General features: G+C 71.0%; 49 protein-coding genes and 1 pseudogene (1 of these 50 only partly in view). 16 read left to right on the top strand and 34 right to left on the bottom strand.

Annotation, left to right across the window (positions count from 1 at the left end):
• The 4 genes from B4E97_RS13795 to B4E97_RS13780 all read right to left on the bottom strand — a co-directional run.
• A protein-coding gene (locus tag B4E97_RS13795) for a RecB family exonuclease (RefSeq protein WP_286960280.1) crosses the window boundary here: on the bottom strand, positions 1-450 show its 5' portion. Its footprint begins 441 nt before the window's first position; only the first 450 of its 891 coding nucleotides appear in the window; the start codon lies at positions 448-450; its stop codon lies off the left edge, out of view.
• Between the two features lie 97 nt (positions 451-547).
• Positions 548-1396, bottom strand: coding sequence for a PHP domain-containing protein (locus B4E97_RS13790; RefSeq protein WP_029210374.1), 849 nt, complete (start codon positions 1394-1396; stop codon positions 548-550).
• A 35-nt stretch (positions 1397-1431) separates the two neighbouring features.
• Positions 1432-2487 carry a MaoC family dehydratase gene (locus tag B4E97_RS13785; RefSeq protein ID WP_286960279.1) on the bottom strand — a complete coding sequence of 352 codons (1056 nt, stop codon included), beginning with the start codon at positions 2485-2487 and terminating at the stop codon, positions 1432-1434.
• 91 nt (positions 2488-2578) lie between these two features.
• Positions 2579-4135, bottom strand: coding sequence for a threonine/serine ThrE exporter family protein (locus B4E97_RS13780; RefSeq protein WP_286960278.1), 1557 nt, complete (start codon positions 4133-4135; stop codon positions 2579-2581).
• Between the two features lie 69 nt (positions 4136-4204).
• Here B4E97_RS13780 and B4E97_RS13775 point away from each other — a divergent pair, with 69 nt between their 5' ends.
• The gene (locus tag B4E97_RS13775) at positions 4205-5704 is read left to right on the top strand and encodes an aminopeptidase P family protein (protein WP_019286164.1); all 1500 of its coding nucleotides are present in this window, start codon (positions 4205-4207) and stop codon (positions 5702-5704) included.
• Between the two features lie 67 nt (positions 5705-5771).
• On the opposite strand, the gene B4E97_RS13770 is transcribed toward B4E97_RS13775, so the two are convergent.
• From B4E97_RS13770 to B4E97_RS13760, 3 genes are all read right to left on the bottom strand, one after another.
• The gene (locus B4E97_RS13770) at positions 5772-6410 is read right to left on the bottom strand and encodes a general stress protein (RefSeq protein WP_019286165.1); all 639 of its coding nucleotides are present in this window, start codon (positions 6408-6410) and stop codon (positions 5772-5774) included.
• Positions 6411-6520: 110 nt separating this feature from the next.
• On the bottom strand, positions 6521-7717 hold the full coding sequence (locus B4E97_RS13765; protein ID WP_286960276.1) for an acyl-CoA dehydrogenase family protein: 1197 nt from the start codon (positions 7715-7717) through the stop codon (positions 6521-6523).
• Positions 7718-7838: 121 nt separating this feature from the next.
• Complete coding sequence (locus B4E97_RS13760; protein WP_019286168.1) at positions 7839-8192, bottom strand: GntR family transcriptional regulator; 354 nt, start codon at positions 8190-8192, stop codon at positions 7839-7841.
• A gap of 351 nt (positions 8193-8543) precedes the next feature.
• Here B4E97_RS13760 and B4E97_RS13755 point away from each other — a divergent pair, with 351 nt between their 5' ends.
• Entirely contained in the window at positions 8544-9383 is an 840-nt protein-coding gene (locus tag B4E97_RS13755; protein WP_029210368.1) for a serine protein kinase RIO, read from the top strand.
• A 251-nt stretch (positions 9384-9634) separates the two neighbouring features.
• Here B4E97_RS13755 and B4E97_RS13750 read toward each other — a convergent pair whose 3' ends face one another.
• Complete coding sequence (locus B4E97_RS13750) at positions 9635-10489, bottom strand: L,D-transpeptidase family protein (RefSeq protein ID WP_239263182.1); 855 nt, start codon at positions 10487-10489, stop codon at positions 9635-9637.
• An 87-nt stretch (positions 10490-10576) separates the two neighbouring features.
• On the opposite strand from B4E97_RS13750, the gene B4E97_RS13745 reads away from it, so the two are divergent.
• From B4E97_RS13745 to B4E97_RS13735, 3 genes are read left to right on the top strand one after another with little or no spacing between them, the layout of a single operon-like run.
• Positions 10577-11860, top strand: a complete 1284-nt coding sequence (locus B4E97_RS13745) for a magnesium transporter MgtE N-terminal domain-containing protein (RefSeq protein WP_019286172.1) — start codon at positions 10577-10579, stop codon at positions 11858-11860.
• On the top strand, positions 11853-12455 hold the full coding sequence (locus B4E97_RS13740; RefSeq protein WP_019286173.1) for a DUF1003 domain-containing protein: 603 nt from the start codon (positions 11853-11855) through the stop codon (positions 12453-12455). The genes B4E97_RS13745 and B4E97_RS13740 overlap by 8 nt, the downstream gene beginning before the upstream one ends.
• A 34-nt stretch (positions 12456-12489) precedes the next feature.
• Complete coding sequence (locus B4E97_RS13735; protein WP_029210364.1) at positions 12490-13623, top strand: Mrp/NBP35 family ATP-binding protein; 1134 nt, start codon at positions 12490-12492, stop codon at positions 13621-13623.
• A gap of 244 nt (positions 13624-13867) precedes the next feature.
• Here the strand turns inward: B4E97_RS13735 and B4E97_RS13730 are convergent, their stop codons facing one another.
• Both B4E97_RS13730 and sigE read right to left on the bottom strand, forming a co-directional pair.
• A complete protein-coding gene (locus B4E97_RS13730) occupies positions 13868-14278 on the bottom strand; it encodes a twin-arginine translocase TatA/TatE family subunit (RefSeq protein WP_286960275.1) in 411 nt (136 codons plus the stop codon).
• A 102-nt stretch (positions 14279-14380) separates the two neighbouring features.
• The gene (sigE, locus tag B4E97_RS13725; protein ID WP_286960273.1) at positions 14381-15064 is read right to left on the bottom strand and encodes an RNA polymerase sigma factor SigE; all 684 of its coding nucleotides are present in this window, start codon (positions 15062-15064) and stop codon (positions 14381-14383) included.
• Between the two features lie 140 nt (positions 15065-15204).
• Between sigE and B4E97_RS13720 the strand changes: the two genes are divergently transcribed.
• The gene (locus tag B4E97_RS13720) at positions 15205-15837 is read left to right on the top strand and encodes an O-methyltransferase (RefSeq protein WP_019286177.1); all 633 of its coding nucleotides are present in this window, start codon (positions 15205-15207) and stop codon (positions 15835-15837) included.
• 113 nt (positions 15838-15950) lie between these two features.
• Here B4E97_RS13720 and B4E97_RS13715 read toward each other — a convergent pair whose 3' ends face one another.
• The gene (locus B4E97_RS13715) at positions 15951-16118 is read right to left on the bottom strand and encodes a DUF3117 domain-containing protein (RefSeq protein ID WP_019286178.1); all 168 of its coding nucleotides are present in this window, start codon (positions 16116-16118) and stop codon (positions 15951-15953) included.
• A gap of 213 nt (positions 16119-16331) precedes the next feature.
• On the opposite strand from B4E97_RS13715, the gene B4E97_RS13710 reads away from it, so the two are divergent.
• The gene (locus tag B4E97_RS13710; RefSeq protein ID WP_286960272.1) at positions 16332-17171 is read left to right on the top strand and encodes an enoyl-CoA hydratase/isomerase family protein; all 840 of its coding nucleotides are present in this window, start codon (positions 16332-16334) and stop codon (positions 17169-17171) included.
• A 114-nt stretch (positions 17172-17285) separates the two neighbouring features.
• On the opposite strand, the gene B4E97_RS13705 is transcribed toward B4E97_RS13710, so the two are convergent.
• From B4E97_RS13705 to dapE, 4 genes are all read right to left on the bottom strand, one after another.
• A complete protein-coding gene (locus tag B4E97_RS13705) occupies positions 17286-18518 on the bottom strand; it encodes a hypothetical protein (protein ID WP_286960271.1) in 1233 nt (410 codons plus the stop codon).
• Positions 18515-18997 carry a DivIVA domain-containing protein gene (locus B4E97_RS13700; RefSeq protein ID WP_286960270.1) on the bottom strand — a complete coding sequence of 161 codons (483 nt, stop codon included), beginning with the start codon at positions 18995-18997 and terminating at the stop codon, positions 18515-18517. The genes B4E97_RS13705 and B4E97_RS13700 overlap by 4 nt, the downstream gene beginning before the upstream one ends.
• A 71-nt stretch (positions 18998-19068) precedes the next feature.
• Positions 19069-19824, bottom strand: a complete 756-nt coding sequence (locus B4E97_RS13695; RefSeq protein ID WP_286960268.1) for a TIGR00730 family Rossman fold protein — start codon at positions 19822-19824, stop codon at positions 19069-19071.
• Positions 19825-19845: 21 nt separating this feature from the next.
• Positions 19846-20928, bottom strand: a complete 1083-nt coding sequence (gene dapE, locus B4E97_RS13690; RefSeq protein WP_239263202.1) for a succinyl-diaminopimelate desuccinylase — start codon at positions 20926-20928, stop codon at positions 19846-19848.
• Between the two features lie 104 nt (positions 20929-21032).
• Between dapE and dapD the strand changes: the two genes are divergently transcribed.
• The gene (dapD, locus tag B4E97_RS13685; RefSeq protein WP_286957248.1) at positions 21033-21959 is read left to right on the top strand and encodes a 2,3,4,5-tetrahydropyridine-2,6-dicarboxylate N-succinyltransferase; all 927 of its coding nucleotides are present in this window, start codon (positions 21033-21035) and stop codon (positions 21957-21959) included.
• On the top strand, positions 21946-22809 hold the full coding sequence (locus tag B4E97_RS13680) for a hypothetical protein (RefSeq protein WP_286960267.1): 864 nt from the start codon (positions 21946-21948) through the stop codon (positions 22807-22809). Before dapD ends, B4E97_RS13680 begins: the two co-directional genes overlap by 14 nt.
• A 278-nt stretch (positions 22810-23087) precedes the next feature.
• Here B4E97_RS13680 and B4E97_RS13675 read toward each other — a convergent pair whose 3' ends face one another.
• From B4E97_RS13675 to mshB, 6 genes are all read right to left on the bottom strand, one after another.
• Positions 23088-24392 (bottom strand): citrate synthase, encoded by a 1305-nt coding sequence (locus B4E97_RS13675; protein WP_239263219.1) that lies wholly within the window; start codon positions 24390-24392, stop codon positions 23088-23090.
• 118 nt (positions 24393-24510) lie between these two features.
• On the bottom strand, positions 24511-25647 hold the full coding sequence (gene dapC / locus B4E97_RS13670; protein WP_286960266.1) for a succinyldiaminopimelate transaminase: 1137 nt from the start codon (positions 25645-25647) through the stop codon (positions 24511-24513).
• Between the two features lie 3 nt (positions 25648-25650).
• Positions 25651-25977: a ferredoxin gene (fdxA, locus tag B4E97_RS13665; protein ID WP_019286190.1), complete on the bottom strand. Its 327-nt coding sequence runs from the start codon at positions 25975-25977 to the stop codon at positions 25651-25653.
• A gap of 96 nt (positions 25978-26073) precedes the next feature.
• The gene (locus B4E97_RS13660) at positions 26074-27786 is read right to left on the bottom strand and encodes a VanW family protein (RefSeq protein WP_286960265.1); all 1713 of its coding nucleotides are present in this window, start codon (positions 27784-27786) and stop codon (positions 26074-26076) included.
• Positions 27787-27833: 47 nt separating this feature from the next.
• Positions 27834-28370, bottom strand: a complete 537-nt coding sequence (locus B4E97_RS13655) for a flavin reductase family protein (RefSeq protein WP_239263227.1) — start codon at positions 28368-28370, stop codon at positions 27834-27836.
• Entirely contained in the window at positions 28363-29235 is an 873-nt protein-coding gene (gene mshB / locus B4E97_RS13650; protein ID WP_286960264.1) for an N-acetyl-1-D-myo-inositol-2-amino-2-deoxy-alpha-D-glucopyranoside deacetylase, read from the bottom strand. The genes B4E97_RS13655 and mshB overlap by 8 nt, the downstream gene beginning before the upstream one ends.
• 164 nt (positions 29236-29399) lie before the next feature.
• Between mshB and ppk2 the strand changes: the two genes are divergently transcribed.
• Positions 29400-30290 (top strand): polyphosphate kinase 2, encoded by an 891-nt coding sequence (gene ppk2 / locus B4E97_RS13645; protein WP_286960263.1) that lies wholly within the window; start codon positions 29400-29402, stop codon positions 30288-30290.
• Between the two features lie 232 nt (positions 30291-30522).
• On the opposite strand, the gene B4E97_RS13640 is transcribed toward ppk2, so the two are convergent.
• From B4E97_RS13640 to B4E97_RS13610, 7 genes are all read right to left on the bottom strand, one after another.
• Positions 30523-31560 (bottom strand): ABC transporter ATP-binding protein, encoded by a 1038-nt coding sequence (locus tag B4E97_RS13640; protein WP_286960261.1) that lies wholly within the window; start codon positions 31558-31560, stop codon positions 30523-30525.
• 19 nt (positions 31561-31579) lie between these two features.
• Entirely contained in the window at positions 31580-32734 is a 1155-nt protein-coding gene (locus tag B4E97_RS13635) for an ABC transporter ATP-binding protein (protein WP_286957195.1), read from the bottom strand.
• A 19-nt stretch (positions 32735-32753) separates the two neighbouring features.
• Positions 32754-33767 (bottom strand): ABC transporter permease, encoded by a 1014-nt coding sequence (locus B4E97_RS13630; RefSeq protein WP_019286198.1) that lies wholly within the window; start codon positions 33765-33767, stop codon positions 32754-32756.
• A gap of 136 nt (positions 33768-33903) precedes the next feature.
• Positions 33904-35640 carry an ABC transporter substrate-binding protein gene (locus tag B4E97_RS13625; protein ID WP_154594648.1) on the bottom strand — a complete coding sequence of 579 codons (1737 nt, stop codon included), beginning with the start codon at positions 35638-35640 and terminating at the stop codon, positions 33904-33906.
• Positions 35641-35723: 83 nt separating this feature from the next.
• A complete protein-coding gene (locus tag B4E97_RS13620) occupies positions 35724-36731 on the bottom strand; it encodes an ABC transporter permease (RefSeq protein ID WP_286960258.1) in 1008 nt (335 codons plus the stop codon).
• 244 nt (positions 36732-36975) lie between these two features.
• Positions 36976-38874 carry a translational GTPase TypA gene (typA, locus tag B4E97_RS13615; RefSeq protein ID WP_286960255.1) on the bottom strand — a complete coding sequence of 633 codons (1899 nt, stop codon included), beginning with the start codon at positions 38872-38874 and terminating at the stop codon, positions 36976-36978.
• A gap of 90 nt (positions 38875-38964) precedes the next feature.
• Positions 38965-39387, bottom strand: coding sequence for a (deoxy)nucleoside triphosphate pyrophosphohydrolase (locus B4E97_RS13610; RefSeq protein ID WP_286960253.1), 423 nt, complete (start codon positions 39385-39387; stop codon positions 38965-38967).
• 35 nt (positions 39388-39422) lie between these two features.
• Between B4E97_RS13610 and B4E97_RS13605 the strand changes: the two genes are divergently transcribed.
• Positions 39423-39773: a 4a-hydroxytetrahydrobiopterin dehydratase gene (locus B4E97_RS13605; RefSeq protein WP_286960252.1), complete on the top strand. Its 351-nt coding sequence runs from the start codon at positions 39423-39425 to the stop codon at positions 39771-39773.
• 60 nt (positions 39774-39833) lie between these two features.
• On the opposite strand, the gene B4E97_RS13600 is transcribed toward B4E97_RS13605, so the two are convergent.
• Entirely contained in the window at positions 39834-41198 is a 1365-nt protein-coding gene (locus tag B4E97_RS13600; RefSeq protein WP_019286204.1) for a CitMHS family transporter, read from the bottom strand.
• Positions 41199-41449: 251 nt separating this feature from the next.
• On the opposite strand from B4E97_RS13600, the gene B4E97_RS13595 reads away from it, so the two are divergent.
• Positions 41450-43885, top strand: a complete 2436-nt coding sequence (locus B4E97_RS13595) for a sodium-translocating pyrophosphatase (protein ID WP_286960251.1) — start codon at positions 41450-41452, stop codon at positions 43883-43885.
• Between the two features lie 113 nt (positions 43886-43998).
• Positions 43999-45513 (top strand): DHA2 family efflux MFS transporter permease subunit, encoded by a 1515-nt coding sequence (locus tag B4E97_RS13590; protein WP_376786255.1) that lies wholly within the window; start codon positions 43999-44001, stop codon positions 45511-45513.
• A 145-nt stretch (positions 45514-45658) separates the two neighbouring features.
• Here B4E97_RS13590 and B4E97_RS13585 read toward each other — a convergent pair whose 3' ends face one another.
• Positions 45659-46957 carry an O-antigen ligase family protein gene (locus B4E97_RS13585; RefSeq protein ID WP_286960250.1) on the bottom strand — a complete coding sequence of 433 codons (1299 nt, stop codon included), beginning with the start codon at positions 46955-46957 and terminating at the stop codon, positions 45659-45661.
• A 125-nt stretch (positions 46958-47082) separates the two neighbouring features.
• On the opposite strand from B4E97_RS13585, the gene B4E97_RS13580 reads away from it, so the two are divergent.
• On the top strand, positions 47083-48123 hold the full coding sequence (locus tag B4E97_RS13580; RefSeq protein WP_286960249.1) for an NAD(P)-dependent alcohol dehydrogenase: 1041 nt from the start codon (positions 47083-47085) through the stop codon (positions 48121-48123).
• Positions 48124-48195: 72 nt separating this feature from the next.
• On the opposite strand, the gene B4E97_RS13575 is transcribed toward B4E97_RS13580, so the two are convergent.
• Positions 48196-48681, bottom strand: coding sequence for a GNAT family N-acetyltransferase (locus B4E97_RS13575; RefSeq protein ID WP_286960248.1), 486 nt, complete (start codon positions 48679-48681; stop codon positions 48196-48198).
• A 309-nt stretch (positions 48682-48990) separates the two neighbouring features.
• Positions 48991-50832, bottom strand: a complete 1842-nt coding sequence (gene ilvD / locus B4E97_RS13570; RefSeq protein WP_239265111.1) for a dihydroxy-acid dehydratase — start codon at positions 50830-50832, stop codon at positions 48991-48993.
• A 66-nt stretch (positions 50833-50898) separates the two neighbouring features.
• On the opposite strand from ilvD, the gene B4E97_RS13565 reads away from it, so the two are divergent.
• Entirely contained in the window at positions 50899-52020 is a 1122-nt protein-coding gene (locus B4E97_RS13565; RefSeq protein ID WP_286957613.1) for a carcinine hydrolase/isopenicillin-N N-acyltransferase family protein, read from the top strand.
• Between the two features lie 9 nt (positions 52021-52029).
• Positions 52030-52631: pseudogene (locus tag B4E97_RS13560) on the top strand (DUF3237 family protein).
• A 121-nt stretch (positions 52632-52752) separates the two neighbouring features.
• Here B4E97_RS13560 and B4E97_RS13550 read toward each other — a convergent pair.
• Together B4E97_RS13550 and B4E97_RS13545 are read right to left on the bottom strand one after the other, a co-directional pair.
• Positions 52753-54993 (bottom strand): immune inhibitor A domain-containing protein, encoded by a 2241-nt coding sequence (locus B4E97_RS13550; protein ID WP_286957625.1) that lies wholly within the window; start codon positions 54991-54993, stop codon positions 52753-52755.
• A 160-nt stretch (positions 54994-55153) separates the two neighbouring features.
• Entirely contained in the window at positions 55154-56572 is a 1419-nt protein-coding gene (locus tag B4E97_RS13545; protein ID WP_286960286.1) for an amino acid permease, read from the bottom strand.
• Between the last annotated feature and the right edge of the window lie 32 nt (positions 56573-56604).

Below are 56604 nucleotides of genomic sequence, written 5' to 3'. Positions count from 1 at the left end.
CCGGTCGATCCGCCCGGTCAGCGCCACCGTGCCGGTGCGCACCGAGACGGTTCGCTCGATCCCGACCGGGCGGTTGCCCGGGGCGATCCCCCGGAGGTAGTCCGTGACCTCCTGCTGCGCCGTCCGCAGCCAGCGGCGGGACATGGCGGCGTCGCGGAACCCCACGTCGACCCAGCTCGCGGCGACCAGCGCGTGCGCCCGGTCCACCGACCACTGCTCCACCGGCACGTCCCACCAGTCCCGCAGCGCGTTGTGCACCGCGATCCCGAGGCTGGTGTGCGCCCGCTGCGGGGCCGCCTTCGGCTTGGGTCGGTCGAGGTACTGCAGGCGGTAGCGCCGCGGGCAGTCGAGGTAGGCGAGCAGGCGGGACGGGCTCGCGGCATACAGCCGCTGCGGCATCCCGGCGAAGGTGCCCTGCCCGGCCGGCTGGTCCGTGGACTGCTGGGTCATGCCGTCGACCCTAGGCACGCGCGAGCCGAGGAGACCATCCACCGCGCCGCCTGTGGACGACGACGCCCGGAACGCGACAGGCTGTGGACGACGAGGCTCAGGGACGCAGCACGGGCACGCCGCTCGCCCGGTCCTCGATCTGCTCCAGCACCCCGGGCGCCGTCGTGTGCTCGCCGATGCGGTTGAGCTTGCCGTCGCCGTGGTAGTCGCTGGACCCGGTCTGGAGCAGCCGCAGGGACCGGGCCAGCGCGGCGCCGTGCGCACGTTGCCGGGGGTCGTGGTCGCGGTGGTCGATCTCCAGCCCCGCGAGGCCCGCCTCGGCCATCGCCTCGATCACCGAGTCGTCGACGACCCGCCCCCGCTTGGCGGCGAAGGGGTGCGCCATCACCGGCACTCCCCCGGCGGCCAGCACCAGCCGCACCGCCTCGACCGGGTCCGGGGCGTAGTGCGAGACGTAGTAGGGCGACCCGTCGTGCAGGTAGTCGCGGAAGACCGCGTTGCGGTCGGGCAGGGCTCCGAGGGACACCAGCGCGTCCGCGATGTGCGGCCGCCCGATCGTCGCGCCCTCCCGCACCTGCGCTAGGACGACGTCATAGGTCAGCTCGGGGAACCGCTCCTGCAGCCGCTCCACGATGCGTTGTGCGCGGCTCTCGCGCGACAGCCGGGCCCGCTCGATCTCGGCCACCAGGTCCGGGTCGGCGGGGTCGTGCAGGTAGGCCAGCAGGTGGATGCTGATGCCCTGGTGAGCGCAGGACATCTCCATGCCGCGCACCAGCGCCACCCCCGTCTCGTCCACGACGCCGGCCGCCTCGTCCCACCCGCTCGTCGTGTCGTGGTCGGTGAGCGCCACGACGTCCAGGCGTGCGTCGCGCGCCGCACGGACCACGTCCGCAGGGTCTTGCGTGCCGTCGCTGGCCAGCGAGTGCGTGTGCAGGTCGATGCGCATCCCGCCAATCTAGGCGCTGGCGATGCGCGGTCGCGTCAGCGGCGGGGCATCAGGACCGTGTAGTCCAGGTCGAGCACGACGTGCGGCAGGTACTTCCCGTCCTCGCCGCGCAATGGGACGTCGGCGCACGGGTGGTCCTTGGTGGCCACGGTGCGGATCCGCAGGGCCCCCACGTCGTGCCGGCCCGGCAGCTCAATCCGCTCCAGGACCTCCGACCAGGCGTAGATCGTGTGTCCCGCGAAGGTCGGGTTGGCGTGGCTGCCACCGTTGATCGCCGCCACGGAGAGGGCGTTGCCGAGCCCGTTGAAGGTCAGCGCTCGGGCGAGCGAGATCACGTGCCCGCCGTAGATCAGCCGCCGCCCGATCGCCGAGGACGCCTGGGCGTGCTGGTCGAAGTGCACCTTGGCGGTGTTCTGGTAGAGGCGGGTGGCCAGCATGTGGTCCGACTCCTCGATGGTGACGCCGTCGACGTGGTCGATGCGCTCGCCGACCTCGTAGTCGTCCCAGAGGAACTCGCTGCCCGCGAGCGCCGTGTCGTAGCCGCCGACGACCCGCCACGGGGCGATGAGCTCGGACGCCGGCACCGCGCCGGGGAGATCGGGGATGGTCGTCTCCCCCAGCCGGTCGGCAGGGACGGTCTCGCGGCGGCGGACCATCACCCAGCGGACGTAGTCCAGGACGACCTCGCTGTCCTGGTTGCGGCCCTCGGTGCGGACGTAGACGTTGCCGGAGGCGCCGTTGGAGTTGGGCTTGAGGCCGATGACCGTCGAGGTGGCCGTGAGGGTGTCGCCGACGTGGACCGGGCGGTGGAAGCGGCCTCCGGCATACCCCAGGTTGGCGACCGCGTTGAGCGAGATGTCGGGCACGGACTTGCCGAACACGACGTGGAAGGCCAGCAGCTCGTCGACCGGCATGCGCTCCAGCCCGAGGCCGCGGGCGAAGGTCTCCCCCGAGGTCAGCGCGAACCGCGAGCCGTAGAGCCCGGCGTACAGCGCGACGTCGCCCTCGGTGATGGTGCGCGGCGTCGCGTGGACGAGCTCCTGCCCGAGCCGGAAGTCCTCGAAGTAGTTGCCGGCCGTCGTCTTGGACATCGTGGGTCACCTCGTCGTGGGCGGTCTGGGTCCGCCGCCCATGCTGCCGCAGCTGGTCCCCCCGGGGCACCCGGGTGAGGCGTGCCCTTGCTCACTCCGGCCGTATGCCGTCCCCCTGCACGACGGGGAGCGTGCCCGTGGTCGCCGCCTCGAGCCGCTGCGTCGCGCCCTCGGCCTCGGGGCTGCCGGCGGCCACCGCCTTGTCCGCCCGGGACCCGTCGCCGCGCGGCGAGGCGTGGCGCAGGTTGCTTCGGCCGGGTCGCGCGAGGTAGGTGCCGAGGGACGCCCCGGCCGCGAGCGCCAGCCCGACGCCCGCGGCGTTGAGCAGCGTCATCGTGCCCTCGCCGAAGGAGGTGCGCGACCCCGCGTGGACCATGATCTCCAGCAGGCCGCGATAGACCATCGACCCGGGCATGAGGGGCACCAGGGCGGCGGTCGTGAGGGCCAGCGACGGGACCGCCAGGCGCCGGCCGAGGTGCACCGACACCATGGCCGCCACGAACGCTCCGACGGCGCTGGACGAGATGCTCCCGAGGCCGATCAGCGTGCCGGCGAGGTAGCCGACCCAGCCCAGCACGCCCATCCCGGCGCACAGCACCACGGTTCGCGGCCCGGCATACGTCGAGATGGCGAAGAAGGCCGAGATGAGCAGCGACCCGCCCAGCTGCTGGGCGAGGCTCCCGAGGGGCGGCGCGGCGCCGCTGAGGACGACGGGGATCCCGACGCGCTGGGCGAGCTGGAGGGTCATGAGGATGCCCACGACGATGCCGAGGGTGAGGATGACGACTTCGAAGGATCGGGCCCCGGCGGTGACGTAGTAGCCGTCGATGGCGTCCTGGGCGGCACCGACGACGGACAGACCCGAGAGCATCATCACGATGCCTCCGGCGACGATCAGCTCCGGGCGCACCCCCTCGAGCCACGTGATCCCCTGGTAGGCCCCTGCCATCAGGGCGGTGGCGGCGACGGTGGGGATGGCGGCGGCGAACACCTGCATGAAGAACGGCGGCACCTGCTTGCGGGCCAGCCAGCCGATGAGCAGGTCGATCGCTGCGGACGCCAGGAACGCGACGATCGTGATCAGGAACGACGCGTTGAGCAGCACGCACACGGCCGCGGCGACACCGGCGTTGCCGAAGGTCACGACCCACCGGCGATAGGGGTGCGGGGCCCGCACGATCGCGGCGAAGACCTCGAAGGCCTCGTCGACGTCCTGCTCCTCCTCGATCCGGTGGACCAGGGCCTGCAGCCGCTGGAGGCGGGTGTAGTCGATGCTGCGCGCCCGCACCACCCGCAGCGTCGTCAGCGGCTCCCGGTCGTGACCGCGGTAGTGCGAGACGGAGATCGACGTGTAGGTGACGTCGACGTGGACGGCCTTGAGCCCGAAGGCCTTGGTGATGCGCAGGGCGTTGAGGGTGACGTCGTTGGCCGAGGCACCGTGCGACAGCATCATCTCGGCCACGCGCATGGCCAGGTCGAGGGCCTTGCGCGTGAGGATCGGGTCCACCTCGTCGGGGTGCAGCTGCAGCACGCTCGTGCCGTCGCTGGGGCGAAAGACCCGGACGGCCTGCTGGGCGGTGCGGCGCAGCCCCCGGGGCGCGGAGGGGCGCCGTGGCAGGGGCGAGGACGGGTAGTGCGGCTTCGTCACGCTCCGTACTGTCCCCGTCGCCGCACCTGCGACGCAAGCCGCCTCCCCGTGCGTGGCACGATGGTCGCCATGACGAGCGAAGAGCAGCCGAAGGCCGAGCACCGGAGCCGACCCACCAGCGCCGAGTTCCGTGACTTCGTCGCGACGGGGTGGGCGCCACGAGCGACCGAGCCGACGCCGCGCTCGGAGGTCGCGGACGTGACGGTGCCCCGCCGCGAGGCCGTGTCAGCCGAGTTCGCGGGCGAGCGGCTCGTCATACCGGCGGGTGGTCTGAAGGTCCGCAGCAACGACTGCGACTACGTCTTCCGGCCGCACACCGCCTTCTCCTGGCTCAGCGGCCTCGGCGCCGATCGCGAGCCGGACGCGGTCCTCGTGCTCGACCCGCTGGAGCAGGGCGGCCACGAGACCACGCTGTTCTTCCGGCCGCTGGCCCCGCGCGACAGCGAGGAGTTCTTCGCCGACAGCCGGTATGGCGAGTTCTGGGTCGGCGCCAGGCCCACCATCGCCGACGTCGAGTCAGAGCTCGGCGTGCGGGCCCGCCACATCGACGAGCTCAAGGACGTGCTGGCCAAGGACGCGGGCCAGGTGCAGCTGCGGGTCGTCCGGGACGCCGACGCCGCCGTGGCTGCGCTGGTGGACGAGGTCCGCCAGCAGGCGGGCGTCACCGAGTCGCAGACGGAGGTGGACGAGGCGCTGTCCCGCTCGCTGTCCACCCGGCGCATGGTCAAGGACGCGTGGGAGGTCGACGAGATGCGCAAGGCCGTCGCCGCCACGCACCACGGTTTCGAGGGGATCATCGCGGACCTGCCCGAGGCGGTCCGCCGCGGCCGGGGCGAGCGCTGGGTCGAGGGCGTCTTCGGCCTCTACGCCCGGCACGAGGGCAACGGCGTCGGCTACGACTCGATCTGCGCGTCCGGCGACCACGCCAACACGCTGCACTGGATCAAGAACACCGGCGACATCCGCGACGGCGACCTGATCCTCGTGGACGCGGGCGTCGAGGTGGACTCGCTCTTCACCGCCGACGTGACCCGCACCCTGCCGGTCAACGGCATCTTCAGCGAGCCGCAGCGGCGCGTCTACGACGCCGTGCTCGCCGCGCAGGAGGCCGGCCTGGCCGCCGTCAAGCCCGGCAACCGGTTCAAGGACGTCCACGCGGCCGCGATCCGGGTCATCGCCGAGCACCTGCACGCGTGGGGGCTGCTGCCCGACGGCGTCACCGTGGACCAGACCCTGGACCCCGAGCACGGGCAGTACCACCGTCGCTGGATGGTGCACGGCACCTCCCACCACCTCGGCATGGACGTCCACGACTGCCAGCTCGCGCTGCGCGAGGACTACATGAACGCCGAGCTCGTGCCCGGCATGATCCTCACGGTCGAGCCGGGGCTGTACTTCAAGGCCGACGACGAGCTCGTCCCGGACGAGCTGCGGGGCATCGGTGTGCGCATCGAGGACGACGTGCTGGTCACGGCGGACGGCCACGAGAACCTCTCGGCGGCCATGCCGCGCACGTCCGCGGACGTGGAGCGCTGGATCGCCCAGGTGCAGGAGCGCGGCCGCCCCTGAGAGGTCTGGCCCTGGGAGGTGTGGCTCTGCTGCGAGGTGAGCGCCCTCAGGGGGTCGGTCAGCGGGGTCAGTGGCGCGGGTCGTCCTCGCCCGCGCGGGTCGCGCCGCTGCCCGTGCTGTCGCTGCCGGTCGGCGGGGCCAGGTCGTACGGCTGCTGACCGGTGGGCGGCGCCGGCGGCACGTCCTGGCGGGGCATGGCGCCCTGGGCCCCGAGCAGGCCTGCGCCGCGGAGCATCTCGCGGGCCTGGGCCTGGACCTGGTGCTCCACGAGCACCTCGTACTTGGTGGCCACGACCTGCGAGACCGAGGTGAAGTCCCGCTTGCCGCGGGTGAAGGCGTAGCCGAGCAGCGCCCACACGAGTCCGAACAGCGCACCGAACAGGACCGTCGTGATGATGGTCCGCATCCCCTGGCCGTCGAAGATCGAGAAGATCAGACCCACGAACAGACCCATCCACATGCCCGACGCGAGGCCGCCGAGGGCGACCTTCTGCTGGGTGAGCCGGCCGGTCACGCGCTCGACCTGACGCAGGTCGGTGCCGACGATCATGACGTTCTGGACCGGGAAGGCGTTGTCGGCCAGGTGGTCGACGGCCTTCTGGGCCTGGGTGTACTGGTCGAAGACCGCGACGGACGACGGCCACTCGAGCGTGAGCCGCTCGGCCATGGTCGCTGCGCTGGGGTTGTTGATGGGGCTCGGGGACATGGGCTCCATTATGCCGTTCGCGCCCGGACCCACCCTGGATGTCCGCCGCACGATCGCCGAACGCAGCCAGCCAGGGATGCAGGGACGCAGGGACGAGCTCGCCTGCTCGCTCAGCGTCGGGCGTAGTCCTTGACCAGCCGCCGGCCGATGATCATCTTCTGGATCTCGGCCGTGCCCTCACCGATCAGCAGCATGGGCGCCTCGCGGTAGAGCCGCTCGATCTCGTACTCCTTGGAGTAGCCGTAGCCGCCGTGGATGCGGAAGGACTGCTCGACCACGTCGGCGCAGTACTCGGCGGCCAGGTACTTCGCCATACCGGCCTCGAGGTCGTTGCGCTGGCCCTTGTCCTTGAGGCGGGCCGCCTTGACCATCATCTGGTGGGCGGCCTCGCACTTGGTGGCCATGTCGGCGAGGCGGAAGAGGATGGCCTGGTGGTCGACGATCTTCTTGCCGAAGGTCTCGCGCTGCTGGGCGTAGTCGATGCCGAGCTCGAAGGCCCGCTGGGCCACCCCGCACGCCCGGGCGGCGACGTTGACGCGCCCGACCTCGACGCCGTCCATCATCTGGTAGAAGCCCTGCCCGGGCTCGCCGCCGAGGATCTGCGCGGTCGTGGTCTGGTAGCCGTCGAGGACGAGCTCGGTGGTGTCGACCCCCTTGTAGCCCATCTTGTCGATCTTGCCGGGGACGGTGACGCCGGGCGCGACCTCGCCGAAGCCGGGCTCCTTCTCGACCAGGAAGGTCGTCATGTTCTTGTAGACCGACTCGGCGCCGGTGTCGGTCTTGACCAGGACCGCGACGAGGGTCGAGGAGCCGCCGTTGGTCAGCCACATCTTCTGCGCGTTGATCGTCCACGCGTCACCCTCGCCGGGGACGGCCTTGCTCTTGATCGCGGAGACGTCGGAGCCGCAGCCGGGCTCGCTCATCGAGAAGGCGCCGCGGACCTCGCCGGTCGCCATGCGGGGCAGGTAGCGCTCCTTCTGCTCCTCGGTGCCGTGCTGCAGGAGCATGTAGGCCACGATGAAGTGGGTGTTGATGATGCCGCTGACGCTCATCCAGCCGCGGGCGATCTCCTCGACGCACAGGGCGTAGGTCAGCAGCGACTCCCCCAGACCGCCGTACTCCTCGGGGATCATCAGCCCGAAGATCCCCATCTCCTTCATGCCCTCGACGATGTCCGTCGGGTACTCGTCCTGGTGCTCCAGGTCGGTCGCGACGGGGATGATCTGCTCGTCGACGAACTGGCGCACGAGCTTGAGCAGCTCGCCCTGCTCCTCGGTCAGTCCGTCGGTCGTCTGGATGCGTCCCATGGGGATCTCCCGGCTTCGGTGGTGGGTGGCCTCGGTCTACCAGGGAGTATGACGAAAGGCCGTGGTCGCCGACAGGCGCACGGGCCGTGAGCCTCACCACGCCTACCTCAGGTAGATCCGCTCACCAGGCGCGGCGCAGCACCCCGATGGCCTCGGCGAGGTCCAGGCCGTGCCGCTGGGCGGTGCGGGCGAGGAGCGTGGCGGCGGCCTGGGTCTCGTCGGCGGTGCCGTCGCGCACGTGCTCGAGCACGACCGTGCCGTTGCGGCCGCGCGTGGCCACGTGCCCCTCGGCCTCGAGCTGCTTGTAGGCCTTGGCGACGGTGTTGACCGCGAGGCCGAGGTCCCCGGCCAGCTGCCGGACGGTCGGCAGCCGGGCGCCGGTCGGAAGGGTGCCGTCGGCGACGGCGCCGGTCACCTGCGTGACGATCTGCTCGTATGCCGGAGCCGGGCTGCTCTCGTCGATGGTGAGGATCACGCGAGCACGTCCTTGCCTCGATCCGCCGTGGACCGGATGGCGAGGCACATCCCCCCGGTCCAGCACGTCCAGATCGCGAGCCACACCATGGCCTCTCCCATCACGACGTTCCCCTCATTTTGTAGCATGACGTTATGCGACAAATCTAAGACGCTCCCGGTGGCGGGCGCAACCCCACCCCCTGGCCGGTCGGAGGGAGGAAAAGGGGTTGCAGGCGGGGTGCGGCGGCCGCGACAGTGGGTGGGCCTGCCGCCATACGGCCCGGGCCCCGACGATCTCCAGGAGGTGGCGACATGACGGTCCTCGTGCGCCTGCACCGCCCAGACCCCACCTCCCACCTGGAGATCTCTCATGAACTTCCCTGCGCAGCAGGATCTTTCGTTCGACTCATCGCCTGACGGCCCGCCCGAGGGCGAGCGCTGGTCCACCTGGGACGTCGCGCAGCACGGGCCGAAGCCCCGCCCCGACTGGGTGGTGACCGCCCTCGGCGCCGTCGACCAGGACCTCGGCGTCCTCAAGACCGGCAAGGAGGCCGACGTCCACCTCGTGCGTCGGTGGGTCCCCGGCGACGACGGCTCCGAGGTCGTCCTCGCGGCCAAGCGGTACCGCTCCAACCAGCACCGCCTGTTCCACCGCGACAGCGGCTACCTCGAGGGCCGCCGGGTCCGCAAGAGCCGCGAGATGCGCGCCATGGCGCACCGCACGACCTTCGGCAAGGAGGTCATCTCAGGCCTGTGGGCCGCGGCCGAGTTCGACGCCCTCGGCCGGCTCTGGGAGCTCGGCCTGCCGGTCCCCTATCCCGTCCAGATCACCGGGGACGAGATGCTCATGGAGTTCATCGGTATGACGGAGGGGCCGACGCCGGTGGCCGCGCCCCGACTGGCCCAGACCCGGCCGGACCCGGCGCTCCTCGACGAGCTGTGGCACCAGCTGCGGCGCACCCTGCTCGTCCTCGCGCGGGAGGGGTGGACGCACGGCGACCTGTCGCCCTACAACGTCCTGCTCCACGAGGACCGGCTCGTGCTGATCGACTGGCCCCAGATCGTGGACGTCATCGGCAACCCGCACGGCTTCGAGATCCTCGAGCGGGACGCGACCAACATGTGCGACTGGTTCGTGCGACGCGGGCTCGAGGTCGACGCCGGTGAGCTGGTGGGCGAGCTCGTCGCCGAGGCGACCGCGCGCTACTGACGCCGGCTGCACTCCTGACCCGGCTGACCCAGCTGACCCCTGCTGCCCGCAGACAGGTGAGGAGGCCGCCGGCACCCCCATGCCGACGGCCTCCTCGGACCGGTCCGAAGGGTGTTGGATCGACCGGTCGTGCGTGCCGGTTCGAGCCCCCGCAAGACCCGGCACATCTCGTACGACGCCGCACCCCGCCATCAGGTTGGGGCCACCCTCGCGACGTCTGCGCGGTGAGTGTCTCCGCGGGGTCTCCGCGGTCAGTAGACGACCACCGTCCCCCGCAGCCCGATCAGCCGCTGACCGCGCAGCTCGTCCATGTTGGCGTTGTGGATGCGGACGCACCCGTGGCTGCTCGGGTAGGCCCCGATGTCGAAGCGGCTGCCGTGCACTGCGATGCCGCCGTTGAAGTACATCGGGCGGTACATGCTGCCGAGCCGGCCGTGCTGCCAGCCGGAGCCGTCGCCGTACTGCGTCCAGAACCGGAAGCTGCCCGACGGCGTGACGGCGCGCACCCACCGGCCGCGGTCGCGGTAGCGCTTGTTGTTGCCGGTGCTGACGTTGTAGATCCGCGAGACCCGGCCGCCGTCCACGACGTACAACGTCTGGCGGGCCTTGTCGATCTCGATCACGTGACCCGAGCGGCTGCGGGCGACGGGACGGGTGCCCTTGCTCGCGGCGGCCTGGGTGCGGGCGTCGGCGACGCCGGTGCGTGGCAGGCCGGCGACCTTCTGCAGCGCCATGACGGCCTGGCGGGTCCGGGCGGCATACACGCCGTCGACCCGGCCGAGGCTGTAGCCGAGCGCGTTGAGCCTGCTCTGCAGGGCCGTGACGGCCGGACCGCGCGAACCGACCCGCAGGGTGCGGGCGGCGGCCCGGGGAGCCAGGGCGGCCTGCGCCGCGCTGACAGGTGCCGCGCTGACGGGTGCGGAGCCGGCCGGTGCCGAGCTGGCGAGCGTCGAGCTGGCGAGCGTCGAGCTGACGGGTGACGCGCTGATGCGTGCCGCTGCGACGGGCGCGGACTGGGCCGTGGTCCCCCCGACCACGGCACCGCCCGTGAGCATCGCTGACGCGGCGAGGAGCGTGACACCGCGACGGATGGTGGAGCTGCTCATGATGGTCCCCCCTCTGGGACGTGCTTCCTTGACACCCTCAGGACGTCGTGGCGGGGCACAAGGTTGCACGCCGATAAGGTGACCCCCGTGAGCTCTCTGCGTCGCGTCTTCGTGGCCCGCCTCGCCGGCATCGCGGTGTTCGACCCGCTCGGCGACCAGGTGGGGCGCGTCCGCGACGTCGTCGTCAGCTTCAGCGCGACCCGGCGCAAGCCACGCGTGCTCGGCCTCGTGGTCGAGGTGCCCGGCCGTCGCCGGGTCTTCGTGCCGATCACGCGCGTCACCAGCATCGACGCAGGCCAGGTCATCACCACGGGCCTGGTCAACATGCGCCGCTTCGAGCAGCGCCCGACCGAGTCGCTCGTGCTCGCCGAGCTGCTGGACCGCGCGGTGACGGTGACCCAGCCCGCCGAGGAGCCGTTCGAGGCCACCGTGGAGGACCTGGCGATCGAGCAGGACCGGCCGCGCGAGTGGTCCGTCACCAAGGTCTTCGTCCGGCGCGGCCACGTCAGCGGCAGCCTGTCGCTGCGCCGCCTGACGGGTCGCCGCGGCGAGACGCTGATCGTCGACGTGCTCGACACGACGGGCCTCGCGACCCGCCACCAGGGCCAGAGCGCCGCGCGCCTCCTCGAGGCCTACGACGACCTCAAGGCCGCCGACCTCGCCGAGGTCATCCACGAGCTGGCGCCCGGCCGGCGCGTCGAGGTCGCCAGCGCCCTGGATGACGAGAAGCTCGCCGACGTCATCGAGGAGCTCCCGGCGGACGACCAGATCGAGATCCTCACGCACCTCGAGACCGAGCGCGCCGCCGACGTCCTGGAGTTCATGCAGCCCGACGACGCGGCCGACCTGCTGTCCGAGCTGCCGGAGGCGACCCAGGAGCACTACCTGCAGCACATGGAGCCCGACGAGGCCGCCCCGCTGCGCCGCCTGATGGCCTACGACGACAACACCGCCGGTGGTCTGATGACCCCGGAGGCGATCATCCTCGGCCCGGACGCCACCATCGCCGAGGCGCTGGCCTGGGCCCGCCGCGAGGAGCTCTCCCCCGCGCTCGCGTCCCTCGTCTGCGTCTGCCGCCCACCGCTCGAGACCCCCACGGGGCGCTACCTCGGGACCGTGCACATCCAGCGGCTCCTGCGCGAGCCCCCGCACAGCCCGCTGGGAGCGATCCTGGACAAGGAGCTGGAGCCGCTGCAGCCGACGGACAGCCTGGGCACCGTCACACGGATGCTCGCCAACTACAACCTCACCGGCGCCCCCGTGGTCGACGAGGACGGTCACCTCCTCGGGGTCGTGACCGTCGACGACGTGCTCGACCACATCCTCCCCGAGGACTGGCGCGAGGAGAGGCACGAGGTGACCCATGACTGAGCGCACCCGCACCCAGGACCGCAACCGGCTGGACCAGCCTCAGGAGGCGCGGGTCCGGTTCCGGCGACCCGCGATCTTCGCCGAGGGCGCCTTCGGCTCGGCCAGCGAGGGCTTCGCCCGCTTCATGGGGACGCCGACCTTCCTAATCTGGATGACGATCTTCGTGGTCGTCTGGCTCGCGTGGAACACCTTCATGCCCGAGGCCGCGCAGTTCGACCCGCGGTCGCTCAACTACACGCTCCTCACCCTGATCCTGTCGCTCCAGGCGTCGTATGCCGCCCCCCTGCTCCTGCTCGCCCAGAACCGCCAGGACGACCGGGACCGCGTCGCTCTCGAGCAGGACCGCGCCCGCGACGAGCGCAACCTGGCCGACACCGAGTTCCTGACCCGCGAGGTGGCCGCCCTGCGGATCGCGTTGCGGGACATGGCGACCCGCGACTACCTGCGCTCCGAGCTGCGAGACCTGCTGGAGGAGCTGGAGGAGCGCGGCATGGTCCCCGAGGCCGCCGACGACAGCGACCCGGAGGCACCTCGCGCCAAGAAGGCCAAGAAGAAGAAGGCCGCGCCCGCTCCCCCCGCCGATCCCGGCGCGTAAGGAGAGGCCGGGCGGGCGGCATACGATGGGGGGCATGTCTGCCCCGTCCCTGGACCTGATCCACGCCGCCCTGGCCACGGTCGACGACCCCGAGATCCGCAAGCCCATCACCGAGCTGGGGATGGTCGAGTCGGTCGACGTCGACGACGCCGGACGGGTCGCCGTCCGGGTGCTGCTGACGGTCGCGGGCTGTCCCATGAAGGACCCGATCCGCAAGGGCGTCACCGAGGCCGTCGCGCGCGTCGAGGGGGTCAACGGGGTCTCCGTCGACCTCGGCGTGATGAGCGACGAGCAGCGCGGCTCCCTGCGCGACCAGCTGCGCGGCGGCCAGGCCGAGCGCGAGATCCCGTTCGCCAAGCCGGGATCCACGACCCGGGTGTATGCCGTCGCCTCCGGCAAGGGTGGTGTCGGCAAGAGCTCGGTCACCGTCAACCTCGCCGCCGCCCTGGCCCGTCAGGGGCTCAAGGTGGGCGTGGTGGACGCCGACATCTACGGCTTCTCGGTGCCGCGCATGATGGGTGTCGAGCAGCAGCCGACCCAGGTCGACGACATGATCCTGCCCCCGGTCGCGCACGACGTGAAGGTCATCTCCGTCGGCATGTTCGTCGCCGGCAACCAGCCCGTCGTCTGGCGCGGACCGATGCTGCACCGCGCGCTGCAGCAGTTCCTCGCCGACGTGTTCTGGGGCGACCTGGACGTCCTCCTGCTCGACCTGCCGCCCGGCACCGGCGACATCGCCATCTCCGTCGCGCAGCTCATCCCCGGCGCCGAGATCCTCGTGGTCACCACCCCGCAGCAGGCGGCGGCCGAGGTCGCCGAGCGCGCCGGGTCCATCGCCGTGCAGACGCACCAGCGCATCGTCGGCGTCGTCGAGAACATGTCCTGGCTGGAGCAGCCCGACGGCTCCCGGCTCGAGCTGTTCGGCTCCGGCGGCGGTCAGGCCGTGGCGGACTCGCTGTCCCGCATCGTCGGGGCCCCGGTGCCGCTGCTCGGCCAGATCCCGCTCGACACCCGGCTGCGCGAGGGCGGGGACGAGGGCACCCCGGTCGTCCTGTCCTCCCCCGAGAGCGCGGCGGGCACGGCCCTCAACGGCATCGCCCGTGGGCTGGGCACGCGGTCGCGCGGCCTGGCCGGCCGCAAGCTGGGCCTCACCCCCACCAGCCGCTGACGCCGGCGGGTCCACGGCGCGACTGAGCGCTGCGCTGCCGCAGCGCTGCGCCGCAACGTCTCGCGCTGGCGCACCCGTCTCACCCTGCAGCACGAGACACACTCGGCACGGTGAGCCCGCTGCCAGCGCTGCCCCGCAACGCCTCGCGCTGGCGCATCCGTCTCACCCTGCAGCATGAGACACGCTCGCCAGGGTGAGCCACCGCCACCGCTGCCCGGCCCCGGCTGCGCATGGCGTGCTGCGGTCAGGTGGCCTCGGCGTCGAAGGGCGTGTGGGTCTGGTCGTAGCGCTGCCCGGGACGGATCGGCTCCGGCTCCGCCTGCGCACTCGCCATGGCCGCGCCACCGGCCGCCGCAGCCCCCGCCCCTGCTCCCGCTGTCGCGACCGTCGAGCCCGAGGGGCCGTCGTCCAGCAGCGCCTCGCGCACGATCCGGCGCGGGTCGTACTGCCGTGGGTCGTACTGGCGCCAGTCGATGTCGTCGAAGTCCGGGCCCATCTGGTCGCGCAGGGACGTCTTGGCGCCCTCGGCGTAGGCCTTGGCCTGGCGGACGAGCTGGCCGAGCTTGGCGGCATACTCCGGCAGCCGCTCGGGGCCCAGCACGACGACGGCGATCACGATCAGGAGCAAGAACTCGGTGCCGTTGACGTCCCACATGAGGGCGAGACTACTGGGTCGGCCTGCGCGACCGGGCCGGCCGGAGCAGACGGTCCACCCCGCGGGGGTGAACTCCAGGCGTCCGGGCGGTGAGCACGACGGTCAGGCGCCGACGATGCCGAGCCGGCGCGGCCGCAGGGCAGCCGGGCGGGACACCGGGGCGGCCGGCTGCGGGCGCAGCGCGGGGTCGCGGTGGGCCAGGGCGCTGCGCAGCTGGGCGCGGCCGCGGTGGATACGCGACCGCACGGTGCCGAGCTTGATGCCCAGCGCGTCCGCGATCTCGTCATAGGTCAGGCCCTCGATGTCGCACAGCACGACCGCGGCGCGGAACTCCGGCTTGAGCGCGTCCAGGGCGCGCTGCACGTCGTCGTCGAAGGTCCCGTCGGCGTACGCCTGCTCCGGCCCGATCTCCCGGCTCGGCAGGCGCGCGGCCCCCTCGTCGGACAGGGCGTCGAAGCGGATGCGCTGCTTGCGCCGCATCCGGTCGAGGAAGACGTTGGTGGTGATGCGGTGCAGCCAGCCCTCGAAGGTGCCCGGCTGGTAGCGGTCCAGCGAACGGAAGACGCGCACGAACACGTCGTGCGTGAGGTCCTCGGCGTCGTGCTGGTTGCCGGTGAGGCGGTAGGCCAGGCGGTAGACCCGGGCCGAGTGCTCGCGCACGACCTCGTCCCACGACGGGGGCACCCAGGCCTCCGCGGTGGCGACGGCACCCTCCGGAAGGGTGGTAGAGCCGACCGGAGCGCTGGGAACGACGTGGGACGGTTCGTGGGCGACGGGGATGGTCATCTGCTGCCTCTCGGGAGGAGCGTCGGCGTTCGGTGGCACAAGATCTGCCCCTCCATGGTCGACCACGGTGCTGGGCGGTGTCTGGGAGATTGCTTGGAGCCCCGTGAGCACGGCCGCAGCCCCTCGGTAGACTTCTCGGCATGAGCACACAGAAGCCCGCCAGCTGGGCCTACGCCGAGGAGTTCGTCACGGAGGACCCGGTGGCGGAGCGGGCCCGCGAGCGCGGTCAGCAGCTCGGCTGCACCCCCGTGCTGCCCGGCGCGGCGGCCGCCCTGCGCCTCCTCGCCGCCAGCGTGCGGGCGCGCGCGGTCGTCGAGATCGGGACGGGTGCCGGCGTGTCCGGCCTGTGGCTCCTGCAGGGTATGGCGCCCGACGGCATCCTCACGACCATCGACGTCGAGCCCGCCAACCAGCGCGTGGCGCGCGAGGCCTTCGCCGAGGCACGCATCCCGCACCAACGCACGCGGATCATCGCCGGGCGGGCGCTGGACGTGCTCCCCCGCCTCGCGGACGGCGCCTACGACATGGTCGTGGTGGACGGCGACAAGAGCGAGTACCCCGCCTACGTCGACCAGGCGATGCGGCTGCTGCGCAGCGGAGGGGTGCTGGCGATGGACAACATGCTGTGGCACGACCGGGTCGCCGACCCGGCGTCGCGCGACGAGCGAACCGCGCTGCTGCGCGACCTCGGCAAGGAGCTGCGCGAGCGGGACGACCTGGTGCCGGCGATGCTGGCGGCCGGCGACGGCCTCTTCGCAGCCGTCAAGCGCTGACGAGCTGCCCAGCCCGCGCCGGCGCTGACGTCGGACAGCCGGAAGGCGCCCACCCCGAGCAGGGGTTGGGCGCCTTCCGTCATACGAGCAGTGCTCGTCGGTCTCTCAGCCGGTCAGCCGGTCACCGTCTTGATGGCCTCACCGAGTGCTGCGATCTCGTCGGGAGTCATCTCCACCACGAGGCGTCCGCCACCCTCCAAGGGCATGCGCAGGACGATGCCGCGCCCTTCCTTGGTCACCTCGAGGGGACCGTCTCCGGTCCTGGGCTTCATCGCCGCCATGCGCTTCCTCTTCCCTTATCAGTGCGACCCCACCCCACAAACGAGGCGCTGGAGTCGCAGACCTGACCTCATTATCGCAAGTCTTGGCCCATGGTTCCTAATCTTCTCCACAGGTGCCGGACGTCACTTCTTGTCGCTCTGGCGCCTGGACGGCCGGTCGCTAGATTGGGCCGCAGCCCTGCACCGCCGCAGACCCACCTCCAAGGAGAGCTCGTGACCGACACGACCGCGCCCCAGCCCGCCCAGCCTGCACGGACCGCCCACACGTCCGAGGCTCCCGTGCTCGTGACCGTCGAGGACGGCGTGGGCGTGGTGACCTTCAACCGCCCCGACGCGATGAACTCCCTCGACCTCCCCACCAAGGAGGCCTTCCTCGCGGCTCTGCGGCAGGTCGCCGACGACCCCGAGGTGCGCTGCGTCGTGCTCACGGGGTCCGGCCGGGCCTTCTGCGTCGGCCAGGACCTCAAGTCGCACGTCGAGCTGCTCCAGCGCCAGGACCCGTCGCTGTGGGACACCGTCGAGCAGCACTACAACCCGGCGGTGACGCTGATCGCCACCATGCCCAAGCCGGTGATCGCCGCGGTCAACGGCGTCGCCGCGGGGGCGGGCGCCTCGTTCACCTTCGCCGCGGACTACCGCTTCCTGGCGGAGGGTGGCGGCTACAACTTCGCGTTCACCGGGATCGCGCTCTCCTGCGACACCGGGGCGTCCTGGACCCTGCCACGCCTGGTCGGCACGGCGCGGGCCAAGGAGCTCCTGATGTTTCCGCGGACCATCAAGGCGGCCGAGGCCAAGGATCTGGGCCTGGTCAACGAGGTGGTCGAGGGCGACGTGATGGTCCCCGCGATGGACCTGGCCCGTCGTATGGCGAAGGGCCCGACCCTGGCGTACGCCGCCGTCAGGGAGGCCGTGCACCACTCGGCCCAGCACTCCTTCGCCGAGTCGCTCGCTCACGAGGGGGAGCTGATGAACCGCACCGGCGGCAGCGCCGACCACGCCGCGGCGGTCGACGCCTTCCTCGCCAAGCAGAAGCCGATCTTCGAGGGCCGCTGACCGCGCCTGGCGCCATTGGTCACCAATGACGCCTGCCGGCAGGTTGTGAACGTTCAAATACGTCATTGGCGACGGCGGGCGAGGAAGGGCGTCAGAGCGCGCGGCGGGAGCAGGTCACGGGGGCCAGGAGGCGGGCAGGTGGAGCACCAGGACCTCCTGGGTCCACCACACCTGCAGCGCGACGCCCAGGCCCACGAGGGCGGCTGCCCGCACCACGGTGCCCGCCGTCATCCGGCGCGTGGCCCCCACCCCGATGAGGGCAGCGGGGAACAGCAGCAGCAGGTAGCGGTAGAGGCTCGTCCCCGGGTCCTGCACGGCGAAGAGGTAGAGCGGGTAGGCCAGCATCCAGCTGCGCATCACCCAGCCGAGCGGCCGGGCCCACGGACCCAGCGCCAGCAGCAGCAGGACCACGGTGTAGGCCACGAGGACGACGAGGGCCTTGTCCTCGAAGAAGTATTCGGCGTTGGTCCACCACGGCACGAACGGCGTGATCTCGTGCCCGGCGCGCCAGGAGGCCATGGTGTCGGTGTAGCCGTCCGGCTGCCCGGTGGCCCACCACACGATCGCGGGCCAGACGAAGCCCGCCACCCCGCACCCGGCCAGGGTCGCGAACATCCCGGCCCACTCCCCCCGCCCGATCGGGCGCTCCGCGCGGCGCCGCCACCGCAGGACCACGGCGACCAGCGCGACCAGGCCGAGGGGGACGGCGATGGGGCGCGACAGGCCGATGAGCAGGGCCACGGCGACCGCGCCCCACCAGCGTTGCTGCTCCAGCAGCAGGAGGAAGGCCACGAGCAGCAGCATCGCGAGGGACTCGGTGTAGGCGATCTGCAGCACCGGGGTCGCGAGATAGGTGGCCCACACCGCCATCGCGAGGACGGCCACGCCGTCGGACACGTGCCGCCGCAGCAGCACCACGAGGAGCACCGCGGCTGCGGCGCCGAGGACGGTGGCGACGATCGCCCCGGCATACCGGAACTCGAGGCCGGTGACGGCCATGAGGCCCCGGGCCAGGCCGGGGAAGAGGGGGTAGAACGCCCACTCGTTCTGCTGCGTGACCCCAGCGGCGTCGACGGGGATCGGCACGGGATAGCCGGTCTCCGCGATCCGGCGGTACCACGTGCCGTCCCACATGAGGGTCATGCCCCAGTAGTCGACGGGATCGCCGGTCCAGCCGATCGGCACCTGGTGGCGGGCGGCCCGGGCGATGAGGAGGCCGGACACGAGGCGCGTCGCGGCATAGGTCAGCAACGTCACCAGCAGCAGCCGGGGCGTCCGCCATCGCCCGACCCCGCCCAGGGGCCCGGCGACGTGGGTCCGGGTGCCGACCGTGGCGCCCGCCGTCACGACGACCGGTCGGGCTCGCGGGCAGGACGGGTGGCGTCGGGATCACGCCGGGTCCACAGGCTCGCGCCGGCGGGGGCGCGCACGATCTCGGACACGTCGAGCGGCCCGGTCGTCACGTCGGGGTGGGTGGCGGGGTCCAGGCCCCTCAACCCGACGGATCCGCTGCGGACGCCGTCGCCACCCTCGCCCCGCAGCCGCTCGATCTCGTGGTCGCGCTGCCGCAGCTCGTCGACGAGGCGGTCCAGCACCTCGTCGACCTGGTCCATGCGATAGCCGCGCAGCACCTGGTCGAAGCGCAGGTCCCGCACCGTGTCGGTGACCACGGGCCCGTCGGGCAGGCCGGCATACGGCGAGCTCGACGTCGGGTCGGCGAGCGCCTGGTCGGACAGCGACCCCGGGCGCGCCCCGACGGCCCACACGAGGGCCGCGGTCAGCAGGCCCACCACGAGCACGGTCAGGACGATCATCAGCAACGGCACGCCCCCGATCGTGCCACGGGCACCGGGGGGGAAGCCATCCCCGCGCCCGGGGCAGCGAGGCCCCGAGGAGGTCACTCGGGGCGGCGGGCCGCCTGGTCCTCCCCCGATCCCCGGACGATCCGGACGGCCTCCTCGACGCTGTCCACCACGTGCAGCAGCTCGAGGTCGGAGGCGCTCACGGTGCCCGCCGGGAGCATCGAGCCGCGGACCCAGTCGAGCAGCCCCGCCCAGTAGTCGCAGCCGAGCAGCACGATCGGGAAGGACGTCACCTTGCGCGTCTGGACGAGGGTCACCGCCTCGAACAGCTCGTCCAGCGTGCCGAACCCGCCGGGGAGGACGACGAAACCCTGGGCGTACTTGACGAACATGGTCTTGCGGGCGAAGAAGTAGCGGAAGTTGACGCCGAGGTCGACGTACTCGTTGAGGCCCTGCTCGAACGGCAGCTCGATGCCCAGCCCGACCGACGCGCCGCCGGCCTCGAGCGCCCCGCGGTTGGCCGCCTCCATCAGCCCGGGGCCGCCGCCGGTGATGACGGCGAAGCCCGCCTGCACCAGCGCCTGCCCGAGCTGCACGCCGAGCTCGTAGGTCGGGTGCTCGCGCGGCACCCGCGCCGACCCGAACACGCTGACGGCGTCACCCAGCTCGGCCAGCGCGCCGAAACCCTCGACGAACTCCGCCTGGATCCGCATGACCCGCCACGGGTCCGAGTGCACCCACTCGGCGTCGCCGCTGTTGTCGAGCAGCCGCTGGTCGGTCGTGGAGCCAGGGACGCGCTTGCCGCGCAGCGTCACCGGGCCCTTGTGGTAGTCCCCTCGAGCGTCCTTCATGCGGCCAACCTACCTGCGCGATCAGGTCAGCCAGGCGAGCAGCCGGTCGTAGGCCTGGTCGATCTGGGCGATCGCGCAGCGCTCCTCGTCCTGGTGCGCGACGAGCGGGTCGCCGGGTCCGAAGTTGACGGCGGGCACGCCCACGGCGCTGAACCGGGCCACGTCGGTCCAGCCCTGCTTGCCCTGCACCGGCAGCCCCAGCGCGGCCACGAAGGCCTGGGCCGCCGCCCGGTCCAGCCCCGGGCGCGCCCCGTCGGCGGCGTCGGTCACCACGACGTCGTAGCCCGCGAAGAGCTCGCGCAGGCGCCGCTCGGCCTCGACCGCGTCGATGTGCGGCGCGAAGCGGTAGTTGATCGTGACGACGCACTCGTCCGGCACGACGTTGCCGGCGCGCCCGCCCCGGATGCCGACCGCAGACAGGCCCTCGCGGAACTCCAGCCCGTCCACGACCACGGTCTGCGCGTCGAACTCCCGCAGCCGGTCGATGATCGTGCCCGCCTCGTGGATCGCGTTGTGCCCCATCCACGGTCGTCCGCTGTGGGCGGCCTTGCCGCGGGCCGTCACCTCGATCCGGATGGTGCCCTTGCAGCCACCCTCGACCGTGCCGTCGGTCGGCTCCAGCAGCACCGCGAAGTCCGCCTCGAGGACGCTGGGGTCGTTGTGGACCAGGCGCGCGAGGCCGTTGTGCTCCGCCTCGACCTCCTCGCAGTCGTAGAACACGTAGGTGATGTCGCGGCTGGGCTCCACGGCGGCCGCCGCGAGCGCCAGCATGACGGCGACCCCGCCCTTCATGTCGGTGGTGCCGCGCCCGACCAGCTCGGTGGCGGTGCGGGTGATGGGCAGCGAGGCCGCCGGGCCCTGACCCGCGAGCGGGACGGTGTCGAGGTGCCCCGCCAGGACCACCCGCTCGGGGCGGCCGAGGTCGGTGCGGGCGACGATCGTGTGCCCGTCGCGGCGCACGCTCAGGTGGGCGAGCGGCCGCAGCGCCGCCTCGACGGCGTCCGCCAGCACCTCCTCCTCGTGGCTCACCGAGGCGATGTTGCAGACGGCCTCGGTGAGGTCCACCGCCGATGCCGACAGGTCGAGGTGCGCTGGGGTCGTCATACGGACAATGTATGCCGAGCGCCGTGCCCCGATCCCGCGCTCTCACAGGTGCTCCCGAGCGTCGCTCCACCGCGCGCCCAGCACCGACCGATAGCCTGGAAGGCATGACTTCTCGCACGGCCTGGGGCCATGGACTCGCGACCATCACGACCTCCGGGACGGTGCTCGACACGTGGTACCCCTCCCCCGTGCTCGGGGACCATGACGGCTCCGACCTGCCCGCGGCGCTCGTGGACCTCGCGGGCGAGGACGAGGCGCGGGGCGTCACCCTCGAGGCCGTCCTGACCGAGATCGACCTGGACGCGTCACCCGCCGACGCGCGCGACGCCTACCTGCGCCTGCACCTGCTCTCGCACCGGCTCGTCCGCCCCAACTCGATCAACCTGGACGGCCTGTTCGGCGCGCTCGCCAACGTCGTGTGGACCAACCACGGCCCGTGCTCGCCCGAGGGCTTCGAGAACGTCCGGCTCGCGCTGCGCGCTCGCGGTCCGGTGCAGGTGCACGGCGTGGACAAGTTCCCCCGTATGACGGACTACGTCCTGCCCACCGGCGTGCGCGTCGCCGACGCGGACCGGGTGCGGCTCGGCGCCCACCTCGCGTCCGGGACCACCGTGATGCACGAGGGCTTCGTCAACTTCAACGCCGGCACGCTCGGCTCCTCCATGGTCGAGGGCCGGATCTCGCAGGGCGTCGTCGTGGGCGACGGATCCGACATCGGCGGCGGCGCCTCCACGATGGGCACCCTGTCGGGGGGCGGCACCGAGCGCGTCGCCATCGGCGAGCGCTGCCTGCTCGGCGCGGAGTCCGGCATCGGCATCGCCCTCGGCGACGACTGCGTCGTCGAGGCGGGGCTCTACGTCACCGCCGGCACCAAGGTCACGCTCGCCGACGGCCGGGTCGTCAAGGCGGCCGAGCTGTCCGGCCAGTCCAACCTGCTGTTCATCCGCGACTCGGTGACGGGCACGGTCCTCGCCAAGGCTCGCGACGGCCACGGCATCGCCCTCAACTCCGAGCTGCATGCCAACGACTAGGGCCGAGCGGCGCCGCACCCACCGGCTCGTCGTCGTCGCGGTGGTCGTGGCGCTGGTGCTCGCCGGTCTCGGCTACGTCTGGCACACCGTGCGTGACTTCAACGAGGGCTTCGGCTCGTCCACGTGCCGGGCGGTCGCCTCGACCTACACCGCGACCTTCAACCCGGACCAGACGGCCAATGCCGCCACGATCACCGGGATCGGCACGCGGCGCGGGCTGCCCGCCCGCGCCGCCACCATCGCGCTGGCCACCGCCATCCAGGAGTCCAAGCTCGAGAACATCGACTACGGCGACCGCGACTCGGTCGGCCTGTTCCAGCAGCGACCCTCGCAGGGCTGGGGCACCGTGGAGCAGATCATGGACCCCGTCTACGCCACCAATCAGTTCTACGACGCGTTGGTCAAGGTCGACGGCTGGCAGACCATGGAGATCACCAAGATCGCCCAGCGCGTGCAGCGGTCGGGCTATCCCGAGGCCTATGCCGACCACGAGGACGAGGGGCGTGCGCTGGCCTCGACGCTGGCCGGTCACACCCCTGGCGGACTCGGCTGTCGCCTGGAGCCGCTCGCATCCGGAGACCGACGGGCCGGCCCGGTCGTCGTCGCCCGGGACCTCGAGAAGCAGCTCGCCGTGCGAGGCGTCGTCAGCGGCGACCACGTCGAGGTGCGGGGCTCGACGGCGGAGCAGGCGTGGATGGTCGGGCACTGGGCCGTGGCGCACGCGCAGCGGCACGGGCTGTCGTCCGTCACGGTGGGCGACCGGGAGTGGACGCGGGCGCGTGGCGAGGAGGGCTGGTCCTGGCGGGCCGCCCGCTCGCCCGTCGCCGCCACGGCCGTGACGATCCGCTGACCCTGGCCCTGACCCGTCCTGCCCCCTGCTGGCGCGGCGCCATTGGACACCGCTGACGTTGTGGATCGATCAAACTCCCCCGGAATCGTCCATTGGTGACCAATGGCGGGCAGGAGGGCAGGGCACGCGGAGCGGACGGCGAGAGGCGGGCAGGGCGGTCAGGGGGCGGGACGGCGAGGGGCGGGGACGGCGAGGGGCCGCTCACCCGTGTGGATGAGCGGCCCCTCGTCGTGCTTGGTGCTTCGTGCTCGTGCTTCGTGCTGTGTGCTTCGTGCGGCTCAGGCCTCCGGAGCCACGTAGCCCGGGTAGGTGCGCTCCGTCTCGCCGACGTAGACCTGGCGCGGACGGCCGATCTTGGTGGCGGGGTCGGTGATCATCTCGCGCCACTGGGCGATCCAGCCGGGCAGCCGGCCGAGCGCGAACAGCACCGTGAAGTAGTTGACCGGGAAGCCCATGGCCTCGTAGATCAGGCCGGTGTAGAAGTCGACGTTCGGGTAGAGCTTGCGCTCCTTGAAGTAGTCGTCCGTGAGGGCGACCTCCTCGAGGGCGAGCGCGATGTCGAGCAGCTCGTTCTGGCGGCCGGACGACTTGAGGATCTCGTCGGCGTGCTTCTTGATGATGGCGGCGCGCGGGTCGTAGTTCTTGTAGACGCGGTGGCCGAAGCCCATCAGCTTGACGCCGGACTTCTTCTCCTTGACGTCCTTGACGAAGCGGTTGACGTCGCCGCCGTCCTCGTCGCGGATCTTGCCGAGCATCTCGAGGACGGCCTGGTTGGCGCCGCCGTGCAGCGGGCCCGCCAGGGCGTTGATGCCGGCCGAGACGGAGCCGTAGATGTTGGTCTGCGCCGAGCCGACGAGGCGGACCGTCGAGGTGGAGCAGTTCTGCTCGTGGTCGGCGTGCAGGATCAGCAGGACGTCGAGGGCCTTGGCGACGGCCGGATCGATGTCGTAGTCCTCGGTCGGGTAGCCGAACGACAGGCGCAGGAAGTTCTCGACGTAGCCGAGGGAGTTCTGCGGGTAGAGGAAGGGCTGACCCACGGAGTTCTTGTAGGCATAGGCCGCCAGCGTCGGCAGCTTGGCCAGCAGCCGGACGGTCGCGCCCTCGACCTGCTCGGGGTCCAGCGGGTCGGTCGTGTCGACGGCGAAGGTCGACAGCGCCATGACGCCTGCCGACAGCACCGGCATGGGGTGCGAGCGACGGGGGAAGCATCGGAACAGGTCGCGCATGCGCTCGTCGAGCAGCGAGTGGCGGGTGATGCCACGCTCGAAGCTCTCGAGCTGCTCGCCCGTGGGCAGCTCGCCGTAGATCACCAGGTAGGCGACCTCGAGGAAGCTGGACTTCTCGGCCAGCTGCTCGATCGGGTAGCCGCGGTAGCGCAGGATGCCGGCGTCGCCATCGATGTAGGTGATCGCCGAGGTGCAGCTGGCGGTGTTGGTGAAGCCGGGGTCGAGCGTCGTGTTGCCGGTCGCGGACAGCAGCTTGCTGACGCCATACCCGCTGTTGCCCTCGGTGGCCTGCGTGATGGGCAGGTCGATGCTCTTGCCGCCGTCGGTCAGGACGGCCTTGCCGGCATCACTGGTCATGGGTTTCCTCCTTGGGGGGCCGTGGACACCACGGTCCTTCGGTGCTTGGACGCTACCGCAGGTGGGGCGGACGCCCCGAATCAGGATCGACCCGATCCGGCGGTAGGTGAGGCGGGGCTCAGCGGCTGAGACGTCGGACGGCGGCCTGGATGCGCTCGTCGGAGGCGGTGAGGGCGACGCGGACGTGCCGCTCTCCGGCGGCGCCGTAGAACGCGCCAGGTGCGACGAGGATCCCGTGCTGCGCGAGCGCGTCGACGGTGGTCCAGCAGTCCTCGTCCCGGGTCGACCAGAGGTAGAGCCCGGCCTCGGAGTGGTCGACCCGCAGCCCGGCGCCCTGCAGGGCCGGCAGCAGGGCGGCGCGCCGCTCGGCATACCGGGCACGCTGCTCGGCCACGTGGGCGTCGTCGCCGAGGGCGACGCGCATCGCCTCCTGGACCGGCCAGGGGACGATCATCCCGGCGTGCTTGCGAATCTCCAGCAGCTGCTTGACGATCCGCGGGTCACCGGCGACGAGGGCGGCGCGGTAGCCCGCGAGGTTGGACTGCTTGGACAGCGAGTAGCACGCCAGCAGGCCCTCGGTCGAGCCCTCGTTGACGCGGGGGTCGAGGATGCTGGGAACGTGGCCCGGCCGCGGCAGCCCGTCGACGAGCGCGCCGTCGTCCCAGACGAGCTCGGCGTAGCACTCGTCGCTCGCGACGACCACGCCGTTGTCCCGTGCCCACCGGACGACCCTCGCGAGCGTGTCGACGTCGTGGACGGCGCCGGTCGGGTTGCTGGGCGAGTTGACCCACAGCAGCCGTATGGCGCCTGCCTGCGGCAGGTCGCCCGCCAGGTCGACGACCACCGGCTCGGCGCGGGCGATCCGGGTGCCGACGTCGTAGGTCGGGTAGGCCACGGCGGGGATGCCGACCTGGTCACCGGGCCCGAGGCCGAGCAGCAGGGGCAGCCACGCGACGAGCTCCTTGGAGCCGACCGTCGGCAGCACGCCGGCGGGGTCCAGGCTGGGGACACCACGACGCCGCTCGAACCAGCCGGCCACCGCCTCGCGCAGCGCGGGCGTGCCGTAGGTCTGCGGGTAGCCGTGGGCGTCCGACGCGTCGGCCAAGGCACGACGCACCACCTCGGGGGTGGGGTCGACCGGGGTGCCGACGGACAGGTCGACGATGCCGTCAGGGTGTGCCCGCGCGGCCGCCTTGGCGGGCTCGAGCGAGTCCCAGGGGAAGTCCGGAAGCGCGACGCGGCTGGGCGGCGCCACGCGTCAGGCGTCCTGGGCCTGCGGGGGCAGGGCGGCGATGATCGGGTGGTCCTTCTTGATCATGCCCATCTTGGCGGCGCCGCCGGGGCTGCCCAGGTCGTCGAAGAACTCGACGTTGGCCTTGTAGTAGTCGGTCCACTGCTCGGGGACGTCGTCCTCGTAGTAGATGGCCTCGACGGGGCAGACGGGCTCGCAGGCACCGCAGTCCACGCACTCGTCCGGGTGGATGTAGAGCGAGCGCTCACCCTCGTAGATGCAGTCGACAGGGCACTCCTCGATGCAGGCCTTGTCCTTGAGGTCGACGCACGGCTGGGCGATCACGTAGGTCATTGCTCAGTACCTTCCGGGGGGGCGGGGTGTATCAGGACAACACTATGCCGTCGCAGGCGGTGCACCGGCACGGTGTCTGGCGGCTGGACGGCCCGGTCAGGTGCGCTTGGTCTGCCCCTTGACGGGTCCGGTGCACCGGACCTTGTCCTGCGGGGTGTAGCTGGTGACGAAGCCGTCGGTCTTGACGACCTGGCCGCCCTTGATCATCTGGCGGGTGATCGTGACCTCGAAGCCCGGCACGGGCACCTGCGACTGGCAGGTCGGGCTGGCGTCCTCGATCGTGCGGGGCGGGACGATCTTGCGCCGCGGGCTCTTGAGGGCCTTGACCTCGTCGTAGCGCTTGGTGCTCCACAGCTCGAACTTGAGCACGCCGTCCTCGACCCAGGAGTGCACCAGCACGGCGTGCTGGCTGTCGTTGCGCCACTTGTTGTCCAGCGTCGGCCAGCTGACCGTCGCCTCGCGTCCCTCGGGGTAGTGCGTGATGTAGAAGCTGTGGGCGCGGTGCTCGACCAGCTCCATCCCCGCGAAGAACGCGGAGTTGAGCACCGACGTGGACACCTGGGAGACGCCGCCGCCCGTGTCGCGCACGTAGCGCGAGCCCTGGATGATGAGGGCGTCGCGGTAGCCCTTGGCCGGGGTCCGCTCGCCCACGATGCCGTTGAGGCTGAACGTCTCCCCCGGCTTGATGATCGTGCCGTCGATGGCGCCGGCCGCGAGCCGGATGTTGGCGGTGCGGTTGGGGTTGTAGGGCAGGTCCGCGTCGTAGCGCGAGACGACCTCCTTGATCCCCCAGGTCGCCACCTCCTGGGCGCCGATCCCGGGCTCCACCGGCTGGGCCTTGACGGTCGCGGTGCGCGCGGGCGACGAGACGGCGCCGAGCACGGCCGCGGACAGCTGCTCGGCGGGCACCTCGGTGCCGTTGCGCCCGGGGACGGTCTGGGGCCGGCCGTCGACGAGCCGCACGGTGGCGTTGACGGGCGGCGTCTCGATGCCCGGGGCGACCCCCGCGAGCAGCCGGCCCAGCTTGTCCTGGTCGACCTGCGGGGCGAGCGCCCCGTCCTTGGGCGCGAAGGCGATGACGGACGCCAGCTGCGCGGGGGCCAGCACGCCCTTGCGGGTGCCGTCCGTGACGGTGACGGGTCCGGCGAGCACCGGCCGGGCGACGGTGGAGACGGCCTGGTCGACGGCCTTCTGGGGTATGGCGGGCTGCTGCTCCTGCATCACGGCGTCCGTCGTGGTGGTGCGGGGCCACTGCTCGAGCAACCGGTCGCGGGTGCGGTCCACGTCGAGGCGGCGACCGACGACGGCGTCCTTGGCCTCGACGGCGCCCTTGGCGATGGACAGCGCGCCGTCCGTGGCGGACACGTCGAGGGTGGTGCGGGCCTTGCCGAGGGCCGCGTCCAGGGTCTCCTCGTCGACGTCGACCTCCACGTCCCGGTCGCCGCCACCGGTGAGGTGCGCGGCGACGTCCCGCGGGTCGAGCGAGAAGCGGGTGAGCCCGGTCAGGCTGCCCGGCACGTCGACGGACAGTCCCGCGGCACGCGGGTCGAGGGTGGCGGTCCGCTCCCCGGAGCGCAGCGTGACCGGCTTGGTGGCCAGCGGCGCCAGGCGGTCGGTCAGGGTGCGCTCGGCGGCGGCCTGGTCCATCCCGCCGATCGACACCCCACCCACGCGGGTCCCGGCCGGAGCCTGGCGGGTGAGGATCGCCGCGAGGCCGGCATACAGCCCCAGGAGCACGGCGAGCGAGACGAGCAGGCGCACGAGCACAGCGGTGCCCGAACGGCTCGTCCCGGAGGGGGAAGCAGCCATCACAACTCCTGGATCAGACGGTCAGGGACACGTTACGTGGTCCACCGTCACGAAAGGTGACCAAACGCGCCACGGTAGTAGGTCAGGGCCTCGCCGGCGTGCGCCGGCACCTCGAGACCGACCACGGCCCCGATGATGATCGAGTGGTCGCCCGCCTCCACGACCTGCGTGGTCCGGCACTCCACGGCCGTGAGCACGTCGTCGAACATCGCGACCCCCGTCTCGGCCCCGCGATGGTGCGCCACGCGGTCGAGCTGGCCGTGCACGGGACGCCCCCTCGTCGCGAACCACGCCGCGTGCGAACGGGACTCGGCGGGCAGGACGTTGACGCCCCAGACCCCGGTCTCGAGCACCACGTCGTGGAAGCGCGCCTCCTGCTCGACGCAGCACAGCAGGAGCAGCGGGTCGAGGGAGACCGACGTGATCGCGTTGGCCGTCATCGCGTGGTCGACGCCGTCCAGGCAGGTCGTCAGCACCGAGACACCGGTCGCGAACCGACCCATCGCCCGGCGGAACACGTCCCGGTCCGGTGGATGGTTGTGGACCTCTGCCATTTCCTGCGCGTGCGGCGCGCTCTCACTCATCGGTTCCTCCCCCTGGTGCGCCGGTCAGCGGGTCCACGAGGACATAGGCCTCGCGCCCCGCCAGCCGGGCGGCGATGTCGTTGGACAGGGCGTAGTAGCCGTCGTGCACCGTGACCTGCGTCGGATGCTCCCGCAGCGCGGAGACCTGGACGCGGGCCGCCGCGGGATCGACCACGACGTGGGTGACCAGTTCGTCCGCCACCACCGACGGCGGATAGGCGTCGTCCCGGCCGGGCACCACGACGTCCGTGCGGTGGACGTGCTCGGTCAGCCAGGACCGGTCCTCCACCGCCCACGACCGCGGCACCACCACCAGCAGCACATGGGGCGACTCCTCGAGGGACGCCACCGCCGCCAGGGTCGCCCGGTGGGCCGCGACGTGGTCGGGGTGCTCGTACCCGCCGTGCGGGTCGTAGGTGATGACGGCGTCGGGACGCAGCTCGCGCAGCACGGCGGCCAGGGCGTCGACGGCGGCCCCTCCTGCGGTGGCGAACGCGTCGGGGTGATCGGCGGCCGGGGTTCCCGCCATACCGGAGTCGCGCCAGCGTGGGGCAGGGTCGGCCGATCCCCGGGAGCCGTCCGCCCCGAGCAGGTGCGAGGTGGCGCCCAGCACGCGCGTGGCGCCGGCCAGCTCGCCGCGTCGGTGGGCCGCGAGCGCGGGGCCGTCGCCCTCGAGGTGGCGCAGGTCCGGCGGGATCACCTCGCCCTCCTCACCGAGGGTGCAGGTGACGACGTGGACGTCCGCGCCCTGCGCCACCAGGTGGGCCGTCGTCACCCCGGTCCACAGCGTCTCGTCGTCGGGATGGGCATGCACGAGAACGACCCGCCGCAGGGCCAGGTCGTCGAGGGAGCTCGTCAGGGTCATCCCGCAGAACGTTACTCGTCCCCACGGATCGGTGCCGCGACGGCCGCTCCGCCGGGATCTCGCCCCTTGCGAGACGCGGGATCAGAACGGGGACGACGCAGTTCACACCTCGTTCACGACCTCCGCCTATGCTCCCCGCAGACCCCCACCCGGCTGGAGATCCCATGCAGCAGAACTTCCGTGAGTACCTCGCCACCCTGCACGACCAGGGGTACACCGTGCGTGACGACCAGGGCTCGGACCCCGACCTCATCGACCCCCTGGGCAACCCCGTCGAGACCTGGCGCGAGGACTACCCCTACGACGAGCGCCTCGACCGCGAGCAGTACGACATCGAGAAGTACCTCCTGCAGGTCGAGCTGCTGAAGTTCCAGAAGTGGACGCGACAGACCGACAGCAAGCACCTCCTCCTCTTCGAGGGGCGGGACGCTGCGGGCAAGGGCGGCACGATCAAGCGGTTCACCGAGCACCTCAACCCTCGGTATGCCCGCGTCGTCGCCCTGGTGAAGCCCACCGAGACCGAGCTGGGGCAGTGGTACTTCCAGCGCTACGTCCAGCACTTCCCCACGTCCGGGGAGATGGTCATGTTCGACCGCTCCTGGTACAACCGGGCCGGGGTCGAGCGGGTCATGGGCTTCTCCACGGACGAGCAGTACACCCAGTTCATGCAGCAGGCGCCGGTGTTCGAGAAGATGCTGGTCGACTCCGGGATCTCGCTCACCAAGCTGTGGTTCTCGGTGTCGCGCAGCGAGCAGCGCACCCGCTTCGCCATCCGCCAGATCGACCCCGTGCGGCAGTGGAAGCTCTCGCCGATGGACCTCGAGTCGCTCGACAAGTGGGACCGCTACGGCGAGGCCAAGGAGGCGATGTTCACCGCCACCGACACGGACTACGCGCCCTGGACGACGATCAAGTCCAACGACAAGAAGCGCGGTCGCATCAACGCGATGCGCTACTTCCTCAACAAGTTCGACTACGACGGCAAGGACCCGGACGTGGTGTTCGAGCCGGACCCGCTGATCGTGCGGCGGGGCATTGACACCGTGGACGACTGAGCCGAGGACACGAGCGAGGTACGAGCGAGGCCCGCAGGCGAGGCAGAGTCCACGGCATGGGTTCCGTGGACGACTGACGTCTGGGCGACGACAGCGTGAGGACCCGAGCGAGGTATGAGCGAGGCCCGGAGCGCCGAGGAGCCCAGACCGAGGATGCCGAGGACACGTCTCGGGCTGCAGCGCTCGTCTCGCCCTGCAGCCTGAGACGCGCGCGGCAGGGCGGGACGGGGCGTCAGACGACGGTGCGCAGCTCCGGGAAGTGGCAGGCCACGCGGTGGCCGGGCTCGACCTCGACGGGCAGGGGCACCTCGGCGGCGCAGCGCTCCTCGGCCTTGGGGCACCGGGTGCGGAACACGCAGCCCGAGGGTGGGTTCTGCGGCGAGGGCAGGTCGCCCTTGAGTAGGATCCGCTCGCGCCGCTCCTGGTGGCGGGGGTCGGGCACGGGGACGGCCGACAGCAGCGCGTGCGTGTAGGGGTGGAGCGGCCGTTCGTAGAGCTCGTCGCGGTCGGCCTCCTCCATGACCTTGCCGAGGTACATCACGACGACCCGGTCGGAGATGTGGCGGACCACGGACAGGTCGTGCGCGATGAAGACGTAGGCCATCCCCTGCTCGTCCTGGATCTCCTCGAGCAGGTTGACGACCTGGGCCTGGATCGACACGTCGAGGGCGGACACCGGCTCGTCGCAGACGACGAGGCGTGGGCGCAGCGCCACCGCGCGGGCGACGCCGATGCGCTGGCGCTGCCCGCCGGAGAACTCGTGCGGGTAGCGGTTGTAGTGCTCCGGGTTGAGACCCACGCGCTCCATCAGGCCCTGGACGGTGCGCTTGACGCCGCCCTCGGGCTTGATCCCCTGGATCTCGAAGGGCGCCGCGATGATCGAGCCGATCGTGTGGCGGGGGTTGAGGGAGCCGTAGGGGTCCTGGAAGACCATCTGCATCTCACGGCGCAGGCGCCGCAGGTGCGTGCCCTTGGCGCGGGTGATGTCCTCGCCGTCGAACGCGATGCGGCCGCCGGTGGGCTCGAGGAGCTTGAGCATCGTGCGCCCGGCGGTGGACTTGCCGCAGCCGGACTCCCCCACCAGGCCGAGGGTCTCGCCCTGGCGCAGCTCGAGGGTGATGCCGTCGACGGCCTTGACGGGGGCGTCGGGTCGCTTGACCAGGGTCTGACGGAACTGCGGGAAGTGCTTCTGCAGGTCGGTGACCCGCAGCAGGGGCTCGCCGCCGGCGCGGGGCGCGGGCGCGGCGGACGGGGTGACGGCGGTGCTCATGCTGGTGTGGTCCTTCCGGTCACAGCCGCGGCTTGACGTTCGTCTCGAAGAGCTCGCGTCGCCGCTCCTCCATGATGTGGCAGCGGACGAGGTGGTCGGGCTGCCGCGTGGGCAGCAGGTCCGGGACCTCGGTGACGCAGCGGTCCTGCGGGACGTGCTCGCGATAGGTGCAGCGCGGGTTGAACGCGCAGCCCGGAGGCACGCGGATCAGCGACGGCGGGTTGCCGGGGACCGGGTCCAGGCGGGTCTGGCGGACGCGGTCGAGACGCGGCATCGACGAGAGCAGACCCCAGGTGTAGGGCATCTGCGGTGCGTAGAACACGTCGTCGACCGGGCCCCGCTCGACGGCCTTTCCGGCATACATCACGAGCACCTCGTCGGCCATCTCGGCGACGACCCCGAGGTCGTGGGTGATGACGATGATGGCCGACCCGAACTCCTGCTGCAGGTCGCGCATGAGGTCGAGGATCTGGGCCTGCACGGTGACGTCGAGCGCCGTGGTGGGCTCGTCCGCGATGAGCAGCGAGGGGTCGTTGGCGAGGGCCATGGCGATCATCGCGCGCTGGCGCATGCCGCCGGAGAACTCGTGCGGGTACTGGTCGACGCGCTTGGCGGGGTTGGGGATCCCGACGCGCGCGAGCAGCTCCTTGGTGCGCTCCTTGGCGGCCTTCTTGGACACGTCGGAGTGGTGCACCCGGATCGCCTCGACGATCTGCGCCCCCACCGTGTAGTAGGGGTGCATCGCCGACAGCGGGTCCTGGAAGATCATCGCCATTGTGCTGCCGCGCAGCTCGCGCAGCTGGGACTCGGGCAGCTCGAGCAGCTCCCGGCCGTCGAGGCGCACCGAGCCGGACAGCCGGGCCCGGGTGCCGCGGTGCAGCCCGAGGATGGCCTGGCTGGTCACGGACTTGCCGGAGCCTGACTCCCCGACGATGCCGAGGGTCTGGCCCTTGTCGACCGAGAAGGTCAGCCCGTCGACCGAGCGGACGAGACCGTCCTCCGTCGGGAAGTGCACCTGGAGATCGGTGACCTGCAGGTATGGCGCCGCGCCGCGGCCCGCGGGGCTGCGGTCCTGGGCGCCGGCGGTGCTGGCGTCCGCGCGGTCCGCGCGCGGTCCGGAGGCCGCGCTGCTGGTGGGGGTTCGCTCTCCGGCATACGGGGTGGAAGGTGTCATCTGGGCTGGTCTCCTCGCCTCAGGTCAGCCGCACGCGCGGGTCGATGACGCCGTAGAGGACGTCGACGACGAGGTTGGACAGGACGATGAAGAACGCGGCGACCAGGACGATCCCGACGACGACGGGCAGGTCGGTCTCGGTGATGGCGCGCACGGCGGTCCACCCCATGCCCTGGAAGTTGAACACGGTCTCGGTGATGACGGCACCGCCGAGAAGGCCGCCGAGGTCGAGGCCCGCGGCCGTCACGATCGGGGTGAGGGCAGCGCGCAGGCCGTGCCGGCGGATGATCGGCAGCCGCTTGACGCCCTTGGCGCGCGCGGTGCGGATGTAGTCCTCGGACATCGTCTCGATCATGTAGGCCCGGGTGAGGCGGACGTACTGCGCCGCGAAGATGCTGGCGAGGGTGATGGCCGGCAGGAGCAGGCCCTGCAGCCAGGCCGCGGGGTTCTGCGTGAACGGCACGTAGACCGGTGGCGGCACGACCTGCCACTTGATGGCGACGAAGGTCAGCAGCAGCAGGCCGATGAAGAAGGTCGGCAGCGAGTAGCCGAGGAGGGCCAGGCCCACGACCGCCCGGTCGAGCAGCTTGCCCTTGTTGAGCGCGGCGACGATGCCGCCGACGATCCCGACCACCATCCACAGCACGAACGCGAGGAGGGCGATGGAGACGGTGATGGGCATCGTCTCCTTGAGGATGTCGGTGACCGACTTGCTCTTGAGCACCGAGAAGCCGAGGCAGGGGGCGTCGCAGTGGCTGGCCAGCTGCGGGGCGGCCTTGCGGAGCTCCTCGTCGGCGGGGTAGTCGCGGCCGACGGCGATCCCCTTGAGGAAGTCGCCGTACTGCGCCATGACCGGCTTGTCGAAGCCCATGAACTTGCGGTTGCCCTCGATGACGGCGGGCGTGCAGTTCTTGGCGCACGTGAGCCGGGCCGGGTCCTCCGGGGCGGCGTAGAACACCAGGAAGGTCGCCAGGGTGACGATCAGGAGCATGACGACGGCTGTGGCCAGTCGTCGCAGGATGTAGAAGATCATCGGGCGTCAGCGCCAGGTCGTGGCGCCCTCACCGCCTCTCGGGAGCGTGGGCTGGTCAGACGGACGAGCCCGTATGCCGCGGCGGGGTGCGGCGACCAGGTGGCGCCGCACCCCGCGTTGCGTCATACGGTCTGGATCACTTGACGGCGATCCGGGCCAGGTCGGGGTAACCGCCCATCTGGGAGTTGACCTCGAAGCCCTTGACGCCCGAGCCACGCATGAACGTGAACTTCTGGTTGACCAGGGAGACGTAGCCGCCCTTCTTGCCGATCATCTCGTCGACGTCGCCCCAGGCCTTCTCGCGCTGCGCCTCGTCCTGGATGCCATAGGTCTCGTCGATCTTGGCGTTGACCTCGGGGTCGTTGAAGTAGCCGTAGTCCTGGCCGGAGCCGCCGGCCGAGATGTTGACGCGGCCGTCGAACAGCGCCGGCAGGACGGTCGAGCCGGACGGCCAGTCCGCGCCCCAGCCGGCCCAGAAGACGTCCTTGTCCACCATGCCGGGGGCCTGGATCGTCGCGTAGTACTTCTCGGCGATGGGCTGCAGGGTGACGTTGAAGCCGGCCTTGTCCCAGGTCTCCTTGAGGGCGGTCAGCGCCTTGTCGGCGTTGCCGCGCTTGCGGTAGACGACGGTGATCGGCAGCGGCGACGGCGCCCCGGCCTCCTGCAGGAGCTTCTTGGCGCCCTCGACGTCACCGTTGGGCTGGTTGCCGAAGGGGTTGAAGTCCTTGGCGCACTTCAGCTCCTTGTTGCACATGCCGAAGGACGGGGTCATGACCGTCGGGCCGCCGTAGGCCGTGATGTAGGCGCTGCGGTTGGTGGCCATGGCGAAGGCCTGGCGGATCTTGGGGTTGGACATCGTCTTGGACTTGAAGTTGGGCGCAAGGTAGTCCACGTAGGGGGCCGGCACGTTGATCGAGCGCGACTTGGCGGTCGGGTTGCCGGCGATCTGCGGCAGCGACGCGGCCTGCGCCTGCAGCGCCGAGATGGCCGTCTTGTCCTCCCCGGCGTCCGCGATGAGGCGCTGGTAGGTCGTGTCGACCGGGATGCCCTGCACGTCCACGATCTTGTCGGGGTAGGCCATGCGGACCTTGTCCGAGTCGGCCGACCAGTTGGGGTTGCGCACCCAGGTGCCGCCCTTGTTGGGGTCGTAGGTGCCCTCGAGCATGTAGGGGCCGTTGGAGAAGGCCTGGTAGTCGGACTTGGCGCCCTGGTCCTTGTCCTTGCGGAAGGGCGCGAACGCCGTCAGGGCCGCGTTGTTCATGTTGAAGTCGGTCCACGGCTTCTTGAACTTGAAGGTGATGGTCTGGCCCTCGCAGGTCACGGCCTTGTCGAACGCGGCCTGACCGGCGGCGTCCGACTTGTAGGGGCCGCTGAAGGCCGGCACCTCGCCGTCCGGGGTCTGCTTCGTCGGGATGTCCAGGAAGGTCAGCGCGTAGTTGGGGCCCCCGGTGATGACATCCTGGGCGAACGTGCGGGAGACGCCGTACTTGACGTCCTCGCAGGTCACGGGCTTGCCGTCCTGCCACTTGGCGTTCTGGACCAGGGTGAACTTCCAGGTCTTGCCCGCGTCGGACATCTGCCCGGTGTCGGTGGCCAGGTCCGGCACCATCTTGGCGTCGCTGCCGGGGGTGTAGGTCGTCAGGGTGCGGGCGTAGGTGCGCGAGCCGAACAGGATGTCCGCGCCGACGTACATGCGCTGCGGGTCGAGGTGCTCCTTGGGCCCGAGGTTGAGGACCGTCAGGGTCCCGCCCTTGGCGGCCGGGGCCTGGCTGGACGACGTCGTCGTGCTGGCTCCGCCACCGCAGGCCGCGAGGCCCAGGGTCGCCGCGGTGCCGAGGGCGACGGCGAGCGAGCCCTTCGTCGTGCGCTTCATGACTACTCCTTTGAAGGTGCCCACCGCGGGGGTGCGGTGATGGGGATGGTGCGATGAGGAACGCCCCGCCGGCAGCGGATGGGTCACTGCCGGTCGGCCTTGGGGTCGAGGGCGTCCCGCAGGCCGTCGCCGAGGATGTTGAAGGCGAAGACCATGAGGAAGACGGCGATTCCGGGGAACAGGAAGTAGGCGGGGTCCGGCAGCGCGTAGTTGATGGAGTCGTTGAGCAGCGTGCCGAGCGAGATCGTGGGCGGCGGGACGCCGACGCCGAGGAAGCCCAGGGCCGCCTCCTGCGCGATGTTCTGCGGCAGGATCATCGTGGTGTAGACGAGGATCGGCGCCCACAGGTGCGGGAGCAGCTCCTTGGTGTAGAGCCGCCACGGGCGGGCGCCCAGGGAGCGCGCGGCCTCGACGAACTCCCGCTCCCGCAGCGACATGACCTGGCCGCGGACGATGCGGGCGAAGTAGGGCCAGCCGAAGAACCCGAGCACCGTGATGATGAAGAGCAGCTTGGGTGTGGACGCCGTGTCGGCCATGCCGACCAGGTCGGCGATCCAGGTGACCATGACGGTCTGCAGGGAGAGCAGCATCAGCGTCTGCGGGAAGGACAGCACGAGGTCGATGACCCGGCTGATGAGCCAGTCGGTGCGCCCGCCCGCGAAGCCGGATACCAGGCCCATGATCGTGCCGAGCACGATGGCCATGGCGGTGGCCGAGACAGCCACGAGCAGCGAGGTGGTCATCCCGGACAGGATCAATGCCAGGAGGTCGCGGCCGGTGCCCGGCTGGACACCCAGCCAGTGGTCACCGGTGACGCCGCCCATCGACCCGGACGGCATCGAGCCGAGCTCCTGCACGAGCTCCTCGTGGTTGCTCAGGTCCAGCACGCCGAGGGAGGTCAGGATGGGGGCCAGGATGCCGAGCAGGATGACCACGATCGAGCCGACGAGCGCGCCCATCGTGACGCGGTCGCGCCGCAGCCGGGCGAGCACGAGCTGCCACGGAGAGCGACCCTTGATGTCGTCGCCCTCCACGGGCGCGACGTCGACGGCGATCTCCGCCTGATCGGCATGGGTGGGAGAGGTCGACATCGACGGCGTGCCTTTCGGGAGCGGGCCTGCGCTCCCCCGGGTGAGCGACCGGGGCGCGCAGGTGCTCGTGACACTAGGGACAGCACCGGGCCCTGGACAGTCTCCGACGCCCACCGTGTCCCGATCGTGACCTGGGTCTCAGTGCCCTGTCCTCCGGTATGCCGGACAGCCGGTCACCCCCGCGTCGCGGGACGGTGACCGGCTGTCGGCATACGCGCTGCCCCCGAGGATCAGGGGCGGTGGATCACTGGCCCTGCTCGCGCTTGGCCTCGGAGCGGGCGCGGGAGGCGGTGCGGGCGCGCTCGTTCGCGGCGAGCACGACCTTGCGGATGCGCACGTGCTGCGGGGTCACCTCGACGCACTCGTCCTCGCGGCAGAACTCCAGCGACTGCTCCAGGGAGAGCCGGCGCGGGGGCACGACCTTCTCGAAGTTGTCGGCGGAGGAGGCGCGCACGTTGGTGAGCTTCTTCTCCTTGGTGATGTTGACGTCCATGTCGTCGGCGCGGGAGTTCTCGCCGACGATCATGCCCTCGTAGACCTCGGTGGTCGGCTCGACGAACAGGGTGCCGCGCTCCTGCAGGTTGACCATGGCGTAGGACGTGACGGCCCCCGCGCGGTCGGACACGAGCGAGCCGGACTGACGGGTCGAGATGGTGCCGAACCACGGCTCGTAGTCCTCGAACACGTGGTGCGCGATGCCGGCGCCGCGCGTCTCGGTGAGGAACTCGGTGCGGAAGCCGATCAGGCCGCGCGAGGGCACCAGGAACTCCATGCGGACCCAGCCGGTGCCGTGGTTGGTCATCTGCTCCATGCGGCCCTTGCGGGCGGCCATGATCTGGGTGACCGCGCCGAGGAACTCGTCGGGGGTGTCGATGGTGAGGCGCTCGGTCGGCTCATGCAGCTTGCCGGCGACCTCGCGGGTGACCACCTGCGGCTTGCCGACGGTCAGCTCGAAGCCCTCGCGGCGCATCTGCTCGACGAGGATCGCCAGCGCGAGCTCGCCACGGCCCTGGACCTCCCAGGCGTCAGGACGCTCGGTCGGCAGGACGCGCAGCGACACGTTGCCGATGAGCTCGCGGTCGAGGCGGTCCTTGACCAGGCGGGCCGTGACCTTGGTGCTGCGCTCCTTGCCGACGAGCGGCGAGGTGTTGGTGCCGATGGTCATGGAGATCGCGGGCTCGTCGACCGTGATGACCGGCAGCGGGCGGGGGTCCTCGGGGTCGGCGATGGTGTCGCCGATCATGATGTCCGCGATGCCCGCGATGGCGATGATGTCGCCGGGGCCGGCCTTGTCGGCGGGCTTGCGCTCCAGGCCCTCGGTGACCAGCAGCTCGGTGATCTTGACCTGCTTGGACGAGCCGTCGTGCCGGAACCACATGGCCTGCTGGCCCTTGCGGATCTCGCCGTTGAAGACGCGGAGCAGGGCGAGGCGGCCGAGGAAGTTGGACGAGTCGAGGTTGGTGACGTGCGCCTGCAGCGGGGCCTCGTCGTCGTAGACGGGCGCCGGGACGGTCTCCATGATCGTGCGGAACAGCGGCTCCAGGTCGGGGCTGTCGGGCAGGCCGCCGTCCGCGGGGCGCTCGGTGGACGCGAGGCCGGACTTGGCCGACGCGTAGACGATGGGGAACTCGATCTGGTGCTCGTCGGCGTCCAGGTCCATGAACAGCTCGTAGACCTCGTCCACCACCTCCGCGATGCGGGAGTCGGGGCGGTCGACCTTGTTGATGCACAGGACGACGGGCAGCTTGGCCTGCAGCGCCTTGCGGAGCACGAAACGGGTCTGGGGCAGCGGGCCCTCGGACGCGTCGACGAGCAGGACGACGCCGTCGACCATGGACAGGCCGCGCTCGACCTCACCACCGAAGTCGGCGTGCCCCGGGGTGTCGATGATGTTGATGGTGACGCCCTCGGGGAACTCCGAGGCGGAGGGGCCGTTGTAGTGGATCGCGGTGTTCTTGGCGAGGATCGTGATGCCCTTCTCGCGCTCCAGGTCGCCGCTGTCCATGGCCCGCTCGTCGACGTGGTCGTGCTCGCCGAAGGCACCCCCCTGCCAGAGCATCTTGTCGACAAGAGTCGTCTTGCCGTGGTCGACGTGAGCAACGATGGCGACGTTTCGGATGTCGCCGCGGGTCTTCTGAGCCATGCCTCCATTGTCTCAGCCCGCGGGACCTGCCGTGACCATGCGTGATCAGCCCCGGTCCAGGTCTGCCCGCGCGGGATCGCGGGCGGGTCCTCAGGACGTCAGGAGGCGACCCACTGCTTCGACGATCGGCAGGTCGGCGGGCAGCCACGGCACCTCGCCGAGGTCCTCCCGCCCGAGCCAGCGCAGCTCGTCGTGGTCCTCCAGCGCCCTCGGCTCGACCCCGCTCACCTGCGCGGTCCAGACGCGTATGGCGTACCGCTCGCTCAGCACCCACCGCCCGTCCGGGAGGGGACCGGTGACCTCCTCCCCCACGACCAGGTCGACGCCGAGCTCCTCGCGCAGCTCGCGGTGCAGCGCCTCCAGCTCGGTCTCGCCGGGGTCGACCTTGCCGCCGGGCAGCTCCCACCCGCCCGCCAGGTGGGAGGGCTCGGTGCGGCGGGCGCCCAGCAGCAGCCTCGGTCGTGACAGGTCGTCGAGGAGCGCGGCCCCGACGACGGCGATGGGTTCCGGCATACGGCCCATCCTCTCCCAGGGGCGATGATGTCGGCATGAGCCGACTGCTGGACGACGAGGAGATCACCCGCCAGCTGCGCGACCTGCCGGGGTGGGAGCGCGTGGACGGGCACCTGGTCGCGACCTACGAGTCCGGGTCCTTCCTCGAGGCCGTGCGGCTGGTCGAGTGGGTCGCCGACGAGGCCGAGCAGATGGACCACCACCCGTTCATCGACATCCGCATGGCGCGCACGCGCTGGGAGCTGTGGACGCACTGGCGGGACGGCATCACGCAGCTGGACGTCGAGCTGGCGCACCGCATCCGCCAGCGCGCCGAGGCCACCCGGGCCACGACCGTCACGACAGCCCCAGCCCCAGCCCCCGCCCCCGCTCCACCAAGATCGTGAGTGTTTGGTCCAACCTTCTTGGACGAAACCCTCACGATCTCGGGGGCGGGGCGGCGGGGGTCAGATCGGCACGCCGCCGATGGTCACGGCGCACAGCAGGAACACCACGAACGTCCCGATGCTCCACTTGGCGGCCGTGCGCTGCCAGGTGCCCATGTCGACGCCGGTCAGGTGGAGCAGGAGGTAGATGAAGCCGACCAGCGGGGACAGCAGGTGGAAGGCCTGGCCGGTCGTCGAGGCCACGGCGATCTGCATCGGGGTGAAGCCGTAGCCCGCGCCGGTCTCGGCGAGGATCGGCAGGACGCCGAGGTAGAACGCGTCGTTGGACAGCAGGAACGTGCCGGGGATCGACGCGAACGCCGTGACCATGCCCCAGCGGTCGCCGAGCGAGGGCGGGACGACGTCGCCGATGGACTGACCCATCGCCTCGGACATGCCGGTCCCGTTGAGGATGCCCATGAAGACGCCGGCCGCCAGCACCATCACGATGACGTGCATCGCGTTGGCGCCGTGGATCTCGATGATGTCGCGGGACTCGTTCAGCTTGCGGTAGTTCAGCAGCAGCGCGATCGCGAAGCCCACCTCGAAGATGATCGCCGAGGGGATGTCCGGGATGATCCACATCCCGCCGAACACGAGCGTCACCATCATGACCATCGTGAGGATGAAGTTCGGCCAGATCATGTGGGGCCGCTTGAGCTTCTCGCCCTCGTGCTCGAGCGCGTGCGCGGTCTCCTCGCTGTCGTTGGACGCCTCGATGAGGGAGTTCGCCGGCGACAGCGCCATGACCTCCTCGGAGGACAGGTCCACGATGCCGAGGCGCTTGCGCTCCGCACGACCGCGGATCACGGCGACGATCACGACCCAGACCGTGGCGATGAGCATGCCCGGCAGGAGCTTGCGCAGCAGCTCGCCCTCGTCGACCTTGAGCGCGGCGATGATGCGGGCCGTCGGACCGCCCCAGGGCAGGAGGTTCATGATCGAGTTGGCCATGATCACCAGGACGGCGAGGTCCATCATCTTCATGCCCAGCCGGCGATAGACGGGGATCATCGCCGAGCACACGATCATCGTCGTGGTCGACCCGTCGCCGTCGACCGAGACGACGGCCGCGAGGAGCGCCGTGCCCACCAGCACCCGGAGGGGGTCACCCTTGACGATCCGCAGGATCAGTCGCACGAGCGGGTCGAACAGCCCCGCGGTCAGCATCAGCCCGAAGTAGAGGATGGCGAACAGCAGCAGGAACACCGTGGGCGCCACGCCCTTGACGCCGGCGAGGCTGTGGTCGCCGATCTTGTCGCCGAACCCCGCGATCAGGGCGATCAGCACCGGGCTCAGCACCAGGGCGGTGAACGGGGTGGTGCGCTTGGTCATGATCAGCGCCATGAAGATGGTGACGATCAGCAGACCCCAGATGGTCAGCATGGCGACTCCTCGGTGAGCGATCGCGTCGTGGTCGAGCGACCTAGCGAGGAGAGTAGCCACCCCGCGCCCGTCCCGCCCGTCGTGCCCAGCCGGGCCTTCCCTTGCGCCGTCAGGGGATTCGCAGCGGGGTCTCGGTAACCCCGACCCCCGTGCTCGGCCCCCGAACGCGCCCTCGTAGTGTCGTAGGTGCCACTAGACGGATTCGGTGACCAGCGACAGCTGAACGACGACGTTCTCGGATCGAGCCGATCATGCAGGTAGACACAGTCCTTGCGCCCCCACTCCGCGTCCCGGCCGCCGGCGAGGCCGACCTCCACCTCCCCGACCTCGGGTCGGTCGACTTCCTGGGTGGCATCAGCGGCCACTCGCTGCTCATGGGCGGCATCGTGGTGTGCCTGCTCGGCCTGGTGTTCGGCTTCGTGACCTACGGCCAGCTGCGGAGGCTCCCGGTGCACGAATCGATGCACGAGGTCTCCGAGCTCATCTACCGGACGTGCAAGGCCTATCTCGTCCAGCAGGGTCGCTTCCTGCTGATGCTGTGGGTCTTCATCGCCGCGGTGATCGTGGCCTACTTCGCCTTCCTCATGCACTACTCGGTGGGCCGGGTGCTCGTCGTCCTCGCGTTCAGCCTGGTCGGGATGGGCGGGTCGTATGCCGTGGCGTGGTTCGGCATCCGCGTCAACACCTTCGCCAACAGCCGCACGGCGTTCGCGGCCCTGCGGGGCAAGCCCTATCCCGTCTACGAGATCCCCATGAAGTCCGGCATGTCCATCGGCATGGCGCTGATCAGCGTCGAGCTGCTGATGATGCTCGTGATCATGCTCTTCGTGCCGGGATCGCTCGCGGGGGCGTGCTTCATCGGCTTCGCGATCGGCGAGTCCCTCGGCGCGAGCGCGCTGCGCATCGCGGGCGGCATCTTCACCAAGATCGCCGACATCGGCTCGGACCTGATGAAGATCGCGTTCAAGATCAAGGAGGACGACGCCCGCAACCCCGGCGTCATCGCCGACTGCACCGGGGACAACGCCGGCGACTCGGTCGGCCCGTCGGCCGACGGTTTCGAGACGTATGGCGTCACCGGGGTCGCCCTCATCACCTTCATCCTCCTGGCGGTCCCCGACCCCGCCACGCAGGTCAAGCTGCTCGTGTGGATCTTCGTCATCCGCGCCGTGATGGTCATCGCGTCCGGCCTGTCCTACGCCGGCAACCAGGTCATGGCGGGTCGCCGCTACGCGCACCGCGACCGGATGAACTTCGAGACGCCGCTGTCCGCGCTCGTGTGGCTCACCTCGGCCGTGTGCATCGCCCTGACCTACCTGACGTCCTGGGCGCTGATCGCCGACCTGGGGACCGGCCTGTGGTGGCAGCTGGCGACGATCGTGTCCTGCGGCACCCTGGCCGGTGCCCTCATCCCCGAGCTGGTCAAGGTCTTCACCTCCACCCACAGCCGGCACGTGCGGGAGGTCGTGACGAGCTCGCGCCAGGGCGGTGCCTCCCTCGACATCCTCTCCGGGCTCGTGGCGGGCAACTTCTCGGCATACTGGCTGGGCATCGCCATCGTCGGGCTCATGGGTGGCGCCTATCTGATCTCGACGATCGCCCTCGGTGCGCTGATGATCGCTCCCGCGGTGTTCGCGTTCGGGCTGGTCGCGTTCGGCTTCCTCGGGATGGGGCCGGTGACCATCGCGGTCGACTCCTACGGGCCGGTCACCGACAACGCCCAGAGCGTCTACGAGCTGTCCGTCATCGAGGACATCCCCGGCGTCGCCGAGCAGATCCGGGCCGAGCACGGCTTCGACGTGGAGTGGGAGCGCGCCAAGTACTTCCTCGAGGAGAACGACGGCGCGGGCAACACATTCAAGGCCACCGCCAAGCCCGTGCTGATCGGCACCGCCGTCGTCGGATCCACGACCATGATCTTCTCGATCATCATGGCGCTCACCGGTGGTCGCACCGAGGAGATGGTCAACCTCTCGCTGATGCACCCGCCGTTCCTGCTGGGGCTCATCACCGGCGGCGCGACGATCTACTGGTTCACCGGGGCGTCCATCCAGGCCGTCACCACCGGGGCCTACCGCGCGGTCGAGTTCATCAAGGACAACATCCACCTCGACGGGGCCACCAAGGCCAGCGCCGAGGACTCCACCCGCGTCGTCGAGATCTGCACGCAGTACGCCCAGAAGGGCATGCTCAACATGTTCCTCGGCGTGTTCTTCTCCACCCTGGCGTTCGCGTTCGTCGAGCCGTTCTTCTTCATCGGCTACCTGATCTCGATCGCGCTGTTCGGGCTCTACCAGGCGATCTTCATGGCCGACGCCGGCGGCGCGTGGGACAACGCCAAGAAGGTCGTCGAGGTCGACCTGCACGCCAAGGGCACGGCCCTGCACGACGCGACGATCGTGGGCGACACGGTCGGCGACCCCTACAAGGACACCTCCTCGGTCGCGCTCAACCCGGTCATCAAGTTCACGACCCTGTTCGGGCTGCTGGCCGTCGAGCTGGCCGTCCAGCTGGCCGCCTCGTCAGGGACCGGGCTGACCCACTCGCTGGCCGCGGTGTTCTTCGTGATCTCGGCCTACTTCGTCTACCGCTCCTTCTACGGCATGCGCATCTCGGATGGGACGGGGACGGAGGACGAGCGGGCGGAGCCACCTGCCCGCGAGGGTGCCCGGCCCGCCGCGGTCTGAGCCGTATGCCGTGCGCCTGCCGCCTCCGGTGATCCGCGAGGCGGCGGGCGCGGACCGTCTCGGTGCCTCGCGCAGGGGCGGGGTGTGTCAGTGGCTCGTGAGACGCTGCGCGCGTGACGTCACCCGAGCAGGCTCCACCCACCGCGCGCCCCGCCGGTGGCGCCCCCACCGACGACTCGCGCACCGCGAGCCCGTGGCCGGCGCTGTGGGCCCTGTGCCTGGGGTTCTTCATGATCCTGGTCGACTCCACGATCGTGACCGTCGCGATGCCCGCGCTCATGACCGGGCTGCACGCCGACATCGGCGCGGCGGTGTGGGTGACCAGCGCCTACCTGCTCGCCTACGCCGTCCCCCTGCTCATCACCGGGCGTCTCGGCGACCGCTACGGACCCAAGCGCGTCTACCTCGTCGGGCTCACGATCTTCACCCTCGCGTCCCTGTGGTGCGGGCTGACCGGCACCATCACCGGACTCATCGTCGCCCGCGTGGTCCAGGGCCTCGGGGCCGCGCTCATGAGCCCGCAGACGATGTCGGTGATCACGCGCCTCTTCCCGCCGCAGTCGCGCGGGCAGGCCATGGGCCTGTGGGGCGCCGTCGCCGGGGTGGCGACGCTCGTCGGCCCGGTCCTCGGTGGCGTGCTCGTCGACACCCTCGGGTGGGAGTGGATCTTCTTCATCAACGTCCCGGTGGGCCTGCTCGCGATGGTGCTCGCCTGGCGGCTCGTCCCCACCCTCGACACCCACGCGCACCGGTTCGACTGGATCGGGGTCGTGCTGTCCGCGGTGGGTCTCTTCTGCATCGTCTTCGGCATCGAGGAGGGGCGCAGCTACGACTGGTCCACGATCACGGGGCCGATCACGGTGTGGCGCCTCATCGGGCTCGGCGTGCTCGTGATGCTCGCGTTCGTCGTCTGGCAGGCGCGTCAGCGCAGCGAGCCGCTCGTGCCGCTGCGCCTCTTCCGCGACCGCAACTTCTCGGTGGCCAACGTCGCCATCACCACCGTGGGCTTCGCCGTCACCTCGACGATGTTCCCCATCATGATCTGGGCGCAGAGCGTGCGGGGCCTCTCGCCGACCTACGCCGCCCTGCTCATGGCGCCGATGGCGGTCATCTCCGGTGGTCTGGCCCCGGTGGTGGGCCGGCTCGTGGCCCGTACGCACCCCCGAGTCCTGGCGGGGATCGGGCTGCTGTCCTACGCCGTGTCGCTCGTGTGGATGCGGGCCGTGCTGCGCGCCGACATGCCCCTGTGGGAGCTGCTCCTGCCCGTCGCCCTGCTCGGCGTCGCCAACGGCTTCATGTGGGCTCCCCTGTCCACCTCGGCGACCGCCAACCTCGACCGTCGCGAGGCGGGCGCCGGGTCCGGCGTCTACAACACCACCCGGCAGATCGGCTCGGTGCTCGGGTCGGCGGCCATCGCGCTGGCCATGGAGGACCGGCTGGCCGCGCACCTCCCCGGATCCTCGGGCGCCGCCCCCACCATGGGCGGCACGGGCGGCACCATGCCGCCGCAGGTGGCCGAGGCGTTCAGCGCCGCGATGGGTGACGCCCTGCTGGTCCCCGCCGCCGTGATCCTCGTCGGTGCCGTCGTCGTCATGGCCTTCGAGCGGCCCCGCCACCAGCACGCCTGACCCGCCGGCGCCTCAGATCGGTCGGTTCACCCCGCCGCCGCAAGCAACGGGTGGAGCCCACCTCGCCGCGCGCAACGGGTGGAGCCCACCTCGCCGCGCGCAACGGGTGGGGTCCACCACCGATGACGGTGGCCATCTCCACCCGCTAGGGCCGCGGCGGTGCGACCGACCTGCTCTCCCTGACCCCGGTCTTCCCGACTCCGGCCTTCCCGACTCCGGCGACCAGGCCCAGCAGCAGCCACAGCAGCGTGGCGATCCCGGTCGTGTTCGCCGGGTGGTCGACCAACGACATCACCGCGAACCCCGCGAGACCGGCACCGGCCACCCGCGCCACCGTCGAGCCGGAGCGCACGCCGCGCCGGACCAACCACACCGCCCCGAGCGTGAGCGCGACCACCGCGGCCCCCGCCAGCCAGCCACCCTCGAGCGTCCAGCTCAGCCACAGGTCGTGGGCGTGCCGGAACCTCTCCGGACCCGGCACCTGCTGGTCGATGACCGCGCCCGACCGGCCGGGCCCGACGCCCAGGGGGTGCCCGGCCATGACGCGCAGGGCCGCACCCCACACGTCCCGCCGCACCCCCAGGCTGCCGCCGACCACCAGCACCCCGCCGATGACGACCGCCGCCGCCACAGCGGTGGAGACCCGGCGCGACCAGCCGGGCCGCAGCAGCACCAGCACGGTCGCTCCGACCACGGCCGCAGCCACGCCCGCCCGGGACCAGGTCAGCAGCACGGCGACGTAGCCGAGCACCACGACCGCGTACCCCACGAGACGGGCCGACGACGTCGGGAGGCTCGTCGCCCCGGCCCAGGCGACGGGCAGGAGCAGGACGAGGGCCGCGGCGAGCACGTTCGGGTTGCCGAAGGTCCCGGTCACGCGGACCATCGCGTCCGGGTCGCTGCACAGCTCCCGCCCGGCGGCCAGGCCTGCGCGGCAGAAGCCGGTGGGCACGTCGTCCGCCCACTGGTGCAGCGCCGTGAGCCCGGTGACCGCGCACGCCACGAGGGCCGATCCGGTGACGAGGGTCCACGACGACGGGTGCCGCCGCATCAGCCCCACCGCGAGGTAGCAGGTCATCACGCCGGTGAGCAGCGCCCGCCATACCGGCCATTCCTGACCGCTGGCGACCGCGGACGCGGCTGACGCCGCGACTAGGAGCACGATCGGCAGGTCGAGCCAGGTCGCCCACTCGCGCGGCGACGGGGCTGCGACGAGGCCCGCGGCGAGCCCCACCAGGAGGACCAGCCGGTCGGGGGTGAGGACCCAGACCACCGGGGCGTCGGGCAGGATGCCGACCACCGCGTGGAGCACCACGACCAGGAGGGCCAGCCCCATCACCGACGTCGTCAGGACCTGGCGCCGAGCTCGGAGGTCCCGCCTGGCGGACGGCGCGGTGGCGCCGGAGCTCCGGGGGGCGGACGTCGCGACGGGGGTGGTCGTCATACGACTGGTGTCTCACACCGGGGTGACGGGGCGGGCACGACGACGTGAACACTGCGTGGGACGCGCAGGTCTCGCTCAGCAGACTCGACGAGATCGGCTCAACCACGCGGATTATCGTGGAGCGCATGATGGACGTTGCTGCCTACGCGGCCCCCTCTGCGGGAGCCCCCCTCGAGAAGTCCACGATCACCCGCCGCAACGTCGGGGAGCACGACGTGCTCATCGACATCGAGTTCGCCGGCATCTGCCACTCCGACATCCACACCGTCCGCGACGAGTGGGGCGCCCAGCAGTACCCCCTCGCCCCCGGCCACGAGATCGTCGGCCGCGTCACCGAGGTCGGCTCGGACGTGAGCCGCCACCAGGTCGGCGACCTCGTCGGCGTCGGCTGCATGGTCAACTCCTGCCAGGAGTGCGCCGCGTGCGAGGAGGGCCTCGAGCAGTACTGCCTGCAGGGCAACATCGGCACCTACGGCGTCGTCGACAAGGACGGCACGATCACCCAGGGCGGCTACTCCACCCACGTGGTCGTCGACGAGAAGTTCGTCGTCCGCGTCCCGGAGTCCCTCGACGAGGCCGCCGTCACGCCGCTGCTGTGCGCGGGCATCACGCTCTACTCCCCCCTGCGCCACTGGGGCGTCACCGAGGGGACCAAGGTCGCCATCATTGGCATGGGCGGCCTCGGGCACGTCGGCGTCAAGATCGCCAGCGCGATGGGCGCCGAGGTCACCGTCCTGTCCCACTCAGACAAGAAGCGCGAGGACGCCGCGACGTTCGGTGCCCGGCACTACGTCAACACCACGGACGAGGACGAGATGAAGGCCCTCGCGGGCACGTTCGACCTCATCATCAACACCGTGTCGGTCAACCTGCCGATGGCGGACTACCTCGCGCTGCTGCGCTACGACGGCACCCTCGTCGAGCTCGGCGCCCCGTCCAAGCCGCTCGAGGTGCCGGCGTTCGCGCTGATCCCCGCCCGCAAGTCGCTGGCCGGGTCCTGCATCGGCGGCATCGCCGAGACCCAGGAGATGCTCGACTTCTGCGCGGAGCACGACATCACGGCCGAGATCGAGCTCATCGACGCCGACCGGATCAACGAGGCCTACGACCGCGTCGTCGCCAGCGACGTGCGCTACCGCTTCGTGATCGACGCCAAGACCTTCTGAGGTCCTCCCCCGCCGAGTGGTCAGATACCGACGTCGGTGTCTGACCACTCGGCGGATGGGGGTGCGTCGCGCTCAGACGAGCTGACGGCCCAGGTGCCGGAACGGCCCGTCCGCCTCGAACCCCGCCCGCTCGTAGACCCGACGCCCCGACTCCGTCGAGTGCAGCTCGATCCGGCCCGCCCCCTGCTCCCGGGCCCACGCCAGCGCGTGGTCGAGCAGCGCAGTGCCGATGCCCCGGCCGCGGTGGGGGACGTCGGTGCTCATGTCCGAGAGGTATGCCGACAAGCCCCGCCCGCGGGGGCCGGGCAGGTGCTGCTCCACCGCCACGCTGACGCACCCGGCGAGCGAGCCACCCTCTCCCGCAAGGGGATCCACGTCGACGACGAAGCAGGCGTAGGTGTCGCGCGCGAGCAGCACCTCCGCCGCCTCGGCGCATCGCCGGCGCCAGTCCTCGTCCTCGGAGACCGCGACCGACCAGGGCCATCCCGTCTCCATCAGCAGCGCCTTGAGGCGCACGATCTCGGGGATGTCAGCAGGGGTGGCACGGCGCACGATCACGGACGCCGAGCCTAGTCGCCCGGACGCCGCCACCAGCACCCGCACCTCGCGCCCCGCTCCCACACCGCCCCAACCCGCCGCCCCGCTCGCCGGCAAGCGACAGGAAGTGACCTGACGGGGCGAGAGACGCCGCGTAACCGCCGCTTTGATCGTTCAGCCTGACCCGACGGGTCACTTCCGGTCGGCGGGTGGGGCCAGGCCCCCACCGCCTCGAGCTGACGCCTCGCGCGGTCAGCCGAGCCGGATGGTCCTGACCGCTCGCCTGCCTCCGGCCCCGCTCGTGCCTCGCTCGGGTCCTCGGCGGGCCGGTCAGTCGAACTTGCGGGCGGCGCCCTTGTCGGCGCTCTGCGCGAACCGCGCAAAGATCTTGAGCGCCGTCGATACCTGGCGGTCCCGGTCGCGGGGCTCCCAGCCGAGCTCGTCCTGCTCGGCCCGGCGGCGCTCGAGCTCCTCGTCGGGGACGAGCAGGTTGACCCGCCGCTGCGGGATGTCGAACTCGATCACGTCACCGTCGCGCACCAGCCCGATCGGGCCGCCGGACGCGGCCTCCGGCGACACGTGCCCGACCGAGAGGCCGGACGAGCCGCCGCTGAACCGGCCGTCGGTGATCAGGGCGCACTTCGGCCCGAGGCCGACGCCCTTGAGATAGCTCGTGGGATAGAGCATCTCCTGCATGCCGGGCCCGCCCTTGGGTCCCTCGTAGCGCACGACCACGACGTCGCCGCCCTGGATCTCGCCGTTGAGGATCTTGGAGACGGCCTCCTCCTGGGACTCGGCGACCCGCGCCGGGCCGGAGAAGGACCACTGGTGCTCGGGCACGCCCGCCGTCTTGACGATGCAGCCGTCGGGGGCGAGGTTGCCGCGCAGCACCGCGAGGCCGCCCTCGGTGGTGTAGGCGTGCTCCACCGAGCGGATGCAGCCGTTCTCGGGGTCGGTGTCCAGCGTGGCCCACCGGTTGGAGGACGAGAACGCCTCGGTGGTGCGCACCCCGCCCGGGGCGGCGTGGAAGAGCTCGATCGCCTCGGGCTTGGCGGCGCCGCTGCGGATGTCCCAGTCCTGCAGCCACTGGTGCATCGAGGGCGAGTGGACGCACCGGACGTCGTCGTCGAGCATGCCGCCGCGGTGCAGCTCGCCGAGGATCGCGGCGATGCCGCCGGCGCGGTGCACGTCCTCCATGTAGAACTGGTTCGAGTTGGGAGCGACCTTGACCAGGCAGGGCGTGACGCGGGACAGGGCGTCGATGTCGTCCTGGTCGAAGTCGACACCGGCCTCCTGCGCCGCCGCGAGCAGGTGCAGGATCGTGTTGGTCGAGCCACCCATGGCGATGTCGAGGCGCATGGCGTTGGCGAAGGCGGGTTTGGTGGCGATCGACAGTGGCAGGACCGAGTCGTCGTCCTCGCCATACCACCGCCGGCACAGCTCGACGACGAGGTGACCGGCCCGCTCGAAGAGCGAGCGGCGCGCGCTCGCCGTGGCGAGCGTCGAGCCGTTGCCGGGCAGGGACAGGCCGAGCGCCTCGGTGAGGCAGTTCATCGAGTTGGCGGTGAACATGCCCGAGCAGGAGCCGCACGTGGGGCAGGCGTTCTGCTCGATGGTGGTGATGTCCTCGTCGCTGACCGAGTCGTCGACCGACTTGATCATCGCGTCGATGAGGTCGAGGCGGGTCTGGGCGGTCCCGTCGGGCCCGATGACGGCCTTGCCGGCCTCCATCGGCCCACCGCTGACGAAGACCGTGGGGATGTTGAGCCGCAGCGCCGCGAGCAGCATGCCGGGCGTGATCTTGTCGCAGTTGGAGATGCACACGAGCGCGTCGGCCTGGTGCGCGTTGACCATGAACTCCACCGAGTCGGCGATGACCTCACGGCTCGGCAGGGAATAGAGCATCCCCGAGTGCCCCATCGCGATGCCGTCGTCGACGGCGATGGTGTCGAACTCGCGGCCCACTCCCCCGGCCTCGGCGACGGCGCCCGCCACGAGCTGGCCCATGTCCTTGAGGTGGACGTGGCCCGGGACGAACTGCGTGAACGAGTTGGCGATCGCCACGATCGGCTTGCCGAAGTCGCCCTCGGTCATGCCCGTCGCGCGCCACAGGGCGCGCGCCCCGGCCATGTTGCGTCCGTGGGTGGTGGTGCGTGAGCGCAGTGCAGGCATGTCTCCAGACTAGACAGCCAGTCCGTATGACGGGCTCCCGTCTCACGTCGGGTCTAGCCTGGGGGCGTGGACGTCACGCGCCGGACGGTGCTCGGCGCCGGCCTCGCCGCGGTGGCCGCGGGAGTGGCCGGCTGCGCAGCCTCGTCCGCCTCCGGCACGGTGATCCACCCCGAGCACCCGCCGACCTCCCCCACGCCGACCGGCTCCACGTCGGCCGCGACGGCAGGAGCCCCTCCGACCACCGCGGGCCCGTCCGCCGCCCGACCGCTGCGTCTCGTGCAGACGCCGGCCCAGGAGCGAGCCACCCTCGCCTCGTGGCGGTCCACCGGCGACCCGGTCCTGCACGAGCTGCGGTGGTCCGGCGCCGTGGCGGAGGTGGACGCGCCGGCCGCCGCATCTCGCGCGAGCACGCGAACGCCATACGGCTGCACGCTGTTCGTCGCCGCTGGCGACCCGGGGCGCGTGATGGTGGGCCGCAACTTCGACTGGGACCCGAATCCCGCGGCCGTCGTGCGGTCGCGCACCGACCGAGGGCCGCGGACGATCGGGATGTGCGACCTGTCCTTCGTCGAGCTGCCGACCGCCGAGCTCCCCCGGATCGGAGAGGTGGCCGTGCGGCGTCGGCTGCTGCGGGCGCACGGGCGGGTCGTGGACGGCATGAACCAGCACGGGCTGTTCATCGGCCTGGCAGCCGACCTGGAGGCGCGGTCCGTCGCGCGGCCCGGGACAATCGTGGTCGGCGGGGTCGGCATCGTCCGACTCGTGCTCGACCACGCCAAGGACGTGCGCGGCGCCCTCGCCATGTTCGAGCGCCAGTCGCTGGAGTTCGCCGGCGGGCCGGGGCTGCACTACCTGGTGGCCGACCGCTCCGGGGCCTCCGCGACGATCGAGCTGGTCGACGGGCGGCTGTCGGTGCGCGAGCGCGCCGCGGCCACCCCGTGGCAGTGCCTCGAGAACTTCCAGCTGGCCACGACGCCACCGGCCGCGCGCGACGAGCACCCCCGCTACACCCGCTGCCGCGAGCAGCTGACCGCCTCGCAGGGCCGCATCGACGCCGACGGCGCGCTCCGGCTGCTGGACGACGTGCGCCAGGCCGACACGCAGTGGTCAGCGGCCTACGACCTCACGGCCGGGACCGTCGTCGTGCGCCGCCTGGCGGGGCGGCAGCTCCACCGCTACTCGGTGTGAGCCGAGGGGATGCCCGAATCAGCGTGGCGACCACCCGACGACCGGTCAACGCCGAAGAACCGACATGGAAGGCCGGAAAGACCGGCATCCTCACCGTTGTTCGCGCCGGGTAGCGTGCCGCCCATGGATGCCCTCGCGCCCCCCTCCCTCAGTCCCTTGTGCCGGCTCGAGGTCACCGTCGGACCACCCGTCGAGCTGGGGCGCGTGGCCGACGGCGTGCGCCGGATCATCCCCATCACCGGCGGCACCGTCACCGGGGTCGAGCGGGCCGAGGGCACCCTCAGCGGTGTCGTCCTGCCCGGCGGCGCCGACTTCCAGGTGCTGCGCAGCGACACCCTCACCGAGCTGGAGGCCCGCTACGCCGTCGAGACGGAGGACGGCGAGCGCATCTGGGTGACCAACCTCGGCATCCGCACGGGAGAGGCGCAGGACATCGCCGCCCTGGTGCGCGGTGAGTCGGTGCCGCACGACCGCATCTACTTCCGCTGCACCCCCGCATGCAGTCGAGCGGACCCCGGTGGGCCTGGTTGGCGGGACGCATCCTCGTCGGCACCGGCCGCCGCACGCCGGACGCGGTCCACCTCGACATCTCGTGGTCGACTGACGACTGACGCACCCCGGTCCGCGCACATCGGCAGCACGCACCGGCAGCACGCACGGAGCGGCCCCGGCAGGTCTGACCTGCCAGGGCCGCTCCGTCGTGGTGCGGGACTCACGTCCCGGACCTCTGAACTACTTGGTGTAGTCGACCTTGATGTTCATCTGGTCGCCCTGCTTGGCCATGTTGTTGACCGTGATCTTGACGCCCGCGCCGGCCACCTTGGTGGAGGACCACGGGTTGGCGGCCGACCAGTAGCGGTTGGGGTCACTGTCGTCGAAGGTCCGGATCGCCGGCTGCGACGGGACCGTGACCGGGACGCCGTTGCGGTGGAAGGTCACCGGGTCGGTCGCCTGCAGGCCGAAGGTCGCGTCGAAGGGCTGACGACGGTTGCCGAGCAGCGCCCCGTCGGGGAAGCGGATCGGCGTGGGACGCGCGTCGACCGGGAGGACCTGGCCGCCGCCGGGGTGGACCGACGTGTTGTTGTCGGTGTACTCGTTGTTGATGTACCAGACGAGCATGCCGTCCTGGTAGGGGAAGCGCTCCACCCAGTCGGGCCGCGTGTTCGCCCAGCCGAAGTTGTACGGCCCGGTCTTGAGGTAGCGGTCGTAGCCGGTGTAGGTGCGGTTCTCCGCCAGGTAGTAGTGCGTGACGGCCTCGGAGGAGCTCGCCCCGACCTGGGTGAAGCCCTTGGCCGTCCAGCCCTTGGCGTCACCCTCGACGTCGTCGTTGAAGACGCTCTGACCGTCCGCAGTCACCATGATGTCGTCGACGAACGCGCCGAGCTCGTGGACGCCGCCGTCGGAGGCGTAGCGGAACCGGAAGCTGATCTGCTTGCCGGCGTAGGCGGACAGGTCGTACGTCTTCTGGACGTAGCCGCCGGAGCTGCCGTCGTAGGTGGCCAGCTGCTTCCAGGTGGCGCCGCCGTCGTCGGTGACCTCGGCGTAGAAGTAGTCGTACTCCGCCTCGGTCTGGTAGTTGACCCACGCGGACAGCGACGCCGTCTTGGCGGTGGTCAGGTCGATCGGGCGGGTCAGCGTGACGTTGAGGTCGTCGGCCGCGCCGGACCACCACTGCTTGCTGCCCGAGTGCGGGGCGACGAGCTGGGTGGTGCGGGTCTTGTCGGGCAGCGACACGAGCGCGGCCTGCGGCATCTTGCCCGCGAGCGAGGCGGGGCCGAGCTTGACGTTGCCGTCCTTGCCATAGCTCACGGTCTGGTAGTCGAGCCAGCCGAGCTGGAGCTTCTCCCACGGGCCCATGTAGCCGGGCTTGGAGCCGATGTCGACGGTGCCGTCGTTGAGCCAGGAGCCGGCGCTCATGAGGGTCCAGAAGCCGGTGCCGTTGTCGCCGCCCTGGGTGTCGTAGAGGTCCGGCAGGCCGAGGTCGTGACCGAACTCGTGGGTGAAGACGCCGAGGCCGCCGTTCTCGGGCTCGGTGGTGTAGTCACCGATCCAGATGTCCGAGCTGCCGATGCGCACACCGCCGGCCTTGTTGGTGGCGGGGCCGGACTTGCCGGCGTTGTTGGAGTAGGCGTACCACCGGTGGGACCAGATGGCGTCCTCGCCCTGGGCGCCGCCGCCGGCCTCCTCGCCCTCACCGGCGTGGATGGCCTGGAAGTGGTCGATGTAGCCGTCCGGCTCGTTGAAGTCGCCGTCCTGGTCGAAGTCGTAGCGGTCGACCTTGTCGAAGCCCTTGAGGTAGGCGGCGATCTCCGCGTCGGTCTTGCCAGCAGCCTTCTGCGCGGCATACCAGGCGTTGGCGGAGTCCTGGACGAACGGCCAGGCGCCGGCTGCGTCGGAGATCTTGTTGCTGCCGTAACGAGCCTCGTTGTAGGGCACCTTGACCCAGTCGGAGACGTCACCCTTGGCGAGGAAGCGGCCGTTGGACTGCTTGAGGTAGAAGTCCTTGAAGGACTCGCCGTCGCCGAACATGAGGTTCTGGTAGTGCGCGCGGTCGAAGTTGGCGCGCCAGATGGTGGAGTTGTCCTGCGAGCGGTCGGGCTGCGGGATCTGGTTGTGCAGCGGGCCGGCGCCCCCACCGGTGGTCGGGTAGGTCTGGGTGCCGAACTCGGCCAGGATCGTGAAGATGTCCTCCTCACGGTTGACGTCGTAGTTGACGTACTGGCCCTTGGCCACCTTGATGACCTTCTTGCCCTTCTTGTTGGTCTCGACCTTGGCCGTGCCCTTGACGACCTTCTCGACACCCTTCTCGCGCAGCGCGCGCTGCTTGTCACCCAGCGGGTGGGAGCGGTCGTCGTTCTTCTTCGACGTGCCGAGCTGCGGGTCGCCCTGGGTGGGGGCGGCGTGGGCGGTGGTGGGGGCCAGCGACAGGGCGATGAGCATCGCTCCCGTGGCGCCCGCGATGGTGCGCTTCATGGTGCTCCTCATGATGAGCACGAACGACTACGACGTCGTTCGTTTGGGGGTGCTGGAACCTTATGCTCGTCCTATTCGCCCCGACAGGACCAAATGAGTGAATGATCCCGACTGGTCACGCGTACCCCCGCATGACCAACACACCGAGCGCCCGTCCCGGTCAGCGCCGACTCAGGTCGGCGGTCGCCAGGTCGACGGAGGGTGACCGGGTCACCAGCTTGTGCCCGGCCCACAGGGCCAGGAACAACGGGAGACCGAGGTATGACGAGAGCAGGGTCTTGACGTCCGTGTTGCCGACCAGCGCCTCGTAGTTCTGCCCGACGATGACGATCGCGCACATCAGCAGCGCCACGATCGGCCCCAGGGGGAACCACCGGGCCCGGAACGGCAGGTCCTCGAGGCGGCGTCCCTGCAGGACGTACGCCTTGCGGAAGCGGCAGTGCGACCAGGCGATGCCCATCCAGGTGATGAAGCCGGCCAGGCCGGAGGCGCTGACGAGCCAGATGTAGGCGCTGCCGTCGCCGATGAGGCTGGTGAGGAAGCAGAGCGCACCGATGGCGGTGGTGGCGAGCAGGGCGTTCATCGGGACGCCGCGACGCGTGGTGCGGCCGAAGATCGCCGGCGCCTTGCCGCCGCGGGCCAGGCCGTAGAGCATGCGGGTCGAGGCGAACATGCCGCTGTTGCCCGCAGACAGGATCGACGTCAGGATCACGGCGTTGATCAGGGTGGCGGCACCGAGCACCCCCGCGCGCTCGAACACCAGGGTGAACGGCGAGACGGCGACCTTGTCGATGTCGCTGCCGAGCAGGCGCGGATCCGTGTGGGGCAGCAGGAAGCCGATGACGGCGATGGCCCCGACGTAGAACAGGACGATGCGGTAGAACACGGCGCGGATGGCCTTGGGGATGGTCCGCTCCGGCTCCTCGGCCTCCCCGGAGGCCACCGCGATGAGCTCGGTGCCCTGGAAGGAGAAACCCGCGACCATGAAGATCGCGAGCATGCCCGTGAAGCCGCCGACGAAGGGCGCCTCCCGCGTCGTCCAGTTGCTGAAGCCCGGGGAGGGGCCGGACAGGATGCCGACGATCATGGCGACGCCGACCACGAGGAACACGATCACCGTCAGGACCTTGATCGAGGCGAACCAGAACTCGCTCTCGCCGAACGCCTTGACCGACGCGCAGTTCAGCGCGAACAGGAGGCTGAGGAAGACCGCCGACCACAACCACGACGGGACGTCGGGGAGCCAGTACTTCATGACGATGGCGGCGGCCACGAGCTCGGCCGCGACCGTGATCGCCCAGTTGAACCAGTAGTTCCAGCCCGTGGCGAACCCGAAGCTCGGGCTGACGAAGCGGGTGCCGTAGGTCTCGAAGGAGCCGGCCACCGGCAGATAGGTCGACATCTCGCCGAGGCTCTGCATGAGCAGGTAGACCATGAAGCCGATGGCGGCATACGCCAGGAGCGCGCCTCCCGGCCCGGCCTTGGAGATGGACTGCCCCGACGCCACGAACAGGCCGGTGCCGATGGCCCCGCCGATCGCGATCATGTTGAGGTGGCGGGCCTTGAGCCCGCGGTGCAGGTCGCTCTGTCCGACTAGGGCGTGTCTCCCAA

The sequence above is a fragment of the Arsenicicoccus sp. UBA7492 genome (assembly GCF_002479615.1).
GTDB lineage: Bacteria > Actinomycetota > Actinomycetes > Actinomycetales > Dermatophilaceae > Arsenicicoccus > Arsenicicoccus bolidensis.
This window is presented reverse-complemented; position numbering and strand designations above follow the sequence as displayed.

What these genes read in the sequence shown, in the direction of transcription:
- B4E97_RS13790 (WP_029210374.1), bottom strand. Translation starts at nt 1,396, where the DNA reads ATGCGCATCGACCTGCACACGCACTCGCTGGCCAGCGACGGCACGCAA.
- B4E97_RS13785 (WP_286960279.1), bottom strand. Translation starts at nt 2,487, where the DNA reads ATGTCCAAGACGACGGCCGGCAACTACTTCGAGGACTTCCGGCTCGGG.
- B4E97_RS13775 (WP_019286164.1), top strand. Translation starts at nt 4,205, where the DNA reads ATGACGAGCGAAGAGCAGCCGAAGGCCGAGCACCGGAGCCGACCCACC.
- B4E97_RS13770 (WP_019286165.1), bottom strand. Translation starts at nt 6,410, where the DNA reads ATGTCCCCGAGCCCCATCAACAACCCCAGCGCAGCGACCATGGCCGAG.
- B4E97_RS13765 (WP_286960276.1), bottom strand. Translation starts at nt 7,717, where the DNA reads ATGGGACGCATCCAGACGACCGACGGACTGACCGAGGAGCAGGGCGAG.
- B4E97_RS13755 (WP_029210368.1), top strand. Translation starts at nt 8,544, where the DNA reads ATGAACTTCCCTGCGCAGCAGGATCTTTCGTTCGACTCATCGCCTGAC.
- B4E97_RS13750 (WP_239263182.1), bottom strand. Translation starts at nt 10,489, where the DNA reads ATGAGCAGCTCCACCATCCGTCGCGGTGTCACGCTCCTCGCCGCGTCA.
- B4E97_RS13740 (WP_019286173.1), top strand. Translation starts at nt 11,853, where the DNA reads ATGACTGAGCGCACCCGCACCCAGGACCGCAACCGGCTGGACCAGCCT.
- B4E97_RS13735 (WP_029210364.1), top strand. Translation starts at nt 12,490, where the DNA reads ATGTCTGCCCCGTCCCTGGACCTGATCCACGCCGCCCTGGCCACGGTC.
- B4E97_RS13730 (WP_286960275.1), bottom strand. Translation starts at nt 14,278, where the DNA reads ATGTGGGACGTCAACGGCACCGAGTTCTTGCTCCTGATCGTGATCGCC.
- sigE (WP_286960273.1), bottom strand. Translation starts at nt 15,064, where the DNA reads ATGACCATCCCCGTCGCCCACGAACCGTCCCACGTCGTTCCCAGCGCT.
- B4E97_RS13720 (WP_019286177.1), top strand. Translation starts at nt 15,205, where the DNA reads ATGAGCACACAGAAGCCCGCCAGCTGGGCCTACGCCGAGGAGTTCGTC.
- B4E97_RS13715 (WP_019286178.1), bottom strand. Translation starts at nt 16,118, where the DNA reads ATGGCGGCGATGAAGCCCAGGACCGGAGACGGTCCCCTCGAGGTGACC.
- B4E97_RS13695 (WP_286960268.1), bottom strand. Translation starts at nt 19,824, where the DNA reads ATGAAGGACGCTCGAGGGGACTACCACAAGGGCCCGGTGACGCTGCGC.
- dapE (WP_239263202.1), bottom strand. Translation starts at nt 20,928, where the DNA reads ATGACGACCCCAGCGCACCTCGACCTGTCGGCATCGGCGGTGGACCTC.
- dapD (WP_286957248.1), top strand. Translation starts at nt 21,033, where the DNA reads ATGACTTCTCGCACGGCCTGGGGCCATGGACTCGCGACCATCACGACC.
- B4E97_RS13680 (WP_286960267.1), top strand. Translation starts at nt 21,946, where the DNA reads ATGCCAACGACTAGGGCCGAGCGGCGCCGCACCCACCGGCTCGTCGTC.
- B4E97_RS13675 (WP_239263219.1), bottom strand. Translation starts at nt 24,392, where the DNA reads ATGACCAGTGATGCCGGCAAGGCCGTCCTGACCGACGGCGGCAAGAGC.
- fdxA (WP_019286190.1), bottom strand. Translation starts at nt 25,977, where the DNA reads ATGACCTACGTGATCGCCCAGCCGTGCGTCGACCTCAAGGACAAGGCC.
- B4E97_RS13660 (WP_286960265.1), bottom strand. Translation starts at nt 27,786, where the DNA reads ATGGCTGCTTCCCCCTCCGGGACGAGCCGTTCGGGCACCGCTGTGCTC.
- B4E97_RS13655 (WP_239263227.1), bottom strand. Translation starts at nt 28,370, where the DNA reads ATGAGTGAGAGCGCGCCGCACGCGCAGGAAATGGCAGAGGTCCACAAC.
- mshB (WP_286960264.1), bottom strand. Translation starts at nt 29,235, where the DNA reads ATGACCCTGACGAGCTCCCTCGACGACCTGGCCCTGCGGCGGGTCGTT.
- ppk2 (WP_286960263.1), top strand. Translation starts at nt 29,400, where the DNA reads ATGCAGCAGAACTTCCGTGAGTACCTCGCCACCCTGCACGACCAGGGG.
- B4E97_RS13640 (WP_286960261.1), bottom strand. Translation starts at nt 31,560, where the DNA reads ATGAGCACCGCCGTCACCCCGTCCGCCGCGCCCGCGCCCCGCGCCGGC.
- B4E97_RS13635 (WP_286957195.1), bottom strand. Translation starts at nt 32,734, where the DNA reads ATGACACCTTCCACCCCGTATGCCGGAGAGCGAACCCCCACCAGCAGC.
- B4E97_RS13630 (WP_019286198.1), bottom strand. Translation starts at nt 33,767, where the DNA reads ATGATCTTCTACATCCTGCGACGACTGGCCACAGCCGTCGTCATGCTC.
- B4E97_RS13625 (WP_154594648.1), bottom strand. Translation starts at nt 35,640, where the DNA reads ATGAAGCGCACGACGAAGGGCTCGCTCGCCGTCGCCCTCGGCACCGCG.
- B4E97_RS13620 (WP_286960258.1), bottom strand. Translation starts at nt 36,731, where the DNA reads ATGTCGACCTCTCCCACCCATGCCGATCAGGCGGAGATCGCCGTCGAC.
- typA (WP_286960255.1), bottom strand. Translation starts at nt 38,874, where the DNA reads ATGGCTCAGAAGACCCGCGGCGACATCCGAAACGTCGCCATCGTTGCT.
- B4E97_RS13610 (WP_286960253.1), bottom strand. Translation starts at nt 39,387, where the DNA reads ATGCCGGAACCCATCGCCGTCGTCGGGGCCGCGCTCCTCGACGACCTG.
- B4E97_RS13605 (WP_286960252.1), top strand. Translation starts at nt 39,423, where the DNA reads ATGAGCCGACTGCTGGACGACGAGGAGATCACCCGCCAGCTGCGCGAC.
- B4E97_RS13600 (WP_019286204.1), bottom strand. Translation starts at nt 41,198, where the DNA reads ATGCTGACCATCTGGGGTCTGCTGATCGTCACCATCTTCATGGCGCTG.
- B4E97_RS13595 (WP_286960251.1), top strand. Translation starts at nt 41,450, where the DNA reads ATGCAGGTAGACACAGTCCTTGCGCCCCCACTCCGCGTCCCGGCCGCC.
- B4E97_RS13585 (WP_286960250.1), bottom strand. Translation starts at nt 46,957, where the DNA reads ATGACGACCACCCCCGTCGCGACGTCCGCCCCCCGGAGCTCCGGCGCC.
- B4E97_RS13580 (WP_286960249.1), top strand. Translation starts at nt 47,083, where the DNA reads ATGATGGACGTTGCTGCCTACGCGGCCCCCTCTGCGGGAGCCCCCCTC.
- ilvD (WP_239265111.1), bottom strand. Translation starts at nt 50,832, where the DNA reads ATGCCTGCACTGCGCTCACGCACCACCACCCACGGACGCAACATGGCC.
- B4E97_RS13550 (WP_286957625.1), bottom strand. Translation starts at nt 54,993, where the DNA reads ATGAAGCGCACCATCGCGGGCGCCACGGGAGCGATGCTCATCGCCCTG.